The organism is Microthrixaceae bacterium (genome assembly GCA_016702505.1).
GTDB lineage: Bacteria > Actinomycetota > Acidimicrobiia > Acidimicrobiales > Iamiaceae > Aquihabitans.
On record JADJDU010000007.1, the window covers coordinates 1 to 57,671 of the forward strand.

The 57,671-nt window shown below is 68.0% G+C and carries 47 protein-coding genes, 1 tRNA gene and 3 pseudogenes (1 of these 51 running past the window's edge); 32 read left to right on the top strand and 19 right to left on the bottom strand.

The genetic code is table 11. From position 1 onward, the window contains the following. Positions 1–125 precede the first annotated feature (125 nt). On the top strand, positions 126–311 hold the full coding sequence (locus IPG97_07275; protein MBK6856337.1) for a hypothetical protein: 186 nt from the start codon (positions 126–128) through the stop codon (positions 309–311). A 227-nt stretch (positions 312–538) separates the two neighbouring features. Here IPG97_07275 and IPG97_07280 read toward each other — a convergent pair whose 3' ends face one another. Both IPG97_07280 and IPG97_07285 read right to left on the bottom strand, forming a co-directional pair. After that, positions 539–901 carry a hypothetical protein gene (locus IPG97_07280; protein ID MBK6856338.1) on the bottom strand — a complete coding sequence of 121 codons (363 nt, stop codon included), beginning with the start codon at positions 899–901 and terminating at the stop codon, positions 539–541. A gap of 731 nt (positions 902–1,632) precedes the next feature. Then, a tRNA-Leu gene (locus tag IPG97_07285) sits at positions 1,633–1,721 on the bottom strand. A 124-nt stretch (positions 1,722–1,845) separates the two neighbouring features. Between IPG97_07285 and IPG97_07290 the strand changes: the two genes are divergently transcribed. The 9 genes from IPG97_07290 to IPG97_07330 all read left to right on the top strand — a co-directional run bounded on the left by IPG97_07290 (position 1,846) and on the right by IPG97_07330 (position 13,975). After that, complete coding sequence (locus IPG97_07290; GenBank protein MBK6856339.1) at positions 1,846–3,597, top strand: amidohydrolase family protein; 1,752 nt, start codon at positions 1,846–1,848, stop codon at positions 3,595–3,597. 98 nt (positions 3,598–3,695) lie between these two features. Further along, positions 3,696–5,210 (top strand): hypothetical protein, encoded by a 1,515-nt coding sequence (locus IPG97_07295; GenBank protein ID MBK6856340.1) that lies wholly within the window; start codon positions 3,696–3,698, stop codon positions 5,208–5,210. A 69-nt stretch (positions 5,211–5,279) separates the two neighbouring features. Then, on the top strand, positions 5,280–6,770 hold the full coding sequence (locus IPG97_07300; protein MBK6856341.1) for a hypothetical protein: 1,491 nt from the start codon (positions 5,280–5,282) through the stop codon (positions 6,768–6,770). Beyond that, entirely contained in the window at positions 6,691–6,867 is a 177-nt protein-coding gene (locus IPG97_07305) for a hypothetical protein (protein MBK6856342.1), read from the top strand. The genes IPG97_07300 and IPG97_07305 overlap by 80 nt, the downstream gene beginning before the upstream one ends. A gap of 28 nt (positions 6,868–6,895) precedes the next feature. Continuing rightward, the gene (locus IPG97_07310; protein MBK6856343.1) at positions 6,896–8,047 is read left to right on the top strand and encodes a hypothetical protein; all 1,152 of its coding nucleotides are present in this window, start codon (positions 6,896–6,898) and stop codon (positions 8,045–8,047) included. A gap of 791 nt (positions 8,048–8,838) precedes the next feature. After that, positions 8,839–10,395 (top strand): carotenoid oxygenase family protein, encoded by a 1,557-nt coding sequence (locus IPG97_07315; GenBank protein ID MBK6856344.1) that lies wholly within the window; start codon positions 8,839–8,841, stop codon positions 10,393–10,395. A 105-nt stretch (positions 10,396–10,500) separates the two neighbouring features. Further along, a complete protein-coding gene (locus IPG97_07320) occupies positions 10,501–11,244 on the top strand; it encodes a succinate dehydrogenase cytochrome b subunit (protein ID MBK6856345.1) in 744 nt (247 codons plus the stop codon). A gap of 44 nt (positions 11,245–11,288) precedes the next feature. Continuing rightward, positions 11,289–13,205, top strand: a complete 1,917-nt coding sequence (locus IPG97_07325) for a fumarate reductase/succinate dehydrogenase flavoprotein subunit (GenBank protein ID MBK6856346.1) — start codon at positions 11,289–11,291, stop codon at positions 13,203–13,205. Further along, a complete protein-coding gene (locus IPG97_07330; GenBank protein MBK6856347.1) occupies positions 13,202–13,975 on the top strand; it encodes a succinate dehydrogenase/fumarate reductase iron-sulfur subunit in 774 nt (257 codons plus the stop codon). Before IPG97_07325 ends, IPG97_07330 begins: the two co-directional genes overlap by 4 nt. Before the next feature lie 33 nt (positions 13,976–14,008). On the opposite strand, the gene IPG97_07335 is transcribed toward IPG97_07330, so the two are convergent. Then, positions 14,009–14,296: a hypothetical protein gene (locus tag IPG97_07335; protein MBK6856348.1), complete on the bottom strand. Its 288-nt coding sequence runs from the start codon at positions 14,294–14,296 to the stop codon at positions 14,009–14,011. A 146-nt stretch (positions 14,297–14,442) separates the two neighbouring features. On the opposite strand from IPG97_07335, the gene IPG97_07340 reads away from it, so the two are divergent. The 8 genes from IPG97_07340 to IPG97_07375 all read left to right on the top strand — a co-directional run bounded on the left by IPG97_07340 (position 14,443) and on the right by IPG97_07375 (position 24,839). After that, positions 14,443–16,134: a hypothetical protein gene (locus IPG97_07340; protein MBK6856349.1), complete on the top strand. Its 1,692-nt coding sequence runs from the start codon at positions 14,443–14,445 to the stop codon at positions 16,132–16,134. A gap of 43 nt (positions 16,135–16,177) precedes the next feature. Continuing rightward, positions 16,178–17,533 carry a DUF3089 domain-containing protein gene (locus IPG97_07345; protein MBK6856350.1) on the top strand — a complete coding sequence of 452 codons (1,356 nt, stop codon included), beginning with the start codon at positions 16,178–16,180 and terminating at the stop codon, positions 17,531–17,533. 169 nt (positions 17,534–17,702) lie between these two features. Next, complete coding sequence (locus IPG97_07350; GenBank protein ID MBK6856351.1) at positions 17,703–20,054, top strand: sodium-translocating pyrophosphatase; 2,352 nt, start codon at positions 17,703–17,705, stop codon at positions 20,052–20,054. Between the two features lie 76 nt (positions 20,055–20,130). After that, positions 20,131–20,991 carry a dihydropteroate synthase gene (gene folP, locus IPG97_07355; protein MBK6856352.1) on the top strand — a complete coding sequence of 287 codons (861 nt, stop codon included), beginning with the start codon at positions 20,131–20,133 and terminating at the stop codon, positions 20,989–20,991. A gap of 22 nt (positions 20,992–21,013) precedes the next feature. Then, positions 21,014–21,289: a hypothetical protein gene (locus IPG97_07360; GenBank protein ID MBK6856353.1), complete on the top strand. Its 276-nt coding sequence runs from the start codon at positions 21,014–21,016 to the stop codon at positions 21,287–21,289. 78 nt (positions 21,290–21,367) lie between these two features. Then, on the top strand, positions 21,368–22,477 hold the full coding sequence (locus IPG97_07365) for a Zn-dependent alcohol dehydrogenase (protein ID MBK6856354.1): 1,110 nt from the start codon (positions 21,368–21,370) through the stop codon (positions 22,475–22,477). A gap of 7 nt (positions 22,478–22,484) precedes the next feature. Then, complete coding sequence (locus IPG97_07370; protein ID MBK6856355.1) at positions 22,485–23,144, top strand: TetR/AcrR family transcriptional regulator; 660 nt, start codon at positions 22,485–22,487, stop codon at positions 23,142–23,144. 12 nt (positions 23,145–23,156) lie between these two features. Beyond that, entirely contained in the window at positions 23,157–24,839 is a 1,683-nt protein-coding gene (locus IPG97_07375) for a DUF885 domain-containing protein (GenBank protein MBK6856356.1), read from the top strand. A 12-nt stretch (positions 24,840–24,851) separates the two neighbouring features. Here the strand turns inward: IPG97_07375 and IPG97_07380 are convergent, their stop codons facing one another. After that, positions 24,852–25,502 carry an acetoacetate decarboxylase family protein gene (locus IPG97_07380; protein ID MBK6856357.1) on the bottom strand — a complete coding sequence of 217 codons (651 nt, stop codon included), beginning with the start codon at positions 25,500–25,502 and terminating at the stop codon, positions 24,852–24,854. Positions 25,503–25,690: 188 nt separating this feature from the next. Between IPG97_07380 and IPG97_07385 the strand changes: the two genes are divergently transcribed. The 3 genes from IPG97_07385 to IPG97_07395 all read left to right on the top strand — a co-directional run bounded on the left by IPG97_07385 (position 25,691) and on the right by IPG97_07395 (position 28,089). Next, positions 25,691–26,932, top strand: coding sequence for a cytochrome P450 (locus tag IPG97_07385; protein ID MBK6856358.1), 1,242 nt, complete (start codon positions 25,691–25,693; stop codon positions 26,930–26,932). Beyond that, positions 26,929–27,126 carry a ferredoxin gene (locus IPG97_07390; protein MBK6856359.1) on the top strand — a complete coding sequence of 66 codons (198 nt, stop codon included), beginning with the start codon at positions 26,929–26,931 and terminating at the stop codon, positions 27,124–27,126. The genes IPG97_07385 and IPG97_07390 overlap by 4 nt, the downstream gene beginning before the upstream one ends. Before the next feature lie 63 nt (positions 27,127–27,189). Continuing rightward, entirely contained in the window at positions 27,190–28,089 is a 900-nt protein-coding gene (locus IPG97_07395; protein MBK6856360.1) for a universal stress protein, read from the top strand. A gap of 35 nt (positions 28,090–28,124) precedes the next feature. Here IPG97_07395 and ppsA read toward each other — a convergent pair. Together ppsA and IPG97_07405 are read right to left on the bottom strand one after the other, a co-directional pair. Further along, positions 28,125–30,463 (bottom strand): annotated as a pseudogene (gene ppsA / locus IPG97_07400) (phosphoenolpyruvate synthase). After that, entirely contained in the window at positions 30,460–30,948 is a 489-nt protein-coding gene (locus IPG97_07405) for a hypothetical protein (GenBank protein ID MBK6856361.1), read from the bottom strand. Before IPG97_07405 ends, ppsA begins: the two are co-directional and overlap by 4 nt. Positions 30,949–31,095: 147 nt before the next feature. Here IPG97_07405 and IPG97_07410 point away from each other — a divergent pair, with 147 nt between their 5' ends. After that, entirely contained in the window at positions 31,096–31,539 is a 444-nt protein-coding gene (locus tag IPG97_07410) for a CBS domain-containing protein (protein ID MBK6856362.1), read from the top strand. A 40-nt stretch (positions 31,540–31,579) separates the two neighbouring features. Then, entirely contained in the window at positions 31,580–32,254 is a 675-nt protein-coding gene (locus IPG97_07415; protein ID MBK6856363.1) for a hypothetical protein, read from the top strand. A gap of 82 nt (positions 32,255–32,336) precedes the next feature. On the opposite strand, the gene IPG97_07420 is transcribed toward IPG97_07415, so the two are convergent. Together IPG97_07420 and IPG97_07425 are read right to left on the bottom strand one after the other, a co-directional pair. Further along, the gene (locus IPG97_07420) at positions 32,337–33,569 is read right to left on the bottom strand and encodes an acyl-CoA dehydrogenase family protein (protein ID MBK6856364.1); all 1,233 of its coding nucleotides are present in this window, start codon (positions 33,567–33,569) and stop codon (positions 32,337–32,339) included. A gap of 149 nt (positions 33,570–33,718) precedes the next feature. Further along, positions 33,719–35,209 (bottom strand): cysteine--tRNA ligase, encoded by a 1,491-nt coding sequence (locus IPG97_07425; GenBank protein ID MBK6856365.1) that lies wholly within the window; start codon positions 35,207–35,209, stop codon positions 33,719–33,721. 54 nt (positions 35,210–35,263) lie between these two features. On the opposite strand from IPG97_07425, the pseudogene valS reads away from it, so the two are divergent. After that, positions 35,264–37,916, top strand: a pseudogene (gene valS / locus IPG97_07430) (valine--tRNA ligase). Further along, a complete protein-coding gene (locus tag IPG97_07435) occupies positions 37,913–38,155 on the top strand; it encodes a hypothetical protein (GenBank protein MBK6856366.1) in 243 nt (80 codons plus the stop codon). The pseudogene valS and the gene IPG97_07435 overlap by 4 nt, the downstream one beginning before the upstream one ends. Here the strand turns inward: IPG97_07435 and IPG97_07440 are convergent. The 7 genes from IPG97_07440 to IPG97_07470 form a co-directional block, all read right to left on the bottom strand. Beyond that, positions 38,134–40,113, bottom strand: coding sequence for a nucleotidyltransferase family protein (locus IPG97_07440; protein MBK6856367.1), 1,980 nt, complete (start codon positions 40,111–40,113; stop codon positions 38,134–38,136). The two genes, IPG97_07435 and IPG97_07440, sit on opposite strands and share 22 nt — an antisense overlap. Positions 40,114–40,187: 74 nt before the next feature. Beyond that, on the bottom strand, positions 40,188–42,743 hold the full coding sequence (locus IPG97_07445) for a glycosyltransferase (protein MBK6856368.1): 2,556 nt from the start codon (positions 42,741–42,743) through the stop codon (positions 40,188–40,190). Further along, positions 42,736–43,221 carry a PqqD family protein gene (locus IPG97_07450; protein ID MBK6856369.1) on the bottom strand — a complete coding sequence of 162 codons (486 nt, stop codon included), beginning with the start codon at positions 43,219–43,221 and terminating at the stop codon, positions 42,736–42,738. Before IPG97_07450 ends, IPG97_07445 begins: the two co-directional genes overlap by 8 nt. Next, positions 43,218–44,423 (bottom strand): glycosyltransferase, encoded by a 1,206-nt coding sequence (locus tag IPG97_07455; protein ID MBK6856370.1) that lies wholly within the window; start codon positions 44,421–44,423, stop codon positions 43,218–43,220. Before IPG97_07455 ends, IPG97_07450 begins: the two co-directional genes overlap by 4 nt. Positions 44,424–44,455: 32 nt before the next feature. After that, entirely contained in the window at positions 44,456–44,671 is a 216-nt protein-coding gene (locus tag IPG97_07460; GenBank protein ID MBK6856371.1) for a hypothetical protein, read from the bottom strand. A 14-nt stretch (positions 44,672–44,685) separates the two neighbouring features. Beyond that, on the bottom strand, positions 44,686–45,690 hold the full coding sequence (locus IPG97_07465) for a mechanosensitive ion channel family protein (GenBank protein MBK6856372.1): 1,005 nt from the start codon (positions 45,688–45,690) through the stop codon (positions 44,686–44,688). Further along, the gene (locus tag IPG97_07470) at positions 45,690–46,748 is read right to left on the bottom strand and encodes an FKBP-type peptidyl-prolyl cis-trans isomerase (GenBank protein MBK6856373.1); all 1,059 of its coding nucleotides are present in this window, start codon (positions 46,746–46,748) and stop codon (positions 45,690–45,692) included. Before IPG97_07470 ends, IPG97_07465 begins: the two co-directional genes overlap by 1 nt. 76 nt (positions 46,749–46,824) lie before the next feature. Between IPG97_07470 and IPG97_07475 the strand changes: the two genes are divergently transcribed. The 3 genes from IPG97_07475 (at position 46,825) to IPG97_07485 (ending at position 51,443) form a co-directional block, all read left to right on the top strand. Then, positions 46,825–47,664 carry an alpha/beta hydrolase gene (locus IPG97_07475; protein MBK6856374.1) on the top strand — a complete coding sequence of 280 codons (840 nt, stop codon included), beginning with the start codon at positions 46,825–46,827 and terminating at the stop codon, positions 47,662–47,664. A 205-nt stretch (positions 47,665–47,869) separates the two neighbouring features. Beyond that, positions 47,870–49,585, top strand: coding sequence for a 2-isopropylmalate synthase (gene leuA / locus IPG97_07480; GenBank protein ID MBK6856375.1), 1,716 nt, complete (start codon positions 47,870–47,872; stop codon positions 49,583–49,585). Between the two features lie 163 nt (positions 49,586–49,748). Continuing rightward, on the top strand, positions 49,749–51,443 hold the full coding sequence (locus IPG97_07485; GenBank protein MBK6856376.1) for a hypothetical protein: 1,695 nt from the start codon (positions 49,749–49,751) through the stop codon (positions 51,441–51,443). Positions 51,444–51,481: 38 nt separating this feature from the next. On the opposite strand, the gene IPG97_07490 is transcribed toward IPG97_07485, so the two are convergent. From IPG97_07490 to IPG97_07500, 3 genes and pseudogenes are all read right to left on the bottom strand, one after another. Then, complete coding sequence (locus tag IPG97_07490) at positions 51,482–51,967, bottom strand: cupredoxin domain-containing protein (GenBank protein MBK6856377.1); 486 nt, start codon at positions 51,965–51,967, stop codon at positions 51,482–51,484. 275 nt (positions 51,968–52,242) lie between these two features. After that, positions 52,243–53,138 (bottom strand): annotated as a pseudogene (locus IPG97_07495) (IS3 family transposase). Next, a complete protein-coding gene (locus IPG97_07500) occupies positions 53,135–53,416 on the bottom strand; it encodes a transposase (protein ID MBK6856378.1) in 282 nt (93 codons plus the stop codon). The pseudogene IPG97_07495 and the gene IPG97_07500 overlap by 4 nt, the downstream one beginning before the upstream one ends. Positions 53,417–53,477: 61 nt before the next feature. On the opposite strand from IPG97_07500, the gene IPG97_07505 reads away from it, so the two are divergent. Next, positions 53,478–53,882: a hypothetical protein gene (locus IPG97_07505; GenBank protein ID MBK6856379.1), complete on the top strand. Its 405-nt coding sequence runs from the start codon at positions 53,478–53,480 to the stop codon at positions 53,880–53,882. 508 nt (positions 53,883–54,390) lie between these two features. Here the strand turns inward: IPG97_07505 and IPG97_07510 are convergent. Next, positions 54,391–54,654, bottom strand: a complete 264-nt coding sequence (locus tag IPG97_07510; protein MBK6856380.1) for a hypothetical protein — start codon at positions 54,652–54,654, stop codon at positions 54,391–54,393. Positions 54,655–54,764: 110 nt separating this feature from the next. On the opposite strand from IPG97_07510, the gene IPG97_07515 reads away from it, so the two are divergent. The 3 genes from IPG97_07515 to IPG97_07525 all read left to right on the top strand — a co-directional run. Next, positions 54,765–55,997, top strand: coding sequence for an acyl-CoA dehydrogenase family protein (locus tag IPG97_07515; protein MBK6856381.1), 1,233 nt, complete (start codon positions 54,765–54,767; stop codon positions 55,995–55,997). Positions 55,998–56,222: 225 nt separating this feature from the next. Continuing rightward, positions 56,223–56,435 (top strand): hypothetical protein, encoded by a 213-nt coding sequence (locus tag IPG97_07520; protein MBK6856382.1) that lies wholly within the window; start codon positions 56,223–56,225, stop codon positions 56,433–56,435. A 78-nt stretch (positions 56,436–56,513) separates the two neighbouring features. Next, on the top strand, positions 56,514–57,671 hold the 5' portion of the coding sequence (locus tag IPG97_07525; protein ID MBK6856383.1) for an amidohydrolase family protein. It continues 3 nt past the right edge of the window; 1,158 of the gene's 1,161 nt are visible here — the first part of the coding sequence; its start codon is at positions 56,514–56,516; its stop codon lies beyond the right edge, outside the window.

Consider the following 57,671-nt stretch of genomic DNA (forward strand, 5'->3'; position numbering starts at 1 on the left):
GGTCGCATCCCACATCAAACCGTGGGCAAGCTCGATGATCGGGAGAGGCTCGACCCGTTGAACGGCGTCGCTGCGTGTCCCCACCCACGACGCGGCCTTCGACAGCGGCCTTATAACCGTGAACGGTGGGCTCAGGGTCCACCGAGCCCCACCGCTCGTCGCCCGCCGCCGCCGATCCGGGTGTCTCCGACTACTTCGGCGACGCCCTCCGGCCCATCCTCCTCATCCCCACTGGCGGTCACGCGCCAGGCGCTGCCTACCTCACCTGGCATCACGAGAACATCTACCAAGGCGATCTCGCTGCGAGCTGAGCGCCCCACCGCCCACCAGTGCATCCGCATGGCTTGGCCGCTTGCGTCGCGAACCTTGGGAGGCGGATCGGCGGGACTTTACCTCGGGGAACAGACCAGTGGGGCATCGGGGCCGCGCGAACCCTGGAGAGGTTGCTCACGGCGCACAGCAGGCGGACGTTCTCAACTGGGGCTGCCCGCCCGCGAGTAGGGACGATGTGGTCGAAGTGCAGACCGGTCGTGGCACCTCAACCCCCCACGCATGTGCCGCGGTCGCGTTCGGTGACCGCCTGGCGGACGTGCAGCGGGATGTAACGCGACACCGCGCTGTGGGGACGGACACGCCAGTTCTGTGGGTCGTAGGTGTCGGGTGGTTCGGCGAGCGGCGATCCGGTCGCTAGAGGCGGGAGAGCGATGGCATCGAGGTCTTCGTCAGTCAGGCTCCTGTAGCCGTTCCGCCCGAAGTTCTGGCCGCTGGGGAGGCTGATGTCCAACCGCTGCATCACGATCGGCGCCCACGCCAACACAAAGCCTTCAGGCGGGCGGCTGAGGTGGTAGTCGTTGAGATCGTCTCCGGCGAGGCCATACGACCTCAAAGCGCATCGAGGCATCAGCGGTGGACGTATCCATCGTGGAGCAGAGCTGCGACCCGGACTTCCCAGTAGATCCTGCGAGTCTCGGTATCCCTGGGTAGACCACATCGCCCTCTTCGATCTGGCTGTACGGGGCCTGCTTGTTCTGCCACATCTGGAAGAACACTTGGTAGGCGAGCTCTGAAGGCGAAAGGTTCGGAGTTCTGGGAAGTCGCGGCGGCTGAACAAGTACCGGCTGGGCAGGTCCTTGCGCACATTCCCGGCGGGAGGCTTCATGTGACGCGGCTCGTCCGAGGCTGAGGGCGGCAGTCCAGGGAAGACGGCGGCTCCGCTCCGAGCAGCCGATTCAAGGGTGGCTCGAAGATCTATCTCACCAAGGTTCTCGACCATCTCATAGCCGCCGATCAGCTCCAGATGACGTCCAGAGCGTCGTGCCTGAGAGCAGCCTGATCCTCCTCGGCAACATCGCTGAGAGTCAGATAGACGCTCCCTCGTCGATCCGGATGTTCGTCGCTCGCGCTAGTGCGAGCCGGAGGAACATCCACGAGCCGCTGGACCGCTAAGCCGAGTGGGCGTGTCGTCCGCGTCCTCGTCGTCCCGTTGCCCAGCAAAGAACGCGACGATGCACGGACGGAATCGGGCGGTGAACCGCCGCTGTGTGCAGCAGTTTGTGCAGTGGAGTGCAGTAGATCGGCCGATCCCGGCCCGACCTGGCTGGCGCCGTCAGGCACATATCCACAGGTCAGAGGTGGTGCCCGGGGCGGGGATCGAACCCGCACGGAGGTTGCCCTCCGGAGGGGTTTAAGCCCTCCGCGTCTGCCAATTCCGCCACCCGGGCGATTGGAGCGAACCTCTGGAGAACTCCGACAGACGGGGACGGAGCGAGCCGTTTCGGGGTGAACCGGACCGGGCCGGTAGCCGGGCATCACCCAGGGGCAAGCGAAGCGAAGGGGACAGGCATCGTGTTCGATCTGGTCATCAAGGGTGGAACGGTCGTGGACGGCTCCGGGGCGGCACCGATCGGGGCTGACGTGGCGGTCAGCGACGGGAAGATCGTCGAGGTCGGCAAGGTCACCGGCGGGGCCCGCCGGGAGATCGACGCCGACGGGGCGCTGGTCACCCCCGGTTGGGTCGACGTCCACACCCACTACGACGGGCAGGTCACCTGGGACGAGGTGATGGAACCGTCGGCCAGCAACGGGGTCACCACGCTGGTCATGGGCAACTGCGGGGTCGGGTTCGCGCCTGTACGCCCCGACCACACCGCCGATCTGATCGACCTGATGGAAGGGGTCGAGGACATCCCCGGCACCGCCCTCAGCACCGGCATGCCGTGGGGTGAGTGGGAGACCTTCCCCCAGTACCTCGACGTGCTGGCCGGGCGCCGCTACGGGGTCGACGTCGCAGCCCAGATCCCCCACGGGGCGGTGCGCTTCTACGTGATGGGCGAACGGGGCGCCGCCAACGAGGACGCCACCGCCGAGGACGTGGCGGCCATGGCGTCGATCGTGGCCGAGGCCATGGCGGCGGGGGCGGTCGGGTTCACCACGTCACGCATCCCCGGCCACAAGTCCCGCTCGGGTCGACCGGTGCCGGGCACCTATGCCGGAGCCGTTGAGCTGACGGCCATCGCCGCCGAGTTGCGGGCTGCGGGCCACGGGGTGCTCGAAGCGATCGCCGCCGGCACGCTGGGCAGCGTGTCGGGCGACCCGGTGCGCCAGCTAGATGAGATCCCGCTCCTCACCGACCTGGCCCGGGCCAGCGGTCGGCCGGTCACCTTCACCCTGCTCCAGATGTTCGAGGACCCCGGCCACTGGCGGCTGGTGCTCGATGCCGCCGAGGCCGCCAACACCGAGGCGGGGGTACGCCTCGCCCCTCAGGTGATCCCCCGGTCGGTCACGATCATGACCAACCTCGACGCCTACCACATGTTCCAGAACCGGCCCACCTACCGAAAGCTGGCCGGGCTGGGCCTGGCCGAACGGGTGGCCGAGATGCGCCGCCCCGAGGTACGGGCGGCGATCTTGGCCGAGGACGACATCGACGACGGTGGAACCGACGTGAACGCCACCCTGGTGAACGCCCTGGGCATGGCCCTACCGCTGGTCTTCTCGCTGGCCGCCCCGGTCAACTACGAGCCGACCATGGACCAGTCGGTCTTCGCCCGGGCCACCGCGGCCGGCCAAGACCCGGCCGAGTTCATGTACGACCGGCTGCTCGACGACGACGGGCGGGCCTTCTACGCCCTGCTCGGCTCGAACTTCGCCGGAGGCAACCTCGACGTGTGTCGGGAGATGCTGGCCTCTCCCCACACCGTGACCGGGCTGGGCGACGCCGGGGCCCACGTCAACCTGATCTCGGACTGTTCGGCCTCCACCTTCCACCTCACCCACTGGGCCCGGGATCGCACCGCCGGCGAACGGCTGCCCGTCGAACTGCTGGTCCACAAACTGAGCGGGGCCAACGCCGCTCTCTACGGCTTCGACGACCGCGGGGTGGTGGAACCGGGGCGGCGGGCCGACCTGAACGTGATCGACCTGGACCGCCTCACCATCGGTGCCCCCGAGTTGCGCCACGACCTGCCCGCCGGGGCCAGCCGCATCCTCCAGAGCGCCCACGGCTACGTCGCCACTGTGGTGGGCGGCGAGATCACACGAGCCGACGACACCGACACCGGCGCCCGGCCCGGTCGTCTCGTCCGCGGCCACGCCTGACCGCGTGGCACGCTGGTCCTGCGGCACCCAGGGGACCGGTACCGCTCGACCGTTCGAAAGGACCCGCCGCGCCCATGCTGGGAAGAAGGATCGCCGCCATGATCATCGCCGGATCGCTGCTCACCGCCACGGCGTGCTCATCGAACACATCAGAGGACGGGGCCACCGACGAACCGGCATCCACCACCGCCGATGGTGGCGGGGCCAGCACCTCCACTCCCCCAGTGACCCGACCCGACGGACCGGCCGCTGACCTCACCGAAGAACTCACCGGCGGCAAGGGGGCCATGATCGCCTCTGCCGATCAGACCACGTTCTCGGCGCCGGGCTACGTCGAGCACGAGTTCGTGGCCGCGGGCACCGCCGTTCGCTACCAGGCCGACGGCGAGCTCTCCACCGACGGCACCTGGGATCTGACCGAAGGCGACAGTGCCGACTATCGGACCCGGATCGTGGTCCGCCGACCCGAGAACGCCGACGATTTCAACGGCACCGTGGTGGTCGAGTGGTTCAACGTGTCCGGCGGTCTCGACGCCAACCCCGACTTCACCTTCATGCAAGAGGAACTCCTCCGCGGCGGTTACGCCTGGGTCGGGGTGTCGGCCCAGCACATCGGCATCGAAGGCGGCCCGGTGCTGGTCGGGGTCGAAGCCGGCAAGGGCATCGCCGGGCGGGGCCTGAAGGCCATCGACCCCGAGCGATACGCGTCGCTGAGCCACCCTGGAGACGCCTACTCCTACGACATCTACACCCAGATCGCCCGGGCCCTTCGCACCGAGGACTCCACCGCCCTGGGCGACCTGACACCCGAACGCATCCTGGCGGTAGGTGAATCCCAATCCGCCTTCGCCCTCACCACCTACGCCAACGGCGTTCAACCGTTGGTCAAGCAATACGACGGCATCTTGATCCACAGCCGTGGAGGTCCGGCCGCTCCGCTGGGCGAACCCGGCGCCGGCATCGACCTGGCCGGCAGCCTCGGCGGGGCCCCGACCCAGATCCGCACCGACCTCGACGTCCCGGTCCTGATCCTCCAGACCGAGGGCGATGTGATCGGGTTGCTCAACTACTTCCCCGCCCGCCAAGACGACACCGACCACATCCGCCTGTGGGAGGTGGCGGGCAGCGCCCACGCCGACCGCTTCCTGGTCGGTGACGTCGGGAACTCGCTGAACTGCTCGGCACCCATCAACAACGGACCGCAGCGGTTCGTGGTCCGGCCCGGTCTGCGAGCCCTCGACACCTGGGTCCGCACCGGTGAAGCGCCGCCCACCTCGGAGCGCCTGGAGACCACCACCGGGCCCGGCGGGGCCCCGGCCTACGTCCGCGACGCCGACGGGATCGCGGAAGGTGGCATCCGGACGCCGGTGGTCGACGTTCCCGTCGACGTGTTGTCCGGGGAACCCGGAGCCGACTCGTCGGTGGTGTGCATCCTCTTCGGCACCACCATCCCGATTCCCGCCGACCGGCTAGCCGAACTGCACCCGTCGGCCGCGGAGTACACGGCCGCCTTCGAGAAGGCAACCGATGCCGCCATCGAGGCCGGGTTCGTGCTGAGCGATGACCGGGCCGAACTGCTCGACATGGCCCAGCCCGACCGGCTCGGCTCCTGACCTCGACCTACCCCTGACCGACGCGTTTGCCGGGCACGGCTGGCGGTCACCGATCTAGGGTGCGCCGCCATGATCACCAGGGGACCACGTTCGATCATCGCCGCTGGCTTGGCGTGCATGGCCTTGTTGTTCGGGACCGTCGGCTGTTCGTCTGACGACGATGCCACCGACCGTTCGACCACCACCGTTGCCGGCGCCGACCAGGGCGGCACCGCCACCACCAACCCGGGCGACAAGACCGAGCGGGGCCTGCCCGCCGAGCGGGACCGCCAAGACTCCCCCGCCGCCGCCGTGGTGGGCGCACTCACCGGGGGGACCGGCACCGCCCTCACCGACATCCGTGACTTCGACCTGGAAGGCAACGGGTTCGTGCAAGAGGAGTACGCGGTGGAGGGAACGGCCACGTCCTATGTGATCGACGACGCGGCCACCGACCTTCCCGGTTCGGGCGAGTTCAACCTGAGCGAAGGCGACACCGCCGACTACCGAACCCGCGTCGTGGTCCGCCGCCCGGCCAAGGCCGAGGACTTCAACGGCACCGTGGTCCTGGAATGGCTCAACGTGTCCGGCGGAATCGACGCCAACCCCGACTGGACCTACCTGGCCGACGAGATCATCCGCGGCGGCTACGCCTGGGTCGGCGTCTCGGCCCAACACATCGGGGTGGAAGGTGGCCCGGTGGCGGTGTCGGTCGGTGCCGCCGGCGACCTGGCCGGCAAGGGGCTCAAGGCCATGGTCCCCGAACGCTACGGCGAGCTCAGCCACCCCGGAGACGCCTACTCGTTCGACATCTACACCCAGGTGTCCCGGACGCTGCGCCAATCGGGGGCCGACGGTCTGCTCGGCGGTCTCGAGCCCGAAGCGATGATCGCGGCGGGCGAATCCCAGTCGGCCTTCGCCCTCACCACCTACGCCAACGGCGTGCAGCCCCACACCCAGGAGTTCGACGCCTTCTTCATCCACAGCCGGGGCGGCGGAGCCCAAGGGCTGGGCGGTTCGGGCGGCGGTGTCGACATCGCTTCGGCCATCGGCACCCAGCCCACCCAGATCCGCGAAGACGTCGGCGTACCGGTGCTCATGCTGCAGACCGAATCCGACGTGGTCGGCCTGCTCAACTACTTCCCCGCCCGCCAGGACGACACCGACACCATCCGCCTGTGGGAGGTGGCCGGCACCGCCCACGTAGACCGCTACATGCTCGGCCCCATCGCCGACACCATGGACTGCGGCGCACCCATCAACGACGGCCCCATGCACTGGGCGGCCAAGGCCGGGCCCGCCACCTCGACACATGGGCCCGCGGCGGCGACGCCCCCCCAAGGCCCCCCGCTACGAGGTCGACGACTCGGGGGCGGAGCCCGCCTACGTGCGGGACGAGAACGGCATCGTCGAGGGTGGGATCCGCACCCCGGCGGTGGACGTGCCGGTGCAGATCCACTCCGGGGTGGCCACGCCCGGCGGGTCGGTGGCGTGCCTGCTGATGGGTTCGACCCTCGAGGTTCCCGCCGCCACGCTCACCGACTGGTATCCGACCGAGGACGCCTACCTGAAGGCCTATGAGGCCTCCGCCGACGAGGCGATCGAGGCTGGATTCGTGCTGGCCGAAGACCGCGAAGCGATGCTGGCCGACTCCAGGGTGGAGCTCCTGAAGGGCTGAGGCGCCCGCACCACTAACGTCGCCGCTCGTGGAACTGGCCGGGCCCTGGGAGGCCACGCTCGCCGATGACGAGAGCCGTCGAACCTGGCTGGACCACGACGACGCGGAGCAATGGACCAAGGTCGACGTTCCCGGGCACTGGCGGTCCAACCCGGCCTTCGCCGACACCGACGGGCCGCTGCTCTACCGCACCCGTTTCGACCACCCGGCGCCCGAGACCGGCGAACGGTGGTGGCTGCGCTTCGACGGTGCCTTCTACCAAGGCGACGTGTGGCTCGACGGCGCGTACGTGGGCGACACCGAGGGCTACTTCTTCCCCCACTGCTTCGAGGTGACCGAAGCACTCGGAGCCCGAAGCGACCACCTGCTCGGGGTCGAGCTCACCTGCCACCCCGAAACCGACCCGGCGGTGCGACGCAACATCACCGGATCCTTCGGCGGGTCGGTGGGGATCGACCGCGACTGGAACCCGGGCGGCCTGTGGCGTCCCGTCCACCTGGAACGAACCGGGCCGGTGCAGATCCGCCACCTCCGGGTGGTGTGCCGCGACGCCAACGAGAACCGAGCCACCGTCACCTTCCGGGCCGTCCTCGACTCGTCGGTGGCCGGCGAGGTGACCCTGCGGTCCTCGGTGGGCGACGTCGACCACATCGACCAACGGCGGTTGGCCGCCGGTGAGAACCAGGTCGAATGGCAGATCGGGGTGGAGGACCCCGACCTGTGGTGGCCCCACGCCCTGGGCGACCAACCCCTCCACGACGTAGTGGTGGAGGTGGCGGCCCACCCCGACCCCGACGGCGACCAGCTCCCCGAGGAAGCTCCGCTCAGCCACCGGGTCACCCGCCGGATCGGGCTCCGACAGGTGTCGATGCGGGGCTGGGTGTTGCACGTCAACGGCGAGCGGATGTTCCTCAAGGGCGCCAACCAGGGGCCGGCACCGGTGGTCGACCGACGAGGACCACACCCCCGCCCCGGCGAGGAGCCGAGCCCGGGCCCTGCTGTCCCAGGAGCTACCGAGCTGGAACAAGTCGGTCCTGGACCGCTCCGTGAAGCGCACCATCGACAAGGCCGACGGCACCAGGCCGGTCATCGCCCACTCCGGGGTCCTCCCCCACCCGCCGCTGTTCGACGGAACCGACAGCCACCTGTGGTTCGGCTGGTACCACGGGGAGGACCGTGAGCTGTCGGGTCTGGCCCGGCTCATGCCCCGGATGGTTCGGTTCGTGTCCGAGTTCGGGGCACAGTCGGTGCCCGACACCGCCCAGTTCTGCCAGCCCGAACGTTGGCCCGACCTGGACTGGGACGGCATGGCGCGCCACCACGGGTTGCAACACGATCAGCTCGATGCTCGGGTCCCCGCCGCCGACCACCCCAGCTTCGACTCGTGGCGCACCGCCACCCAGACCTACCAGGCCAACCTGGTCCGCCATCAGATCGAGACGCTCCGCCGCCTCAAGTACCGGCCGACGGGCGGGTTCGCGGTGTTCTCGCTGGCCGACGGACAACCCGCCATCGGGTTCTCGCTGGTCGACCACCGGGGACGAACCAAACCGGCCTACGACGCGCTGGTCGAAGCGTGCCAGCCGGTGATCGTCACCGCCGACCGCCTCCCGGCCGAGGTCATGGTCGGTGAAACCCTGGCCATCGACGTCCACGTGGCCAGCGATCTGCGCACCCCCATGCAAGACATCGAGGTGGACGCCCACCTGAGCTGGGAAGGCGGCGACCAATGCTGGCGATTCGGCGGTCACGTGGACGCCGACACCTGCGTGCGGGTCGGCACCTTGTCCATCGAGGTGCCCGACGCCCCCGGCCCGGTGACCCTCACCCTCGAGTTGACCGGAGCCGACCTACCCGTCGGCCCCGCCGTGCGGACCGATTCGGGCCACATCGTCCGGTCCTGAATCGAGGCTCCCGACAGGTCCAACCCTGGTAGACAGCGCTCCACCGCCCCACGAACCCGGAGTCGCAATGACCCAGAGGCCATCGGGACCAGTCCCGTCACGTCGAGAGATCCTGCGGGCACTGGGCCTGGGGGCGGGGGCCGTGACCCTGGGAGGGTCCGGGATCCTCACCGCGTGTGGCGGCGACGGATCGACGTCCTCGTCGTCATCGACATCGACGGCGAGGACGGGTAGCTCCACATCGGCGGCGGCCACCACACCGACCGTGGCCCAGACCCCCTATGACCCCAACCGTCCCTACTGGGTGCAGGGGAACTTCCGCCCGGTCACCACCGAGGAGACCCTCACCGACCTGCGCGTCACCGGCACCATCCCCTCGCGCCTGTCCGGACTGTTCGTGCGCAACGGGCCCAACTCACAGTCCAAGACCGAACCAAGCCACTGGTTCCTGGGCGACGGCATGATCCACGGCGTTCGCATCTCAGACGGCAAGGCCCAGTGGTATCGCAACCGCTACGTCAAGACCCCGCTGGCCGAGTCCGGCAAGGACCTGCTCGAGTTCGGGGGAGTACCAGGTCAGGCCAACAACCAGTCCAACGTTTCGGTGATCCACCACGCCGGCAAGCTGCTGACCTTGGGCGAAGTGGGCTGGCCCTTCGAACTGAACCCCGACGACCTGTCCACCGTCGGCCCGTGGGGCTACGACGGGAAGCTGGGCGAGACGATGACCGCCCACCCCAAGATCGACCCGACCACCGGGCGCATGTACTTCTTCGGCTACGAGTTCGTCACTCCCCGCCTCACCTACTACGCCGCCAGCGCGGCGGGTGCCCTCGAGGTGGTGAGCCCCATCGCCGTGGACACGGCCACCATGGTCCACGACTTCGCGATCACCGACCGAGACGCGGTGTTCTGGATCGGGCCGGTGGTCCTCGGCGCCGATGCCGCCAACCCCTACCCCGAGATCCCGTTCCACTGGGACGAGACCGGGCCGTGCCGGGTGGGGGTCATGCCCCTCGACGGTCCCGGCGATCAGATCCGCTGGGTGGACATAGACCCATGCTTCGTGTTCCACGGGCTCAACGCCCACCGCGACGGTGACGACGTGGTGCTGCGGGTGGCCAAGATGCCCGAGGCGTTCGGCCGCCGCGGCGACCTGGTGCCGTCGCAACTGACCGAGTGGCGCATCGGCACCGGTGGCGCCGATCTCACCTTCTCGGAGACAGCCCTCTCCGACCGGGAGATGGACCTTCCCACCCACGACCGCCGCTTCACCGGTCGGGCCACCAGGCATGGCTGGCTGGCCGCCGCCCCCACCGAGGGCGATTTCGGGTTCGAGTTGGGCGGCGTGGCCCACGTCGACCTGGAACGGGGAACCGAGGACGTCTGGGACCCAGGGGCGAACCTGCGATCGGGTGAAGGGTTCTTCGTGCCCGCCAGCGAGGACGCGCCCGAAGGCGAGGGCTGGGTGTTCACCTACATCTGGGATCGCACCACCGACACGTCTTCACTGGGCATCTTCGACGCCCAAGCCATGGCCAAGGGCCCGGTCGCCCAGATCCACCTGGGGGTTCGGGTCCCGTTCGGATTCCACGGCTGGTGGGTCGACGAGTCGCTCCTCTGAGCGGCCCGACAACCCGGCACCGCCCCCCATCCACCTGACGGTGTGTCAGGAAATCGGGGCGTCGGTTTCCTGTGTGGGGGTTGTGCAGGGGTAAGTTCGCTCGTGATGGCTACGACAACGGTTGCCCGCGGCTCGGCTGGAGCCGGCGCCCGGGCCAAGCGCCCCGCCCCGTTCCCCGTAGAGCTGTACCGGTCCGCCCTTGGCAAGAAGTACGTCATGGCGGTCACCGGGATCATGCTCATGGGCTTCGTGTTCGCCCACATGGTGGGCAACCTGAAGATGTACCTGGGGGCCGAGGACTTCAACCACTACGGGCACTTCCTGCGGGAACTGCTGGTGCCGATCCTGCCCCGAACCGTGGCCCTGTGGGGTCTGCGCCTCGGGCTCATCGCCGCGTTCGTGCTGCACATCCACGCCGCGTACTCGCTCACCATCATGAACAAGAAGGCCCGAACGGTGAAGTACCAGTCCCCCCGGGACTACGTGGCGGTCACCTTCGCCGGTCGCACCATGCGCTTCACCGGCCTCATCTTCTTGTTCTTCTTGGTGTGGCACCTCTTCGACCTCACGTTCACCGGTACCGGCTACCACTACGTGCGGGGCGAGGCCTACGAGAACGTGGCCAACAGCCTCAGCCGGATCCCCGTCGCCCTGCTCTACATCGCCGGCAACATCGCCCTGGGCATCCACCTTTTCCACGGGGCGTGGAGCCTCTTCCAGTCCATGGGTTGGAACAACCCCCGCTTCAACGGTGCCCGCCGCAGCTTCGCCACCGCCTTCGCCGCCATCGTGGTGATCGGCAACGTGTCGTTCCCGATCGCCGTGCTCGCTGGCGTAGTCAGCGTCTGATCCGGCCGACCCCAACGCCCCGCAGCGAAAGAACGAGAGCGAAAGTGCAACTCGACTCCAAGATCCCCGCCGGCCCGATCGCCGACAAGTGGACGAGCTACAAGTTCGACCGAAAGCTGGTCAACCCGGCCAACCGCCGCAAGTACAAGGTGATCGTGGTGGGCACCGGCTTGGCCGGCGGCGCCGCCGCCGCCACCCTCGGCGAACAGGGCTACCAGGTCAAGGCCTTCACCTTCCACGACTCGCCCCGCCGGGCCCACTCCATCGCCGCCCAGGGCGGCATCAACGCCGCCAAGAACTACAAGGGCGACGGCGATTCCATCTACCGGCTCTTCTACGACACGGTGAAGGGCGGAGACTTCCGCTCCCGTGAGGCCAACGTCCACCGCCTGGCCGAAGAGTCGGTGAACATCATCGACCAGATGACCGCCCAGGGCGTGCCCTTCGCCCGGGAGTACGGCGGCCTGCTAGACAACCGCTCCTTCGGTGGCGCCCAGGTCAGCCGTACCTTCTACGCCCGGGGCCAAACCGGCCAGCAGCTCCTGCTCGGCGCCTACCAGCAGCTCGCCCGCCAGGTCGGGCTGGGCAACGTCGAGATGATCAACCGCACCGAGCTGGTCGACGTGGTCGTGGTCGACGGCGAGGCCGCCGGCATCGTGGTCCGAGACCTGCTCACCGGCGAGGTCACCAGCCACTCGGCCCACGCCGTGGTCCTGGCCACGGGCGGCTACTCGAACGTGTTCTTCCTGTCCACCAACGCCATGACCTGCAACGTCACTGCGGCGTGGCGGGCCCATCGCAAGGGTGCGGCCTTCGCCAACCCCTGCTACACCCAGATCCACCCCACCTGCATCCCCCAGAGCGACGACTTCCAGTCCAAGCTCACCCTCATGTCGGAGTCGCTGCGCAACGACGGCCGCATCTGGGTTCCCAAGCGGGCCGACGACAAGCGCCCCGCCGACCAGATCCCCGAAGAAGACCGCGACTACTACCTCGAGCGTCGCTACCCCAGCTTCGGCAACCTGGCCCCCCGAGACATCGCCAGCCGAGCCGCCCTGGTCGAGGTGGCCAAGGGCCACGGCGTCGGTCCGCTCGAGAACGGCGTCTACCTCGACTTCTCCGATGCCATCGGGCGCCTCGGCGAGCACGTCATCGAGGAGCGCTACGGCAACCTCTTCGAGATGTACGAGCGCATCACCGACGAATCGCCCTACAAGGTGCCCATGCGCATCTACCCCGCTCCCCACTACACCATGGGTGGGCTGTGGGTGGACTACGAGCTGATGACCACCGTGCCCGGCCTGTACTGCACCGGCGAGGCCAACTTCTCCGACCACGGCGCCAACCGCCTCGGTGCCTCGGCCCTCATGCAGGGCCTGGCTGACGGCTACTTCGTGCTGCCCAACACCATCAGCAACTACCTGGCCCCCAAGCTGGGCAGCCAGCCGGTACCGACCGACCACCCCGAGTTCAAGGCCGCCGAGGCCGCCGCCAGCGACCGGTTCAACCAGTACCTGTCCATCGGGGGCACCCGCTCGCCCGACTCGTTCCACATGGCGCTGGGCAAGATCATGCTGGAGAACTGCGGCATGGAGCGGACCAAGGAAAGCCTGGAGACGGCGCTGGCCGAGATCCCCGCCCTGCACGAAGAGTTCCGCAAGGACCTGCGGGTCACCGGCAGCGGCACCTCCACCAACCAGACCCTCGAGAAGGCCGGCCGGGTCGACGACTTCTTCGAGTTGGCCCAGGTCATGTGCCTCGACGCCCTCACCCGTGAGGAGTCCTGCGGTGGTCACTTCCGGGCCGAACACCAAACCGACGAAGGCGAAGCCCAGCGCGACGACGCCAACTTCGCCCACGTGGCGGCCTGGGAGTGGACCGGCGACGCCGCCAAACCCAACCGCCACGTCGAGCAACTCACCTTCGACAACGTCCACCTCGCCGTCCGGAGCTACAAGTGAGCAAGGAACTGAACCTCACCCTCAAGGTCTGGCGCCAGGACGGCCCGGACGCCCCCGGTCACTTCGACGTGATCGCGGCACCGGGCATCAAGGACGAGATGTCGTTCTTGGAGATGCTCGACCTCGTCAACGAGCGTCTTATCGCCGACGGCAAAGAGGCAATCGTCTTCGACCACGACTGCCGTGAAGGCATCTGCGGCACCTGCTCGCTGATGATCAACGGCCAGGCCCACGGCCCCCAGAAGGGCACCGCCACCTGCCAGCTCCACATGCGCAAGTTCGACGACGGCCAAGAGGTCGTTATCGAACCCTGGCGGGCCACCGCCTTCCCGGTGGTGAAGGACCTCATGGTCGACCGGGCAGCCCTGGACCGCATCGTCGAGTCGGGCGGCTTCATCACCGCCGAGACCGGTGGTGCCCCCGACGCCAACCTGATCCCCATCCCCAAGCCGGTGGCCGACGCGGCCATGGACGCCGCGGCCTGCATCGGCTGTGGTGCGTGCGTGGCGGCGTGCCCCAACTCGGCGGCCCAGCTCTTCACCTCGGCCAAGGTGTCGCACCTCAACCTCCTGCCCCAGGGTCAGGCCGAGCGCTACAAGCGGGTCGAGGCCATGGTGGAGACCATGGAGGAGTTCTTCGGTTCGTGCACCAACCACGGCGAATGCCAAGAGGCGTGCCCGAAGGAGATCTCCATCGACTTCATCGCCCTGATGAACAAGGACTACCTCAAGTCGAAGGTCAAGAACCGCAAGCTCTTGTCCCAGAAGTAGCCAGCGCCCGGTGACAGCCAGGCCGGTTCGGGCCTAGGCCGATTCACCTTCTCCGCTCAGGTCACCCTGGGCGGCGAGGAGCTGTTCGGCCAACACGCCCACCTGTTCGTTGACCCGACGGATGGTGTCGTAGACCGCGCCGATGCTGCGCTCCGTCAGGTCCTGGGTGGTCCCCACCACCCCGGCGATGGGTTCGAGCTGGCTGAGCACCCCGAGGGGGGCGGCGGCCACGGCCTGATGGATCTCCTCCACGCTGGTGGCGCCGTTGTTCACGGCCTCCTCCACCAGGGCCTGGATTCGGATCAGGTTGAGATTGGCCACGGGGCCACCTCCAGGTTCGAGCGTTCGGCGTGCGGGCCATCCGCGAGGCGCGGCCCGGAACCTAGTGGCCCGACGCCGCCCAAGGTGGCTCTTGTGACCGGAGACCCCGACCCGTAAGGTGGTTCACGGAACGTGGGGGTTTGCCCGTGAGCACTACTGAGAGTGATGTCCTGAACCGGCGGAAAGAACACCGGACGCCCCTGGTCCTCCGACTCGGACTGGTGGCGGTCGCCGTGGTCGCCTCCGCCAGCCTGAGCGCGTGCGACCCCACCGGAGACGTGCGCTTCCTCCAAACCCCGAAGCCCGCGCATCGCGTCGACGGGGTGGGGTGGGCGGTCAGCCTCACCTCCACCCGCATCTACCTGGGCGGAACCTTCGCCAACGTCCGCAACCAGGGCGGCACCAACCAAGGGGCTTACGCCAACGTCGCCGCCTTCGACCGCACCACCGGCGCCGTGATCCCGACGTTTCGGGCCGACACCAACGGGATCGTCCGTACCCTCGCCGTGCGGGGGGACACGCTCTACCTGGGCGGAGACTTCACCACCGTCAACGGTCAGCCCCGGGCCCGGCTGGCCGCGGTAGACCTCCAGACCGGGGCGGTCAAACCATTCCGGGCTGACACCAACCGGGTGAACAAGGTGGTGGCAGCCGGAGACCGGCTGTACGTGGCGGGCACGTTCTCCACCATTGGCGGCGTAGCCCGCAACCGGGTGGCCGCCCTCGACCTCGTCACCGGCGCCGTCGACCCCACCTTCGACCCCAACGTGAACGCGTCAGTGAACACCATCGCCGCCCTCCCCGACCGGTCCCGGGTGTTCATAGGCGGGCTGTACACCACCGTCCACGGCACCGCCACCACCCGGCTCACCGCCCTCGACGGCTTCACCGGCGCAGTGACCGCGCCGACGTTCAGCGACGTCTCCGGCGAGGCGCTCGACCTGGAACTGAGCCCCAACGGCACCCGTCTGGCCGCGGCCCTCGCCGAGTACGGCAACCAGGGTGCGGTGTTCAACACCACCACCGGCACCAAGCAGTTCCGCCAACGCTGCGGCGGAGATGCCCAAGCGGTGACCATCGTCGGCGACAACTGGTACACCGGCAACCACGAGGAATGCGAAGGCGACTACAACCTTCGCCTGGTCGGCAACTCGATGATCACCGGGGCTCGCCAGACCGACTGGAACCCAACCTTCGACCAGTTCTGGGGGGTGCGGGACCTGGCCACCGACGGGCAGGTCCTGGTGGCGGCCGGGGACTTCACCAACGTGTCGGGGGTCCCGGCCCAGGGGTTCGTGATCTTCCCGGTGGCCCCGCCGCCACCGCCTCCTCCGGTGAGCTTGGCCGCCAACGCGTCGTGGCGCTACCTCGACACGGGCACGATGGCCCCGGGTTGGAGCGGGCTCGGCTTCGACGACAGCGCCTGGGCACAGGGCAACGCCCAGTTCGGCTACGGCGACGGCGACGAAACCACCGTCATCTCCTTCGGTCCTAGTAGCTCCCAGAAGTACGTCACCTCGTGGTTGCGCACCACGTTCAACGCCACCGCGGTGCCGGCCACCCTCACCTTGGACCTGGTGGCCGATGACGGGGCCATCGTCTACCTGAACGGGGTGGAGGTCGTGCGGGACAACGTCGGACCCGGCTCCGACGAAACCGCCCTACGAGCCATCAGCGGACGCTCGGGTAGCGCCGAGAACGCCGTCCGTTCGTTCGCCCTACCCACCAACCTGATCAACGTGGGGATCAACACCATCGCCGTGTCGGTACACCAGGACACCCCGTCCTCGTCCGACCTGAGCTTCTCCGCCGCCCTGCGCTCCACCGCCACCGCTTAACTCGCCATGCTCGGGCCCGGCGGGGGCAGTACGGTCCGAGCCCATGGTCACGAACAGTGCTGGCACGCCGCGTCCTCGCCTTTTCACCGTCAGGGTCCTTGCCGCCCTGACCTGCGGGGTATTGCTCATGGCGGCGTGTAGCTCCGGTGATGACGACAGCCCCACCGCCTCCCCGTCGTCCACGTCCGCGGCCGCGTCATCCACCGCCCCGGCCGGTTCCGCTGAGAGCACCGACGGGAAGGCGTTGGACCGCTACGCCGACTACGAGACCACCAACTACGCCGACCCTGCCCACTGGGTGTGCCGGCCCGACGCCGAAGACGTGTGCGACGGTGACCTCTCCTCCACCACCGTCACCGCCGATGGCACCCTGACCGTCGAGGCGTTCGAGGCCGCCGCCGAGCCCGCCATCGACTGCTTCTACGTGTACCCCACCATCTCGCGAGACCAAGCACCCTTCAGCGATTGGAACGCGTCAGATGACGAAGAAGGGTTCGTCACGCTGAACCAGGCCCGCCTCCAGTCCCAGTGCCGGCTGTTCGCCCCCGTCTACCGCCAGAGGACCCTCGCCGGCCTCACCGGCTTCACATCGACCGACGCCGAAGGTGACCTGCCCGACCTGGAGGAAGGAGACCCCTACGCCGACGTGCTCGACGCCTTCCGGACCTACATGGCCAACGACAACGGCGGACGCGGTGTGGTGTTGATCGGGCACTCCCAGGGAGCGGCGGTGTTGAGCCAGTTGATCGCCGAGGAGATAGACCCCAACGACGACGTCCGGGAACTGTTGATCTCGGCCTACCTGGCCGGCTGGTCGGTCGCCGTGCCCGAAGGCGCCGACGTCGGTGGTCAGTTCCAGAACGTGCCGGTCTGCCGTACCGACGACCAGACCGGGTGCGTTCTGAGCTGGGCGTCGTTCGCCGCCGGGTCCCCACCGCCGGCGGGTGCGTTCTTCGGCCGACCGATCAGCGGTACCCGCAGCAGCGGAGCGACCCAGCCCACCGACCAGGTGGCGGTCTGCACCAACCCTGCCGACCTTGCGGGCGGCGTGGGTGGTGAGGCGGTCGAGACCGACGCGTACTTCCCCGCCAACCGCGAAGCCTCGATCCTGAGTGATCTGGGGGTCAGCACGCAGGCATCGGGGTGGTTGGATCCGTCGACTGGTGAGATCACGACGCCGTTCGTCTCTGTCCCGGGGCTGGCCCGGGCCCGATGCGTCAGCGCCGATGGCTTCACCTATCTGGAGGTCGAGACCGTGGCCGACCCCGCCGACCCCCGAGCCGATGAGATCCCCGGCGCTCTCACCCCCGAGTGGGGTCTGCACCTCATCGACGTGAACGTGGTGATGGGCGACGTCGTGCGCCTGGTCGAAGCTCAGGCCGAAGCCTTCGCCGCCTGAGGTAGCTGGTCACCAGGCGGGCGGGCCCGCGGCTTCCGTGCCCATTCGTGCAATGTTGCACAAGCGCGGGCTGCCGTAGTAGCGAAGAGGGACTTTCGGGCCCCTTGACACGCGCGCGTGCGGGTCCGTCACCCACCTAGACCCCACCAACCAAGGATCCACGGTGCACCTGCTCGCAGCCGAAGGCGGTTACCAAGCCTTCACCCTGGGAGGGACCGACAAGGCCCTCCTGTTCGTCTCGCTCGGCATCGCCCTGGCCGCCCTGGCCGTCGGGTACGTCCTCATGCAGGGGGTGCTCAAGTCCGACGACGGCACCCCCGAGATGAAGGAGATCGCCGAGGCGGTGCAGGTGGGGGCCATGGCCTACATCACCCGCCAGTTCCGCACCATCGGGATGATCGTGATCCCGTTGGCGGTGGTGGTGTTCCTGACCAGCTCCAAGATCCTCGACCCCGACGGCGAGGTCGCCCTGGGATTCGTGCAGTCCGGTCTGTTCCGCACCGTCGCCTTCATCATCGGTGGCGCCTCCTCGGGAGCCATCGGCTTCTTGGGAATGTGGCTGGCCACCCGCGGCAACATCCGCACCACCGCGGCCGCCACCAAGAGCGACTTCCCCGGTGCCCTCACCGTTGCCATCCGCACCGGAGGCTCGGTGGGCCTGGCCACCGCCGGACTCGGCCTGCTCGGTGCCACCACCATCATCTTGATCTTCCAGAACACCAGCTCGGCCATCCTGGTCGGCTTCGGATTCGGTGGCTCCCTTCTGGCCCTGTTCCTGCGCGTCGGTGGCGGCATCTTCACCAAGGCGGCCGACGTGGGCGCCGACCTGGTCGGCAAGGTCGAGGCGGGCATCCCCGAAGACGACCCCCGCAACCCCGCCACCATCGCCGACAACGTCGGCGACAACGTGGGCGACTGCGCCGGCATGGCCTCGGACCTCTTCGAAAGCTTCGGCGTGACCCTGGTGGCCTCCATCATCCTCGGCGTGTCGGCCATGTCCGCCATTGGCGTCGGCCCCGACCAGGCCGCCCGTGGCCTCATCTTCCCGGTGGCGGTCATGGCCATCGGCCTGGTGGGTTCGATCATCGGCATCTTCATGGTCAAGGCCCGGCCCGGTGAAGACGACGCCCTCAAGTGCATCGACCGCGGCATCTACATCGCCCAGGCCATCTCGATCGTGGGCGCCGGTGCCCTGGCCTTCGGCTACGTCGGCAACCCGAAGGCCGTCGGCGGTGGTGAGCTGGTGGTGAGCCAGCCCGGAGCCCGCATGTTCGGCGCCATCGTGTTGGGCGTGGCCCTCGGCTTCGCCGCCTCCAAGATCACCGCCTACTTCACCTCCACCACCACCAAGCCGGTGCAGGACATCGCGGTGGCCACCCGGACCGGTCCGGCCACCACCGTGCTCGAAGGCATCAGCTTGGGCTTGGAGTCGGCGGTGTGGGCCCTGATCGCGGTGGCCGTGGCCATCGGCGGCGCCATCGCCCTCGGTGGTGGTTCGTTCAAGTTCTCGGTGTACCTGGTGGCGTTGGCCGGTATCGGCATGCTCTCCACCACCGGCATCATCGTGGCCGAGGACACCTTCGGCCCTGTGGCCGACAACGCCGCGGGCATCGCCGAGATGTCTGGCAACTTCGAAGGTGAGCCCGAGCGGATCATGGTCAGCCTCGACGCCGTGGGCAACACCACCAAGGCCGTCACCAAGGGCTTCGCCATCGGTTCGGCCGTGATCGCGGCGGTGGCCCTGTTCGCCTCCTACGGCGAGACCATCATCGAACAGATCGGCCTGGCCGAGGTGGCCGGCGACCAGGGCTACATCATCAACGTGGCCGACCCCAAGGTGTTCATCGGCCTGCTCATCGGTGGCTCGATCGCCTTCATCTTCTCGTCGCTGGCCATCCGCGCCGTATCTCGCACCGCCGGCGTGGTGGTGCAGGAGGTTCGCCGCCAGTTCGCCGACGGCAAGATCATGAGCGGCGAGAAGAAGCCCGACTACGCCCCCGCCATCGACATCTGCACCGCCGCCTCGCTGCGCGAGCTGGCCACGCCGGCCCTCATCGCCGTGCTGGCCCCGGTCATCATCGGCTTCGGCCTCGGCCCCATCAGCCTGGGCGCCTTCCTGGCCAGCGTGATCGTGGTCGGTCAGCTCATGGCCAACTTCTTGTCCAACGCCGGTGGCGCTTGGGACAACGCCAAGAAGTACATCGAGGACGGCGCCGAGGGCGGTAAGGGTTCAGAGAGCCACAAGGCCGCCGTCATCGGTGACACCGTCGGTGACCCGTTCAAGGACACCGCTGGCCCGGCCCTGAACCCGCTGATCAAGGTCATGAACCTGGTGTCGCTGCTGATCCTGCCCGCCATCATCAAGCTGTACGACACCGACAAGCTGGCCGAGCTCAAGCAGGCTCCCGAAGTGGCGGCCCTGGTCATCGCCGTGGCCGCCGCGGTGGTGGTCGTCGGCGCCATCTCGTACTCCAAGAAGGCGGGTGACAAGGCGGTCAACGCCTTGGCCAACGCCAACTGAGGTGACAACTCCCCCCTCGTTCCGGCCGTCTCTGCGGCTCGGAGACCGCAGCGTCGACCTGACCCGGCCGGTGCTGATGGGGGTGGTCAACGCCAACCCCGACTCGTTCTCCGACCCAGGACGTCGTGGGCTCGATACCCAGATGGCCCAGGTTCAGGCGATGGTGGCCGACGGCGCCACCGTGATCGACGTGGGCGGTCAATCCGGCATCACCAACGTGGCCGAGGTCGACCCCGACGTGGAGATCGAGCGGGTGGCGCCGTTGGTGCGAGCCATCCGGGCCGAGCTGCCCGAGGTGGTGATCTCGGTTGACACCTACAAGCCGCCGGTGGTCGAGGCGGTGCTGGAGGCCGGGGCCCACATCATCAACGACGTGAGCGGGCTCCGCGCCCCCGAGCTGGCGCCCCTGGTGGCCCGGCATCGGGCCGGCCTGGTGGTCATGCACACCGCCGCCCCACCCAAGACCCGGCTGCAAGAGACCGAACTGTACGGCAACGTCGTGGCCGAGGTGCGGGATTTCCTGGCCGCCAAGGCGGCCGAAGCGGTCGACGCCGGGGTGGACCCCGATTCGATCCTGGTCGATCCCGGCCCCGACTTCACCAAGACCCCGGCCCAGACCATCGAGGTCCTCCGGCGACTGCCGGAACTGAACCCCGATGGGCTCCCCATGCTCCTGGCCATCTCCCGCAAGGACTTCATCGGCGCGTTGACCCAGACCCGGCCCCGGGAACGCTTGGCCGGCACGCTGGCCGCGGTGGCTGCCGTCGGCAGCGGCTCGGGGGTGGTGCTGCGGGTCCACGACGTGGCCGAGGTCCGCCGGTTCCTCACCGTGCTCCACGTGCTGGGCGGCAGCGACGCGGTGGACCCCGAGCTTCGGTTGACCGACGACCTGCGCTGGGCCGCGGGCCGCCCCGACGGCACCGTTCCCCAGCCGTGACCCGATCGGTAGCCTGAAGGCGATGTCTGACGTGTCCTACTCCGATCCGGTGCTGGCCAAGCGGGCCCGGATCGACTCGCTGGTGAAGGCGGGTAAGCGCATCGGGTACGGGCTGTACCTGGTCAGCATCGTGTTGTTCTTCGTTGCCCTGTTCACCGAGATGAAGGACTGGATGGTCACGGTGATCATCGGGTCCATGGTCATCGGATCGATCGTGCTTGCACCGGCCATCGTGTTCGGTTACGGCATCAAGTCGGCCATCCGAGACGACCGCGAGCACGGCCGCCCCCTCACCTGAGAGACAGCCGGCCCGCAGCCTGCCCAGACCCGTCGGGGTAGGGTCCGAGGGCCACCAAGCCAGCAAGGGGAACCACCAATGAAGGCCGCGGTCCTACCAGCGTTCGACGCACCCATCGAGACCCGAGACGACATCGACCTCGCCCCGCCGGGGCCTGGTGAGGTGAGGGTCAAGGTGGTGGCCTCGGGGGTGTGCCACTCTGACCTGTCGGTCCAAAACGGCACCATCCCCCTTCCCACCCCCATCGTGTTGGGTCACGAGGGTGCCGGCATCGTCGAGGCGGTGGGCGAAGGCGTCACCCGGGTGGCGGTAGGTGACCACGTCGTCTTGTCGTTCGTCCCGGCTTGTGGCCAGTGCTACATGTGCCAACACGGCCAGCCCTACCTGTGCGAGACGTCGCGGGTCCAAGGTGCGGCCGGTCTGCTGGATGGGACCACGCGCATGACCAGTCAGGGGGCCCCGCTGCACCAGATGGCATGCCTGGGCACCTTCGGCCCCTACGCGGTGGTACCGGAGATCTCCACGGTGAAGATCCCCGACGACGTTCCTCTAGACGTTGCTTCCCTGATCGGCTGCGGCGTGCTCACCGGTGTGGGAGCAGCCCTGAACACCGCTGACATCACCCCCGGGGACTCGGTGGCGGTGATCGGCTGTGGCGGGGTGGGCCTCAACGTCATCCAGGGCGCCCGCATCGCGGGTGCCACCACGATCATCGCCGTCGACCGCTTCCAATCGAAGCTGGAGATGGCCCGAAGCTTCGGGGCCACCCACACCGTCTTGGTGGAGGAAGGAACCGATCCGGTGGCCGCCACCATCGCCGCCAACGACGGCCGAGGGGTAGATGTGGCCTTCGAGGTGATCGGCCTCGGCCCCACCATCGAACAAGCCATCAACACCACCAGGGCTGGGGGCGAGGTGGTGCTGGTCGGCGTCCCCCGCATGGACGTCATGGTCAACCTGAACGCGGCCTTCACCTGGCTGTACCTGGCCAAGACCATCAAGGGATGCTGGTACGGGTCCTCCGACGTCCATCGAGATGTCCCCAAGCTCCTCGACCTGTGGAAGCAGGGTGACCTCAAGCTGGAGGAGTTGATCTCCAAGGAGATAACCGTCGACGAGGTCAACGAGGCGTTCGCCGACATGCAGGCCGGTACCGTCGCCCGCTCCGTCATCCGTCATCAGCACTGAGCCCTCCTTGTCGAACTCGAACACCCCAGACCGAGATCACCACGACATGGTCGGGCGCCCCGCCACTGAACGAGCCCACACCACTCGCCTCCCCGCGCCGGCACGCCGGCGTCAACTGCTGGAGGTGGCGTTGCAGGTTTTCGCCGACCACGGCTTCCACGGCACGTCCATGAACGAGGTGGCCGAAGCGGCCGGCGTCACCAAGCCCGTGCTCTACCAGCACTTCACCTCCAAAGAAGCGCTCTATCGGGAGTTGGTCGAAGACCTGGGCGACCGCTTGGAGCGGGCCATCGTGAACGGGGTGGCGTTGGCCGACGGTCCCCGCCAGCAGGTCGAGGCCGGGTTCCAGGCCTACTTCCGGTGGGCGACCAGCCAGGGACCGGCGTTCTGGGTGCTGTTCGCCGAGCACAACCGGGCAGACCCACAATTGGCGTCGGCCATAGAGAAGGTCGAGGCTGCGGTCGCCGACCTCGTCGCCGGCTTCATCGAGATCGAAGGGCTTTCGGCCGATGAGCGCCGGGTGCTGGCCTTCGGCGTGGTCGGCCTGGCCGAAGCAACCAGCCGCCACTGGCTGACCCTGGGGCTCGGTCCCGGTACCGGCGCCGACGCCTTCGCCTCTCAGGTGGCCCAGTTGGCCTGGTCCGGGCTCCGCGGCATCCGGGCGTGACAACATCTACCGGTGACCGCCTCCGACGATCTGGCTGACCTGACCGACCGCTACTGGGAGCATCGGCTCACCACCAGCCCGCTGTTCGCCGCCTTCCTCGGCGATCACCGTTTCGACGACCGGGCCGACGACTTGAGCGAGGCAGCCGAGGCCGCCACCCTCCAGGCGTTGGCCACCTTCCGCACCGAGGCCGCCGCGATCCCGGTCCAGGACCTCGACGAGACCGACCGCACCACCGTCGAGCTCCTGATCGGTGAGCTCGACGAGTCGATGGCGGCCATCGACGCCGGCCTCGTCGAGCTGATGTCGGACCAGATGCAGGGGGTCCACGCCGACCTGCTCACCATGGCCGGTCAGCTCTCGGTTCCCGACGTCGACCACACCGCCGCCGCCGTCACCCGGATCGGGGCGATGGCCACCATGTTGGATCAGGCCGCGGTTCGGTTCCGCGCCGGGCTGGCCCGAGGCCGCACTCCGGCTCGGATCAACGTGGAACGGTCGCTCAACCAGATCGACGGGTACCTGGCCTCACCGCTGGACAGCGACCCCTTCGCCGCCATCGCCGGGCCTGCGGACTGGGATGGCGAAGCCGAGTGGCGGGCCGATCTCCGCCACGCGGTGGAGATCGGCCTGCGCCCGGCCTTCGCCCGCTACCGCCAGGTCCTGGCCGATGAGCTCCTCGGGGTGGCCCGCCCCGATGATCGGGCCGGACTGAGCTGGATCCCAGGTGGCGACGACCTGTACCTCACGCTGATCCGCATGCACACCGGGCTGGACCTGAGCCCCGAGGAACTGCACCGCGTCGGGCTTCACGAGGTCACCGAGGTCCTGCCCGACCAGTACCGAGAGATCGGGCATCGCCTGTTCGGCACCGAGGACCTGCCCGAGATCTTCGATCACCTCCTCCACGACCTCGACCTGCGCTACCGCGACGGCGAGGAGATCCTGGCCCACGCCCAGCAATGCCTGGACGATGCCACCGCGGCCATGGGCGCGTGGTTCGGGATCGTGCCCGAAGCGCCGTGCAAGCTCACCCCCATCCCCGACTACCTGGCCGCCGACGCTCCCGCCGCCTACTACACGCCGCCAGCACCCGACGGCAGCCGTCCCGGCGAGTACCACGTCAACCTGCACGACCCCACCGGCCGGGCCCGGGCCGAGACGGCCTCGATCGCCTACCACGAGGCCATTCCCGGCCATCACCTACAACTGGCCATCGCCGCGGAGCGGACGGCCCTGCCGGCGTTTCGGCGCCTGTCTTGGGGACACACCGCCTACGTCGAAGGGTGGGCCCTCTACACCGAACGCCTGGCCGTCGAGATGGGCCTGTACCGCTCCGACCTGGACCGCCTCGGCATGCTGGCCAGCGACTCGTGGCGGGCCTGCCGCCTGGTGGTCGACACCGGCCTCCACGCCTTCGGCTGGTCCCGTCAACAGGCCATCGACTTCATGGTGGACCATGCGCCGGTCACCCGAGACGAGATCGAGACCGAAGTGGACCGCTACATCGGCATGCCCGGCCAGGCCCTGGCCTACAAGGTCGGCCAGCGCGAGATCCTCCGGCTGCGATCCGTCGCCGAAGACCGGCTGGGCGACAGCTTCTCGCTACCCGATTTCCACGACGTCGTCCTCGGTGCGGCCACCGTCAGCCTTCCCGTTCTGGCCCGGCGGGTCGAGGCCTGGGCCCAGGGCTGAAGGTTCGTCCGCTCAGACCACGACCGGACGCCCGAGTTGGAACGTCCCGGCCAGGCCGGTTCCCCACGTGGCCATGTCTGGCGCTGAGGGCAAGCCCAGGCTGCGCAGCTCGTCACCGATGATGTCGGCGCCTAGTTCGATCACCACGTCGGACGGATCGATGAGCCCCGTTCCCAGGTCCAACGACAACGGGGTCTCGTAGGCGACTCCGTTCAGGTAGGAGTAGCTGACCGTCTCCACCGGGCTGGCGTCTCCCATCGGTTCAACGGCCGGGAACGAGACCGACATCACCAACTCACCGTGGCGGTGCATGGCGAAGGTGACCCGTCCGTCGGCGTCCACCCGAGACAGGTCCTCGACCGTCTTGGGGAAGCCCATCACCTCGTTGCCTGCCTGGCACGTGAACTCCTGATCCACCGGCATGCGGTACACGAACGACCCGATCAGGTCCTCGGGCGCCCCGACCGGGCGGGCCAGGAAGCCCAGGTTCAACTCCAGGTAGTCACCCCACGGGTTCTGGTGGTAGTCGACGAGGGCCAGCACGAACTGGGCCACGCCGCCACCGATGTCGACCACCTCGAAACGATCGCCGGGTAGCAGGGCCTGGGCGGCGGAGGCAGGAACCGAGAACACCATGGTGGCGGCGTCCATCTCCCACCCCATGGGAAAGGGATGGTCCGCCCCTGGATCTCGCCCCACACTGTTGGTTCGGTCACGGCTTCGCCCCTTGCTAGATCGACAGGACCGCCAGTGAAGCACGTCGTCACCACCCCGAGGCGACCGACAGTCAATAACGGGTGTTACGGTCAAGGTCGTGCCACGGGTTCGCACCGGGCTGCAAGGGGAAACCGATGACCGACCTGGATTCTGGGCCCAAGGACTGGGCCACGGAGTTCGACCACACCCAAGACGACTACGCCGCCGACGCTCCGGCGATATGGGACGAACTGCGCCAACGGTGCCCGGTGGCCCATTCCGACGCCCACGGCGGGGTGTGGCTACCCACCAGGCACGCCGACGTGTCCGCCGTCGCCAACGACACCGAACGGTTCAGTTCAGAGGGGGTGATCGTCAACCGGTGGAAGCCTTCGGGCCTCGCCCCCATGGGCTACGCGCCGCCCATCACCTCCGATCCGCCGTTCCACGCCGATGCCCGCCGGCTGCTGCTACCCGCCTTCGCTCCCCGCCAGGTCGATCGCTGGGAGGAAGCCACCCGCCGGACGTGCCGGGAACTGCTCGACGAGTTGCTCGATGGGCTCGGACCCGACGGTGTCGTAGATGCCGCCACCGCCTACGCCCAACACATCCCGGTACGGGTCATCGCCGAGATGTTGGGCCTGCCCCGCGAAGACGGCGACCGCTTCCGGCTCTTCATCCACCGGATCCTGGAGAAGCCGGGCGAGTACACCGACACCGTCGCTCCCGAGGACACCCTGGTCCACTACCTGAGCGAGGTGATCAGGGACCGTCGACGCCAACCCGAGCGGGACGACCTCATCGGCTTCCTGCTCAAGGCCGAGGTCGACGGCAAGCCGATCACCGACGAACACATCTTCGGATCCATCGCCCTGCTGCTGCTGGCCGGCATCGACACCACCTGGTCGGCCATCGGCTCGAGCCTCTGGCACCTGGCCCGCCACCCCGAGGATCGGGAACGACTTCGCACCGACTCCGAGGTGGCCCCTTTCGCCATCGAGGAGCTGTTGCGCTTCTACGCCCCGGTCACCATGGCCCGGATCGTGGCCGAAGGCGTGAACGACGCCACCATCGGCGAATGCCCGGTGGCAGAGCGGGATTGGGTGCTGTTGGCCTTCCCGGCCGCCAACCGAGACCCCGAAGCCTTCGACCGCGCTGACGAGTTCGTGATCGACCGGCAGAAGAATCGCCACCTCGCCTTCGGGCTCGGCATCCACCGGTGCCTCGGCTCGAACCTGGCCCGCATGGAGCTCCGGGTGGCGTTGGAGGAGTGGCTGGCCCGCATCCCCGACTTCGAACTGGCCGCCGACCACCCCACCGGGGTGCGGTGGTCCACCGGTCAAGTGCGCGGCCCCCGAGAGCTTCCCCTACGGATCCGACCTGAGGAGGTTCGGTGAGGATCACCCTCGACTCCAACGCCTGCCAGGGCCACGGCCGCTGCTATGCCCTGGCGCCCGCCCTGTTCGACACCGACGACGAGGGGTACGCCGTGCTGCTCGTAGATGGCGAGGTACCGGCCGACCTGACCTCGGTCGCGCAGCTCGCCGCCGACAACTGCCCCGAGTACGCCATCACCTGCCACAGGTCCTGAGGCCCCCAGCGCCGGGACCTTCTGCCCTGTCGGGGCCGCCGCCACGTCCACGACCATGGACCCATGGACCTGAGCGTCCCCCCTGGGGCTGTCGTTGCCGGAATCGACGGATCGAAGGGGTCGCTGCGCGCCGCGCGCTGGGCCGCGGCCGAGGCCCAGATTTGGGGCCTGCCGCTGTGCCTGGTCCACGTCTGGTCCCCGCCTGTCGTCGACTGGCCCCTACCCACGGGGGCAGCTGCGTTCATACCGGAGAATCTCACCAGCCCGTCGCCGGCCATCCTCGACCAGGCCGAGGCCACCCTGCGCGCCGAGGCGGATCTGGACGGGATCGAGGTCCACAAGGTGGCCTTCCAAGGTCAAGCGGCCCAGCACCTGGTCGCCACGACCAAGGGTGCCCATGCCCTGGTCCTGGGAACCCGCGGGCTGGGCGGGTTCGCCGGCCTGCTCTTGGGCTCGGTGGTGTCGGCCTGCCTGCACCACGGCCGATCCCCGGTCGTCGCCGTCGGTGGTGACCTGGTGTTGCCCGGCGAGGCCCCGGTGGTGGTGGGGGTCGACTCATCGCCGGGTTCACACGCGGCCCTGCGATGGGCGGCCTCGGAGGCCGTTCGCCAGAAGGTGCTCTTGCGGGTGGTTCACGGTTGGGACCCCGGTGCGGTCATCCCACCCGGGCCCCAGGCCTTCGGGCCCCTCGACGAAGAGGAGTTCGCTCTGGCCGCGGACCGGTTCCTCAACGCCCTCGTCGACGACGAGTTGGCCGACATGGAAGCCCGACCCGAGGTCGAATGCCTGAGCGTGGCCGCGCCTGCCGCCGAAGCCCTCCTGTGGGAGGCCCGCAACGCATCGCTGCTGGTGGTAGGCACCCGGGGACGCGGCGGCTTCGCCGGTCTCCTCCTCGGTTCGGTCAGCCGCCAGTGCGCCAACTACGCGCCGTGCCCGGTGGCGGTCGTTCCCCACCTGAGCTGAAGGTTCGAGCCCACTAGCTGGGACCGCCGCCGAGGTCAGCGGGGAGGGCGCCCGGCGGCGGCATCGAGGATGATCCGGTGCTCGGCCCGGCTCACGGTCCGGCGGGTGAGCTCGGCGACGCTGGGGTCCACCGACACCGAAGCGATGCCCCGACGGACCAGGTGTTCCACCAGCTTGGGATCGTTGGAGGCGGCCTGGCCGCACAACGAGGTGTGGAGACCGGCGGCCGAGGCCCGCTCCACGATCTGGTCGATGGCGTCCAGGACCGCCTCGTCCATGGTGTCGAACAGCTCGCTGCACACATCGGAATCCCGGTCGACGCCCAGCATCAGCTGGGTCAGGTCGTTGCTGCCGATCGAAACCCCGTGGATGCCGAGCTGCGCGTACTGCGGCAGCCAGTGCACCACCGATGGGACCTCGGCCATGATCCAACGTTTCAGCTTGCGGTCTCGGCCCAGCGGGTGTTCGTCGATCTGTCGGAGGCAGGCCTCCAGCTCCCAACGGGTTCGCACGAAGGGGATCATCAGATGAACGTTGGGGTAACGCTGGCGGACCGCCGCGATCACGTCCAGGTCGAGTCGGAACAGCTCGGGCTCGGTGACGTAGCGGAAGCACCCCCGATAGCCGATCATCGGGTTGCGTTCCTCGGCCTCCACCTCTCCCCCTTCGAGGCCACGGAACTCGTTGGAACGAAGGTCCACCGCCCGGTAGATGACCGGCCGGGGGCTGAAGGCAGCGGCGATGCGTGACACTCCCGCGGCCATGGCCGACACGTAGTCCTGTCTCCGACCTTCGGCCAGCAGCCGAGACGGGTGGAGCCCTCCCAGGGCTTCGGTGATCATGAACTCGGCACGCAGGAGACCGACCCCGTCAACCGGAAGGGCAGCCACCCGCTCGGCATCGTCGGGAACGGCCAGGTTCACGTACACCGCGGTGGCCGTGGTCTCGGTTGCGACGGCCGGGGACGGCGCATCCGGGGTCGAAGCGACCGACGCGGCGGTCAAAGACCTCGAGACGTCTCCCTCCAGCACAACACCGGCCCCGCCGTCGACGGTGACCAACTGGCGTCGACCAGATCGGTGGTGGCGCTACGAGCGGCCACCACCACCGGTCGGTGCAGCTCGCGCCCCACGATGGCGGCGTGGCAGGTGATCCCACCGTGGTCGGTGACGATGGCCCCGGCCCGGCGCAGCACCGGCAACCAGTCGGGGTCGGTCATGGCCGCCACCAAGATCTCCCCCTGCTCGAGGCGGTGGCCGTCACGTGGGGACTGGAGGATCCGAACCCGACCGGCCACCACACCGGGCCCGGCGGCCAGACCCGAAGCCAGCACCTTGGCCTGAGCGGAGGCCGTCGGCGAGGTTTGCCCGTCGGGCGTGTCACCAAGGGTGGTGATCGGCCGGGTCTGCACCACGTAGAGGTCGTCTCCGGAGAAGGCCCACTCCATGTCCTGAGGCGAGCCGTAGTGGTCCTCTACCCGTCGGGCCAGCTCCCCCAGGGCTCGGAGCTGGGCATCGTTCAGCACCCGACCGCCTCCTTCTCCGATGGCCAGGACCTGGCGTTCCTGGCCATCGGCGGTACCGACCAGTCGTTCGACCTGATGACCGATGCGCGTTTCCAGCACCGTCAGGGAGTCCTTGGCCAGCACGTAGTTGTCGGGTTCGACCTGTCCTCCGACGACCACCTCGCCCAGACCCAGCGCCGCCTCGATGACGATCCGGTTCCGGTCGGCGGTACGGGGGTCAGCGGTGAACATGACACCGGAACGATCCGACGGGACCATCTGCTGCACCACCACCGCCACCGAAGGTTCGTCGTGGTAGCCCTGGGCATCTCGGTAGGCGACGGCGCGCGGCGACCACAACGACGCCCAGCAACCGAGAACCGCGTCCACCAGGGCATCGGCGCCGACGACGTTGGTGAAGCTCTCGTGTATCCCGGCAAAGGACATCGAGGCGGAGTCCTCGGCCGGGGCCGAGGACCGCACGGCCACCGCTACGTCGGGGCCGAGCCCGGCGTAGGCGCTCACCAGTTCGGTCCTCAGGTCGGCGGGGAGACCGGCCTTGTCGACCAGTTCGGTGCCAGCCTCGGCCAGCCGCCCGCATTCCTCGGCCAGCTCGCTCGGGCTCAGCCCTTGGCGGGGCTCGAGAGAAGCGGCGTCGTCGCGCAGTCCCGCGGCGGTCAACGCATCGAGGTAGGCCCCGTGCTCGATCACGAAACCGGGGGGAACGGGCAACCCGGCCCTGGTCATCTCACCCAGGTTGGCTCCCTTACCACCCACCGCGTCGCTGTCCGAGAGCGTCAGGTCGGTGAACCAGAGGATCCGCGACGGGGCGACCGATGGTGAGGTGGTGATGTGGTCGGTCGCTGTCATCGGGTCTGTCCTGGTCGGTTCGGTGTTGACGAGCTGGTATCTGGCGCGGGACCCACCACATCGCGGTCTTCGTGATGACCCCACAGGGCGACCACGTCGACCACTTCAGTGTCGGGTGGGACCTCGGAACGGGCCGCAGCCACCGCGGTCGACACATCGGGTAAGACGGGAACACGTCGGCACAACCTTCGTAGCGCTCGGCGCTGATCGAGCCGGTCATCGACCAACCGGAACCGATGCCATGTCGACACGGCTTCCAGCCGGAGCACGATCCAAGCCAGCTCGTCGGGCCCGACCTTCACCCGGCTCAAGTCCACGACCACCGGTCCTTCGCCGGGGGTCGACCCGATGATGTGGTCGGCGGCGTCATGGGCCGATGCTGTGGTCGGCACGGAACCAGCCACCGACACCACGGTCACCTGGAACTCGGTCTTCACCACGACCTCGACTGCAGCCGTCTCAGCCCCCACATCCCAATGTTGCACTCGTGCCTCCCTTCCGCAACAGGGACCAAGGTCATGCCCGAACAGTTACCTCGGTCCGTTGCCGACGATGCCGATCGGGGGCATCCTGGGGTCATGAGCGCCTCACACGACATCGATGATCTCGACGACCTGGACTTCGACGACGACATGGGCGACGGTGCCTTGGGTGGGGGTGTCTCCCAGGCCGGGGCGCTCACCATCGCCACGCTCATCGACGGTCCCGTCACCCGCACTACCCCCGATGCCACCCTCTATGAGGTGGCCGCCCTGCTCGCCGCTGGCGACATCGGTGCCTTGGTGGTCGACGACGGCGGCGACGGCGAAGACGAGGCCACCGCGGTGGTGACCGAGCGGGACCTGATCCGCGCCTTGGCCAACCTGGCCGATCCGGCCGAGGTTCGGGTCCACAGCATCGCCAGCACCAACCTGGTGTGGTGCGACGTCACCGCCACGGTGGCCGAGGTGGCCGAGCTCATGTCCGAGCGCTACCTGCGCCACGTTCTGGTGGAAGACGACGGAGACCTGGTGGGCATCGTGTCGGCCCGTGACCTGCTCGGCGTCTACGCCGCCTCGGAGGACTTGGAGGACTAGCTGGCGCGCTGGCGGTTACCGGGTCAGCCATGATGGCGACATGACCGACCCGGGTCCCGACGATGGCGTCGACCACCAAGAAGTGCCTCCCGGTCCCCGCTTCGACTCGTGGGATCTGGCCGCCGCCATCATCCTCAGCCTGGCCACGGTCGCCTCGGCGTGGAGCAGCTACCAGGCAGCCCGGTGGAGCAGTGCCTACTCCAAGGAGAGCCGGGCCTCCACCCGGTCGCTGTTCGAAGCCACCAAGCAGCACGACGTGGCCGGGCGCCAGCAGAGCATCGACGTCTCGACGTTCACCCTGTGGTTCGAGGCCACCGTCAAGGGCGACGACGCTCTGGCCGCTGAGGTGTCGGACCGGTTCCGGCCCGAGCTCCTCACGGCGTTCGAAGATTGGTGGCCACCCGGCCAGGATCGGTCCGACCTCCCGGCCGGCACCCCCATGGACATGGATTCCTACCGCCTCGCCGCTGCCGACGAGGTCGACCGGCTGGTGTCGGCAGCCGAGGACCACGCCACCACCGCCGATGAGGCCAGCCAGACCGGAGATCGGTTCGTTCTGACCGCGGTGCTCTACGCCTCGGTCCTGTTTTTCGCCGGAATCGCCAGCAAGCTCTCAGACCCACGGTCCGAGCACTTGGCCGTGGGTCTCAGCGCCACCATGTTCGTGGTGGCCTCGGTGGTGGTGCTGACCCTGCCCCACCGATTCGGCTTCTGACCACCGCTCCCAAAACGGCAACTGGCGTGGACCCACGTCACTGGGACGGGATCCACGCCAGCGGCAAAGCCGGATCGGTTGACTACTCGATGCGGAGGCCGGAGATGGCCCGGGCGATGACGAGCTGCTGGATCTGCTCGGTGCCCTCGAAGATGTCGAAGATCTTGGCGTCTCGGTGCCAACGCTCCACCGGGTACTCACGGGTGTAGCCGTAGCCACCCAGGATCTGGATGGCGCGCTCGGTGGTCCACACCGCGACGCGGCCGGCCTTGAGCTTGGACTGGCTGCCCTCGGCGTTGACGTACTTTCCGTTGCGGCTCAGCCAGGCGGCGCGGTGCACCAGGAGTCGGGCGGCGTCGATCTCGGTGATCATGTCGGCGAGCATGAAGGCGATGGCCTGGTTCTTGATGATCGGCTTGCCAAAAGCGGTGCGCTCCTGGGCGTACTGCAACGAGTACTCGTAGGCGGCACGGGCCACACCGATGGCCATGGCGCCCACGGCGGGGCGGGTGGCCTCGAAGGTGGCCATGGCCGGCTGCTTGCCCGAGGACTCGGTCTTGGGCTTGGTCAGGGCCTCGCGGGCCTTGGCCAGCTTCTCGTCGAGCTTGTCCTTGCCGCCCAACAGGCACGAGCCAGGCACGCGGACGTCTTCCAGCACCACCTCGGTGGTGTGGGACGCCTTGATGCCGTGCTTCTTGTACTTCTGGCCCTGGGACAGACCGGGGGTACCGGGGGGCACGATGAAGCTGGCCTGGCCCCGGCCCTTCAGCTCGGGGTCGACGGCAGCGACCACCACGTGGACGTGGGCGATGCCACCGTTGGTGATCCACGCCTTGGTGCCGTTGAGCACCCACTCGTCCTTGGCCTCGTCGTAGACGGCCCGGGTGCGCAGCGAGCTCACGTCGGAGCCGGCGTCGGGCTCGGACACGCAGAAGGCGCCCAGCTTCACGTCGTCGGCGGTGCCGTAGCACTGGGGCACCCACTCCATCATCTGCTCGGGGGTGCCGTTGCCGGCGATGCCCGCGGCAGCCAGGCCGGTGCCCATGATCGACAGGCCGATGCCGGCGTCGCCCCAGAACAGCTCTTCGATGGCGAGGGGCATGGTGAGGCCGGTGGAGTCGCCGAGCATGGCCTGAGCCATGAAGTCGAATCCGTAGAGCCCGACCTTGGCGGCCTCTTGGACCACGGGCCAAGGGAACTCTTCGCGCTCGTCCCACTCCTCGGCGACGGGGCGGATGACGTCCTTCGCGAACTGGTGGACCCAGTCCTTGAGCTGTTCCTGTTCCTCGTTCAGGGCGAGGGAGAACTCTGCCATGACATGACCTTCTTCTACGGAGGTTGGATCCGGGGTCCCCGTTCCCCTTCGTGGCGCGGCCCGGATTCGATGGAGGCTTAGTTACCGACCGGTAACATCTGACATGTTACGCGGCCTCGTCAAGTCTGCCAAAGCCGACGAGAGTCGGCTCAGCGACGGCGCAGGATGGGGCCGTCGGGCGTGTCCACGATCTCGAAACCAGCGGCTTCGATCACGTCGCGCAGCCGGTCGGCCTCGGCAAAGTCCCTCCCGGCCCGTGCCGCCTCCCGCTGGGTCATCAACCCGACGAGGTCGGCGGGAGCATCGTCCAACGCCACCGTGCCCTCCTGCTCGGGATCGACCGACTCGGCCAGCCCGAATCCCAGAGCTCGATCGAAGTCGGCGTAGAGGCTCCACCGGTCCCCGGCGGTGAGCGCCGGTTCACGAGCCACCGACGAGACCACGGCCAGGGCGCGGGGCGCGTTGAGGTCATCAGCCAGCGCCTCCCAGAACGCCCGCCGCAATCCATCGGTGCGCGAAGGATCGACCTCGGCCTCGGGCCCGCCCGCGGTCGAAGCGTCGCGGGCCACCACGGCGTGGTGCACCAGTCGTCGCAACGCCGTGTCCGCGGCCCGCACCAGGTCGAAGGTGAAGGCCTGCTGTTGGCGATAGTGGGCCTGGAGGAAGAAGTAGCGGAACGCCAGCGGCGAGATCCCCTGCTCCACCAAGGTGTCGACCAACAAGACGTGGCCTTTGCTCTTGGAGATCTTCTCGCCGCCGATGTCGAGGAACTCGTTGTGCATCCACACCGTGACCCACGGGTGGATGCCGAGCGCACTCTCGGTCTGGGCCACCTCGTTGGTGTGGTGGACCCGAACGTGGTCGATCCCACCGGTGTGGATGTCGAAGCGCTCGCCCAGGTGTTTGATCGACATGGCCGAGCACTCGATGTGCCAGCCCGGGAACCCGACCCCCCACGGCGAGTCCCACTCCTGGAGACGGCGGGTGCCAGCCGGGCTGAGCTTCCACAGCGCGAAGTCGGCGGGGTGACGCTTGGCGGCGACGTTCTCCACCCGCCCGGTGGCCTCCAGGTCGTCGAGGTTGAGGTGGGCGAACTCGGCGTAGCGCGGGAAGGTGGACACGTCGAAGTAGACGCCGTCGTCGATCACGTAGGTGTGGCCCCGCTCCTCGAGGGTGCGGATCAGGGCGATCTGTTCGGCGATGTGCTCGGTGGCCCGGGGCACCACATCGGGCTCGAGGCAACCGAGCCGCCGCCGGTCGGTGGCCCACTGCTCGCTCCACCGGGAGATGATGTCTTCGACCGAGCCGCCTTCCCGGTTGGCCGCCGCTTCGACCTTGTCGTCGCCGGCGTCGGCGTCGTCGGTGAGGTGGCCGACGTCGGTGATGTTGGTGACGAAGCGCACCTGGTAGCCGGCCGCGGCCAGCACCCGCCGCAACAGGTCGGGCAGGAGTTGGCTGCGCATGTTCCCCAGGTGTTGGGGGCCGTACACGGTGGGTCCGCACGTGTAGATGCCGACGTGACCGGCCACCAGCGGTTCGAAGCGAACCACCTGACGGCGGCGGGTGTCGTACAGCCGGATCTCGGTGGGGTCGATCTGGGTCGGGGCCTGCTCCGCGCTCACCCCGCCAGTCTGACCCATGGCGACCGCTACCGGTTCGAAGGCCCTCGGGGACGGCCGGTACCTTTGTCGCCCATGGGTCAGCCTCAAGTTCCCGAGAAACCGACGCTCGACGGACTGGAGGCCCGGTGGGGCGCGGCCTGGGAGGAACAGGGCACCTACCGCTTCGACCGCACCGCCGAGCGGGCCGAGGTGTTCTCGATCGACACCCCGCCGCCCACCGTCTCGGGCTCGCTGCACGTCGGCCACATCTTCAGCTACACCCACACCGACACCATCGCCCGCTACCAGCGCATGGCTGGCAAGAAGGTCTTCTACCCGATGGGCTGGGACGACAACGGCCTGCCCACCGAGCGCCGGGTCGAGAACTACTACGGGGTGCGCTGTGACCCGTCGGTCCCCTTCGTCGAGGGCTACCGGCCACCGGACAAGCCGGCCAAGAAGCGCCAGGACTTCGAGCGCATCAGCCGCCGCAACTTCATCGAACTGTGCGAGGAGCTCACCGCCACCGACGAGCAGGTGTTCGAGGACCTCTTCCGCCTGGTCGGTCTGTCGATCGACTGGACGTTCACCTACACCACCGTCTCCGACCGGTCCCAGCGCATCAGCCAGCGGGCGTTCCTGCGCAACCTGGCCCGCGGTGAGGCCTACTCCCAGGAGGCCCCGAGCCTGTGGGACACCACCTTCCAGACAGCGGTGGCCCAGGCCGAACTGGAAGACCGGGAACGGCCCGGCGCCTACCACGACCTCGCCTTCCACCGCTCCGACGGCGGCGACGACGTGGTCATCTCCACCACCCGCCCCGAGTTGGTGGTGAGCTGCGTGGCCCTCGTCGCCCACCCCGACGACGAGCGCTACCAACCCCTGTTCGGCTCCACCGTCACCACCCCGATCTTCGGGGTTGAGGTGCCGGTCAAGGCCCACCACCTGGCCGAGCCCGACAAGGGCACCGGCATCGCCATGATCTGCACCTTCGGCGACCTCACCGACGTGATCTGGTGGCGCGAGCTCGACCTGGACACCCGGGCCGTCCTGGGCAAGGACGGCCGCTTCCCCACCGAAGCCCCAGCGTGGCTCACCACCGACACCGCCCGCGACGCCTACGCCCGCTTCGCCGGCAAGGCCGCCGGCGGCGCCCAACAGGTGATGGTCGAACTGCTCACCGAGTCGGGTGAGCTGCTGGGCGAGCCGCGCAAGATCAACCACCCGGTCAAGTTCTACGAGAAGGGCGACAAGCCGCTCGAGATCGTGACCACCCGCCAGTGGTACATCCGCAACGGCGGCCGAGACGACCACCTGCGCGACGCCCTCCTGGCGCGGGGGGCACAGCTCCAATGGCACCCCGACTACATGCGCCACCGCTACGACAACTGGGTCGGCGGCCTCAACGGTGACTGGTTGATCTCACGCCAACGGTTCTTCGGGGTGCCGATCCCCCTGTGGTACCGCCTCGACGCCGAGGGCGAGCCGAACCACGACGAGCCGCTGGTGCCCGCCGAGGACACGCTGCCCATCGACCCGCAGAGCCACGTCCCGCCGGGTTTCACCGCCGACCAGCGCGACCAGCCGGGGGGCTTCGCCGCCGACCCCGACGTCATGGACACCTGGGCCACCTCGTCGCTGACCCCCCAGATCGTCTGTGGCTGGGAGGAGGACGACGACCTCTTCCAACGCACCTTCCCCATGGACCTGCGCCCCCAGGGCCACGACATCATCCGCACCTGGCTGTTCTCCACGGTGGTTCGCAGCCACTTCGAACACGGCACCGTGCCGTGGGCCAACGCCGCCCTGTCGGGGTGGATCCTGGACCCCGACCGCAAGAAGATGTCCAAGTCGGTGGGCAACGTGGTGGTGCCCACCGACCTGTTGGAACAACACGGCGCCGACGCGGTGCGCTACTGGGCGGCCAGCGCTCGGCCCGGCACCGACACCGCCTTCGATGCCGGCCAGATGAAGATCGGCCGCCGCCTGGCCATCAAGATCCTCAACGCCTCCAAGTTCGCGCTGGGTCTGGGCCCGGCCCCCGCCGATGGCGCCGTCACTGAACCCCTCGATCGGGCCGTGCTGGCCGAGTTGGCCGACCTGGTCGACGACGCCACCCCGGCCTTCGACGGCTACGACTACGCCCAGGCCCTGCAAGCGCACCGAGGACCTCTTCTGGCGGTTCTGCGACGACTACCTGGAGCTGGTCAAGGTCCGTGCCTACGGCTCGGGCGAAGGCGACTCTTCGGAGGGTGCGGTATCGGCCCGGGTCGCCCTACGGGAGTCCCTGTCCACCCTGCTGCGCCTGTTCGCCCCGTTCCTGCCCTACGTCACCGAAGAGGTGTGGTCCTGGTGCCGGACCGATGCCGGAGCGCTGCCCGGGTTCGAGGTGGTCTCGGTCCACCGAGCCGACTGGCCCGACGCAGCGTCACTGCGAGCCCGGGCCGGACAATCCACCGCTGGCTCCAAAGCCGACACCGAGGGCGTTCTGGCCGTGGCTTCGGAGGTGCTGGGGCGTATCCGCAAGGCCAAGTCCGACGCCAAGGTGTCGATGCGAGCCGACGTTGACGTCGTGGTGGTGACCGACACCGAGGCCAGGTTGGCAGCCCTGTCGGCGGCTTCGGGCGACCTGCGCGACGCCGGCAAGGTGACCGAGTTGGTAACCGCCACCCTTGGCGATGGTGAGGAACCGTCGGTGACGGTGAGGTTGGCCGAGGTGGCCGCCGCAGCGCCCGACGCGGGGTGAAACCGGGCCCCAGCGGCCCCAAGCGGCCGGACTGGCTGACCACGCCCCACCCCGATCGTCTGGCCCCCGACCATCCGGCCCGGGCCCAGATCCTGGCCGCCCACGACCGGGCGGTGGAGGTCGGGCTGTCCACCTACCGGGACCCAGACACCGGCTACAGCGTCATGACCGCCCGCTACCTGGCCGACCGCGGCTACTGCTGTAGCCAGGGCTGTCGTCACTGCCCCTGGGAGGCCTGATGGTCGTGGAACGCTCGGGTCGGCGTCCACCCGAAGAGGGCCTCGGCCCGCGACGAGTCGACGAGCGGAGCGAACGGTTCGTTCTCCACCACTTCCCGGTCGCGCCCGCTGCGCCAGGCCACGCCGGGGTGAAGGCGTTGGACCAGGTCCCATGTCGGCCACAGTGATGCGCTGTCGGGACCGGAGACCGTGACCTCCTCGTAGCCGGGGGCCAGCGGTTCTTCGACGGCCTGCACCAGCAGGTCCACCAGGTCGTCCACGTGGATGAACGCCCCGTACTCCCAGAACGGGCGCCACTGACGGGTCTCGTCGGCTTCCCACTTGAGCCGCTCCCGTTCGAACCGTTCCTCCTCCCACACCGCCGGGGGGCGTACCACCACGACCGACACGGAACGGTCGACGACAGCGAGCAGACGGCATACGTACTCGGCCCACAGCTTGGAATGGGCGTAGGGGGTGGACGGCCGCTTGGGATGGCGTTCGTCGAAGGGCAGCCGGGCCGGCGCGGCCCGGCCCATGAACGCGCCGGTGACCTGGAAGCTGGAGACGTAGATCACTCGAGCGACCCCGGCCCGACGAGCAGCGCGCAGCACCACGACCGTGCCCCACACGTTGGTGGCCAGCGACGACCTCCACGAGGCGTTCCACGGAATCGACGCCAGGTGGAGAACAGCATCGCAACCGGTCACTGCCGGCTCCACATGAGTCGGGCGCCGTACGTCGATGCCCATAGCCCGATCCAGCCGCACCACTTGTCGGGAAGACGACTCCAGCGCATCCGACACCCGCCAATCAGTAGGACCGTCGGCCCCGGTGACCAGCACCCGGCGCGGGTTCCACGGACCAGGAGCACTTCGACGCCGGCCCGACCGAGCACCGCTCACACTTGACCACACATAGGCCGGACCTCGACGGGCCGCAGCGACGATCGCACCGGTGGGAGAGCTGGCTTCGAGACGGGCCGACATCACCCTCGGCGCCGCGCGGAGACGCTCGCCAGCCGCCAGCGAGTGCAGGTCGAACACCGCGGCGCGCAACACGTTCGGGAACCGATCGCGATCCATGGCGGCAAGGGTCAGTCGGTCGAGCACGGTCCAACTGGTGGAACGCATGCGCTCGACCACATCAACGGGCACCACCGCAGTACCGGTGGCGTCCGCCACGAAATCGGCAGCCCGAACCGCCAGACCTGTGACCGCGAATCGCTCGGCCTGGGCGGTGAAGTGGTCCCAGTCGACGTTGCCGGAGCGAGCCAGGAACACGGCATCGGCCATCCACCGCAGCCGGGCGCTAGTGCCTCGGAGCCCGTGCAGGAACGTGACCAGGAGCTGATCGGCGGGATCGGCCACCATCGCCGACCGTCCGTCGGGAAGATCAACCCGGACAGCGTGACGATGGACGGCAGCCAGGGCGGGCCCGCCGGCCGCCTCGATCATCCAGGGGTTGAGGTGGACGTGAAGGTCGACCTCGATCCCCCCCGGCATCGACCACATGGCGGCGTGGCCATCGGATGCCACGTGGACCTGAACACCTCCGGCCGCGGCCAGGGCAACGCCGGCACGTTCCATGTCTCGGAGCTCGACGAGGACATCGAGGTCCTCCATGGGACGCAAGCCGAGTTCGGGGTAAGCCACCCGCAGCATCGCTGCACCTTTGATGGCGACCGCTCGAACCCCGGCCTCGGCCAACAGATCCGAGACGTTTCCGAGCATGGCCAGATGGCGCTGGGACTGCACCCAGGTTCGCCGGGTCAGACCGAGCAGGCGGGCCAGGTCGACATCGTCGGCAGGTTCCAGACCCGCCCGCTCCAGGTTCCACCCGAGCAGCGGTGCGAGTCGGTAGTTCTCACCGGTCAACGCTTCGAAGTCGAACTCCGGCCTCAGGCGCTCCCACGCGGCCCGTGCTTCTCCGGGCGTTCCGAGGGTGGCCTGGAGCAACAATCGGTCGGCACCGTTCAAGGGTCCAGCGGAGGTCGCCAACGCGTTCGATGCTCCGCTCCGGGGCCGTCCACGTCCGATGTCGGTCACGGTCCTCAACCCGGGGTCCTCCGGTTTCGTTCGATCGCTCGTCGGGCCACGGTCAGGTAGTCGGCGGTGCCGGCACCTACCCCACCATTGGCGGTATGGAGTCTGCGATGCAGGACCAACGCGTCCGTTTCGAGCACCGTCATGCCGCTGGCGACGGCCCGGTGAACCAGATCCAGACCCTCGGCCCGGCCCAGGTCCTCATCGAACCCACCGATGGCACGAAACCTGCGCCGGGGCACGAGCATGGCGCCCAACAGCCGGACCTGAGCTGTCAATGGGGCTCTGTGTCGATGTCCGGCTACGACTCCGTCGCCGAACTCCTCGGTGAACCCCAATGCAGCCACCTCGCCAGGAACGACATCGGGAGCATCCATGGTCTCGACCAAAGCAGCCACCGCGCCCGAAGCCAACCGATCGTCGGCGTCGAGGAACAACAGGTGAGACCCGGTGGCCAGACGGGCCCCGAGGTTGCGAGCTGCCGCCGCACCGCGGGGTGACTGGCGAGCGCGCCGGACTCCGGCCTGACGGCAGATCTGTCCGATGGTGTGTGAATCGACCTCGGTCGACCCGTCGTCGATGACTATCACCTCGCCAACCAGGTCACCCTGGGCCGCCACACTGGCAAGGGCCTCACCGAGGAGGTCGGCGTGATGGCGCAACGGCACCACGACGCTCACCGATACCAAACCTGGCTCATCGTGCGCCGCCTCGGTCCGGTTCCGGGCCGCTCGCCGGGCCAGCACGGAAAGCATGCCGCGGGTCATGGCCGCGGTGTCGTGGCTGAGGTTTCCATGGTGGATCCTTCGCTCCAGCACCACCTGGCCCACCACGTCGACGCACAAACCCGATTCGGTGGCGCGAAGGATCCAGTCCACATCCTCGCCGTGTCTGAGACCCTCGTCGAACGGACCGATCCGTTCGAAAAGCTCTCTCGCTAGGACCATGGTCGACAGCGGGATCTGACCTGACACGCGTTCCCGCCACGAATGAGGCATCCACTGCGGCATCTGGTCGACCCAGTCGGGGTGCTCGACGCCGTGGAGAAGGCTCACCTGTTGCCGTCCAAGGGAGACGTCACAAGCGCCGGACCGGAGGTGGCTGATCTGAATGGCCAGCTTGTCGGGGACCCAGCGGTCATCGGCGTCGAGGAAGGCCACCAGGTCCCCATTGGCCGCAGCCAGGCCCAGGTTGCGAGCAGCCGATGGCCCGGCTCGGTCCTGGTTGAGAACCACGACCTGGTGACCCTGGGCGGCGAGTGCGGCCGGGGCACCGTCGGTCGACCCATCGTCGACCACGATCACCTCCAGTTCCACGCCGGGTGGCAGCGATTGGGTCGCCACGCTCTGCACCGCCTCGGCCAGCAACGGACCGCCGTCGTGGACCGGAATCACCACCGATACCAGTGCGGGAAGCGGGCGCAACGTGGGATCCGGCTCGACCGTTTGGGGTTGTGCGTGCCGATAGGTCACGGCGCCATTCCTGCCGATTCCGCCACCGCCCGACCCAACAGTGCCTCCAGGTCCCCGGCCACCCGATCCAGGTCGCGGCCTAGCTGACCGGTGAAGACGGGCACCCGATGGGCCAGGTGCGCCATGGCGGCGAGGGCGCGGTCGGCCCGCCCCGGGAGTTGGAGCACCGTGCTCGGACCGAGGCCGCGGATGGCCACCGCCGCCGATGCTGGTTGGAAAGCTGATGTGAGCGCAGATTCGGCGACCGACGGCACCACGATGGCGGCCACCTCCATCGTCGGCACCCTGGGAGCGGGGGGCCAACTCGTCTATCCACACCGACCGCTTGCCATGACCGGCAGCACGACTGGGCAACGTGGGAAACCGAGCCTCGAGCATCGAGCTGTTGACCTTGAGGGTCCGATAGAGGGAGTGAACCGTTGGGCACGAACCACCGGGACCAGATGGGCTCAGGACCACGTAGTCGTCTCCCGTGGTGAGCATCCCGGCGGCCGCGCACAGGGCGGTCGATGTGCTCTTGCCCGAGCCACCTCTGGCCGCCAGCAACAAAGCTCCCCGGTGGTCGCCCACTGCGGCGGCGTGGACCAGGTGTAGGTCCTGGTCGGCCAACGCCCACCGCATCAGGGCGCGCAGCGGGGCGGCCGACTCCCACGGCGGCAGGGACGCCGAGCTCCGCACGCAGTAGTAGCCGAAGGAGCTGGCGTGGTCATACAGACTTATGGTCGATTCCAGAGGCTGGAACCACGCTTCGATCGTGTCCCCTCGATCTCCGTCCACGTAGGTGGAGCGAGGTTCGTCATCGGGTCGGGGAAGGAGGTCGAGGGCGGGAAGGACCTGGCCAACCTCGGTCATGTCCCAGGCGACCACGGTCGGCCTCGGGGGCCGTGCTTGGTCCGAGGAGGGTTCGGGATCGAGCTGGGCGAACGCCGGCAGCAGCCGATCGACCAACCTCTCCCCTATGAGGCGGAGCCGAACCGTGGTCGGCCCGACCGAAACCAGGTGGTCCTGGTACCCGAGTCGGGTCTGAGCCAGATCGGCCAGCGCAGCCAGCCGATCCCGATCACCGGCCAGGTCGAGCCCTGGTTCAGACATCCACTTCTACGTCGACGTCTGGAGCCGGGATCGGCTCGACGGCCCGAGGCCAGCCTTGGTCGTCCACGTCGTGAACCGGATCGAGCAGCATGAGGTCCTCGAGGTCGGTGAACGTCTCCAACACCGGGGCGGTCCAGGACCCACCGGTCTGGATCTCCGGTAATGCGCCGAGGCCTTCAGGCATCGAGGCGGACGGCGCCTGGTCGACGACGAGCCCGGCCTGTTCAAGCTCCGCGATGAAAGACCGGACGTCGGTCTCGACGTCGGCGCCAGGCGCGTCGGGTTCTGCGACCATCCCGATCAACTCGTCCAATCCAATGCCGGCGTCGATCAGCACGAACACGTCACGGGCCGAGCCCCGAAGCGAGTGGTAGTGGCCCGTGACCAGGTTGATCGCCACGATCTCGCCGCCGATCTCATCCCAAGTGATGGTCCCGGTCGGGATCGAGAAACGGGTGGTCTCAGCGCGGTCTGTCAATTTGTGCTTCCCCTAGAACTCAAGCATTGCCCCAGGCCGTGTGCGACCGCAGAGACAAGGGCATCCAACGAATACATCTGCTCGACCAGACGTCGACCGTCTGCGGTCATCTGGTCCGATGTCGAAGTGTAACGGTGCAATGCAATCGCCTTTTGAGCCCATCGGTCGAGGTCGTCTTCCACCATCAGGTGGATCCCGTCCTCCACATCCAGACCGGCGCAACCCTTGGCCGTGGTGATCACCGGGACTCGATGCGCCAGCGCCTCGAGGATCTTGATCCGCGTGCCGCTCCCGGCTCGCAGCGGAACCGGCATCATCGTTGCGGCGCCGAACAAGGCGGACATGTCAGGGATGGAACCGGTCACCGAGACGGCCCGGTCCTGGTGTTCGGTGAGCTCGACCGGCGGGTCGGACCCAGCCAGCACCAAGGTGGCGCCGGGAATCGAAGGCTTCACGGCCGGGAGGAATTGTCGTACCAGCCAGCGGGCTGCATCGAGGTTCGGAGCGAAGCCGAAGGCCGCCGGGTAGAGCACCAAGGGAGTGGGACGTTGTGAAGGCGGCCTCGGTTCGGGAGGGAGCTCGTCTAGGACGTTGGGCACCACGTCGACCGGTGCCGATATCGGATACCGCTCGGTCAGGCGCTGCCCGTCCCGCGGGCTGACCGCCCACACGCGGTTCACTGCCGCCACCACTGAACTCTCGCGAACGACGGTGCGCTGCGCGACCAGTCGGCGCATCATCACCCGGGGGGCGGTGTCCTCCAGTGCGGCGATCTCTTCGGCCAAGTCGGCCTCGACGTTCTGGTGGTCGAGCACCACGGGTACGCCGTGTTCGCGGGCGACCTCCAGGTACGGGCTCGTCGACAGCCCGGCCAACACGATTGCGTCGGGCCCGAATGCGTCCAGCCAGACCCGCAGGTCGGCAGCCGCCGATGGGTCGAGCCAGGAATCAGAAGGATGACCGGCGGGGTCCCGGACCCAGGCAGTGTCAGACCCGACGGGCCGCCGCGGCCCCATTGCCGGGTCCGATGACGTCGACCATCCGACCACTCCGGGCCACGGCGGTGAACCTTCGACGCGGCGATGGCAGATCGAGTGCAGATGGACATCGGCCACCATGGCCAAGGCCCGGGTCACAGCCCTTACCCGCTGGGCGGATCCGCTCCGCACCGCCACGGGCAGGTCCGAAGCGACGACCAGCACCCGGGGTCGGGTGGGGAGAACCGACGGTTGGGTCAGTGAACGAATGGGGCGGCGTCGTTGCCGAGGCCGAGGTAGGCGATCACCGCGATGGCGATGATGATCCCCACCACGATCGGGGGCAGCACCCAGGCGTCGCCACCCGACCCGTGATCCCCGTGGTCGTCGTGATGGCCATGGTCGTCATGGCCATGGTCGTCATGGCCGTGGCCGTGATCGTCGTGAGCGTGATCGTCGTGCCCGGATGCCATGGGTCCAGCCTTGCTCAGCGAGCCTGGGCCGCGCCACCTGGGCGCACGAAGGTCGAGGGCGGCAACTCGACGCCGGCCTCGGTGAGCTTCTCGGCGATGCGGACCCGCAACAGGCGACTCACCCGCCACTGCGCCCCGGGGCGGGTCTTGCCCTGGACCCGGATGGTGGCGGCATCGGGACCCAGATACTCGAGACCCAGCACCTCGGGTTGATCGAGCACGTCGGGCTTGGCCACGTCGGTGGCCCACACCTCCTCGGCCGCCTCAGCGATGATCGCTGCCGCCTTCTCCAGGTCGGCGGTGGGGGCCACGGCCACGTCCAGCACCGCCCGGGCCCACTGTTGGGACTTGTTGCCCACCCGACGGATCTCGCCGTTGGGGACGTGCCACACCGTGCCGTTCTGGTCACGAAGCCGGGTCACCCTCAAGGTGACGACCTCGACGGTGCCCGATGCCTCGCCAACGTCGATCACGTCACCGACACCGAACTGGTCTTCGATGAGCATGAACATGCCTGAGAGGAAGTCCTTGACCATGCTCTGGGCCCCGAAACCGAGAGCAACGCCGGCAACGCCGGCGCCAGCGATGATCGGCCCCAGGTTGAGGCCCAGGGCTCCCAGTATGTAGATCACCGCGAACGTCCAGATGACCCCGGTACAGATGCTGCGCAGCACCGCAGCGATGGTCTGGGCCCGGGCCGCGGCCCGCAGGTTCACCTCACCGGTGTTGAGGAACACCCCCGGGGTCTTGGACCGCAGCTTGGACAGCTTGCCCGACTCCACCGACCCTTCGACCCGGGCCGCGAACCGCTTTATTGCCCGTCTCAGCACCCGGTTGAGCAGGAACGCTCCAAGCAGGACGACGACGATCTGCGACAGCGGGCCGGTCAGCCAGTCTGCAGCCTCGGCCCCACCCACCGAATCGGTCTTTTCGAACACGAACCGACAGACCACTCCCGGGCGTTCGCCGCACGCCTCGAGGAAACGGGCGGCGTCGGCGGGGTCGATCTGGGCGAGCACTACCCCTCGGTGGTGGTCGTGGCGTCAGCGGTTGTCGTCTCAGTTGTGGTGGAGGAGGAGTCGCTGGCTGGCGCGGTCGTGGTGGTCTCGGCCGGAGGCGGAGTGATCTCCACGAGCTTCACCACGAAGATCAGCGGTTCGTTGGCCGAGATGTCGGGACCGGACCCGGCGGCGCCATAGGCCAGATCGGAGGGGATGTTGATCTGACGGGTACCGCCGACCTTCATGCCCTCGATGCCGTCGGTCCAACCGGGGATCACCGAGGTGAAACCGTCGACGGTGGGCGCATCGGCCAGGGCGGCCTTGATCCCCACGTCTTCACGGTCCCACGACGAGTCGAACTGGCTACCCGAGAAGCAACCGACGCCCACGTACTCCACCGTGACCAGCGAATCACGCTTGGCGGTGGCACCATCGCCGGGGGTGATGTCGGTGGTGGACAGCTCGGTCCACGGCTTGACCGGCATGTCCACCGCACCGGGCTTGCCCTCACGGACCCCAGACGGAAGCGGGCGGGGCTCGTTGCAGTAGGTGGGTTCTCGGGTCACGGCCACCAGGTCGACCACGAACACCAGGGTCTCATCGGCACCGATCCCCAGGTCGGGGTCTCCGTCCTCGCCGTAGGCCTGCTCGGCGGGCACGGTGATCTGGCGACGACCCCCCACTCCCATGTCGGCCAACCCGTTCTCCAGACCGGCGATGAGCTGGCCGGTACCGAACTTGACCACCAGCGGATGGTCCTGGCCGAAGGTGTCCACGAACACGGTGCCGTCAGAAGCCTTGACCCCCACCATGTCGACGGTGGCGAACGGTTCGGAGTTGATCAGGCAGGCCTTCTTGTCTGCCTTCTTCAGGTCCTTTTGGGCCAGCTCGGTGACCGGCTCGGCGGCGGCCACCGCCGGCCGAGAGGTGGGGCGGTCGACCTCGGAGACGGTGCACCCGAGGCCGTCTTTGACCACGGTGCCTTCCAAGGACTTGGACGAATCGCCACACGCGCCGACCAGGAAGGTGAACGCCAGGATCAGTGCCGCGGCGCGGCCCTTCGGGTTGCAGAACATGGGCGCGAACCCTACCCAACGGCCGGACCGAGACCCGATCGCGACGGTCGTCGCATCTAGCTGGCAGGCTGGGTCGGTGCGCATTTCCTCCACCGACGGCGTGACCCTGGTGCTCCACCACCTCGGCGGCGAAGGGCCGCCGCTGCTGGTGGTGCACGCCACCGGCTTCTGTGCCGCCCCGTATCGCCACCTGGTGCCGGTGTTGGGTCAGCGGTTCGAGCTGTGGGGCCTCGATGTTCGCAGCCACGGCGACTCCACCGACTCCGAGGACGGTGAGGTGAGCTGGAAGGGCACGGCCCGAGACGTGCTGGCCGCCATCGACGCCATCGACGCCGGGCCCGTGGTCGGCCTCGGCCATTCGATGGGCGGAGCCAGCCTGCTCACCGCCGAGCTCCACCGGCCGGGCACGTTGTCGGCCATATGGGCGTTCGAGCCGATCGTCTTCCCGACCGAGTGGATGACCAACCCAGGCCACAACCCGATGGCCGAGGCCGCCCGTCGCCGTCGCCCCGGCTTCGCGTCCCGATCCGAGGCCCTGCACCGCTATGCCAGCCGTCCTCCGCTGGGCCGGTTCCGAGCCGACGTGCTCCACGACTACGTGGATCGCGGCTTTCGCGAGCTGGAGGACGGCACCGTCACCTTGGCCTGCCGGCCCGAGCAGGAAGCCAAGGCCTTCGACGCCAACGACAAGACCAGCATCGAAGAGTTGGTAGCGGTGGGGATCCCGGTGAGGGTGGCCCGAGGTGGACGGATGCCCGAGGCGGGGCCGGCGGTGATCGCCGGGCCCATCTCCGAAGCCCTACCCGGCGGCGAGCTGGTCACCTTCGACCACCTCAGCCACTTCGGTCCCTTCGAAGACCCCGACTCCGTGGCCGAGGACGCCTTGGCCTTCTTCGACCGGGTGGCGCCCCCGTGAACTGAGTTGACACCTGCAAGTCGAGGGGTGTTCCATTGTGGCGATGCGTTCCGCCAGCCACCTCCTTCTTCTCGTGTAGGCGAGTGCCACATACGGCACTCGCCGAAGCTCCTGTGCCTACGGGCCGGGAGCTTCTTGCGTTTTCGGGACCAGATCCCGCCTGACCTCCACCGCCAACCCGACACACCCACCGAGAGATGAACCGATGCCTCCCCAGCCCGCCACCCCCAAGAAGATGCCGTTCGAGAAGTACGAGCCGTACATCCCCCTCGACCTCGGCGACCGCACGTGGCCGGACAACCGTCTCACCCAGGCGCCGATGTGGTGCGCGGTGGACCTGCGCGACGGCAACCAAGCCCTGATCGATCCGATGGACCCGGCCCGCAAACTCAAGATGTTCAAGACCCTGGTGGCCATGGGCTACAAGGAGATCGAGGTCGGGTTCCCCTCGGCCAGCCAGACCGACTTCGACTTCGTCCGCCAGCTCATCGAAGAGGACCTGGTACCGGCCGACGTCACCATCCAGGTGCTCACCCAGTGCCGCGAGGACCTGATTCGACGCACCTATGAGTCCATCCGCGGGGCCCGCGAAGCGATCGTCCACTTCTACAACTCGACGTCCACCCTCCAGCGCAAGGTGGTGTTCGGCCTGGACAAGGACGGCATCACCGAGATCGCCGTCAACGCCGCCAAGCTGTGCCGCAAGCTGGAAGAGGAGATCCCCGACACGCTGGTCCGCTACGAGTACTCACCCGAGAGCTACACCGGCACCGAGGTGGATTACGCAGTGGAGATCTGTGACGCGGTGGCCGAGGTGATCGAACCCACGCCGGCCAAGAAGCTGATCATGAACCTGCCGGCCACCGTCGAGATGTACACCCCCAACCTGTATGCCGACACCATCGAATGGTTCCTGCGCACCGTCCGCAACCGTGATTCGATCACCCTGTCGCTGCACCCCCACAACGACCGGGGCTGCGCCGTGGCCGCCGCCGAACTGGGCGTGCTAGCTGGAGCCGACCGGGTGGAGGGATGCCTGTTCGGCAACGGCGAACGCACCGGCAACGTCGACCTGGTGACCCTGGGCCTCAACCTGTTTAGCCAGGGCGTGGATCCGGGCATCGACTTCTCCGACATCGACGCCATCCGCCGGGTGGCCGAGTACTGCAACCGCCTGCCCGTGCACGAGCGCCACCCCTACGCCGGTGACCTGGTGTACACGGCGTTCTCGGGATCGCATCAAGACGCCATCAAGAAGGGCTTCTCTGCCCTCTACGCCGAGGCCGACGCCGCCGGCCGGGGCCGGGACTATGTGACCTGGGGCGTGCCCTACCTGCCCATCGATCCCGCCCACGTCGGCCGCACCTACGAAGCTGTGATCCGGGTCAACAGCCAGTCCGGCAAGGGTGGGGTGGCCTACATCATGGAGATGGAGCACGGCTTCGCCCTGCCCCGCCGCCTCCAGATCGAGTTCTCCAAGACCATCCAGGCCATCACCGAGGACTCGGGCACCGAGATCAGCCCCGCGTCGATGTGGGACGCCTTCTCGGGTGAGTACCTGCACGAGAACCCCCACTACCGGCTGCGCTCCCACGAGCTGACCACCTCGTCAGATGGTGACAGCAAGATCACCGCCCAGGTCGAGGTGGACGGTACCCCCGCCACGGTGACCGGTACCGGCAACGGTCCCATCGCCGCATTCGTGGATGCCATCCGCACCCAGCTCGACGTCGACATCGACGTGGTCGACTACCACCAGCACTCGCTGGGCGCGGGGGCCGGGGCCACCGCGGTCTGCTACGTGGAGACGGTGGACCGCGACGGCACCACCCGCTGGGGCGTGGGTATGGACCCCAACACCGCCACCGCCAGCCTCAAAGCCGTCCTAGGCGCAGCCACCCGAGCCCACGTCAACCCCTGAGGTTCACGGGTCCGAGCTGTTCGAGCGGGGATAGCCTCGCGTCCGAACGTGCTGGCACCCGGGATCGTTCGACGACGTTCGAACATTGAAGGAGACCGTGATGGAATGCAAGGGTTCCATCTCAGAGGGAGTCCGCCGGCCGCGAGGTCGAGGTCTCGCTCTGATGGCGGGCTTGGCAGTTCTGGTAGCGGCGCTGGCTGGTTGTGACCCAACACCGGTGATGCTGCGAGGCCTGGTGACCGCGTCCCAGACCGCGTCACCGGGGGCAGGTCCGGCACCCACCTCGATCGATTACCCCAACACCGGACTGGCCCTGATTCCGGTCGAGGTCTGGTCTGATGTGTCTGAGACCTTGGTCTATTCCACCCAGACCGACAGCTTCGGCCGCTATGAGGTCCACGAGTCGACCGTGCCGGCGGGCACCTACCGGGTCCGCATCGGCGCCCGATGGTGGAACGGAGCATCCGACTGGGCGACAGCCACCCCAGTCGCGTTGACCAACACGAGCATCACCGAGATCAACACCCAGGTCAGCACCGACATCTCCCTCGAAGGGCGAATGCTCGACGACGCCTGGGCGCCATCACCTGGCACATGGGTGCAGGCGCTCGACACGGTCGGCAACACGGTCGCCTCCACCATCACCGATCCCGCCACCGGCCGGTTCGATCTCTCGATCCCGACTGCGGGTATCTACACGCTCAAGACGCTGACTCCTCCCGCCACCGTCGCGGTAGCTGTCGGCGGCACCACTCCCACCGCCTTCGCTGTCGCCAGCGGAAACACCGTCACCGCAGGGTCCATCGACTACGAGACCGGCATGAGCATGGCTGCCACGCCGACGCAGGTCGACGCCGGCTTCGCTCATACCTGTGCTCTGATGAGCGACGGCACCATCTATTGCTGGGGTTCCAACAACGGCGGTCAACTCGGCAACGGAACTGCCACGGATACCAACACCCCGGTACCGGTCGCCGGAATCACCAACGCCACCAGCATCACCGCCGGCGGCTATCACACGTGCGCCACCCTCACCGATGAATCCGTCGTGTGCTGGGGCTACAACGGCGACGGGCAGCTCGGCAACGGCGCCAACATCAACGCCCTCACCCCAGCGCCGGTAACCGGGATCGCCAACGCCACCAGCATCACTGCCGGATACCTGCACACCTGCGCCACCCGCAGCGATGACACAATCGCCTGCTGGGGCCAGAACACCTACGGGCAGCTCGGCAATGGGGGCAACACCAGCACCAACACCCCCGTCCCGGTCACCGGGATAACCAATGCCACCAGCGTCACCGCCGGCACCGACCACACCTGCGCCACCCGCAGCGACAACACCATCGCCTGCTGGGGCTACACCAACGCCAACTCCAACCCCGGTCCGTCACCACACCCCAGCGTCAGGTGGATGGTCCCACACCTGCGCCACCCGCAGCGACAACACCATCGCCTGCTGGGGGTCCAGCGGCTTCGGACAACTCGGCAACGGAACCAACGCCGACTCCACCACTCCGGTACCCGTCACCGGGATCAGCAACGCCACCCGCGTCACCGCCGCGTACTCCCACACCTGCGCCACCCGCAGCGACAACACCATCGCATGCTGGGGCCGAAACAACTACGGGCAGCTAGGCAACGGGGCAAACACCAACTCCAATACCCCTGTCCCAGTGGCCGGGATCAACAACGCCTCCACCAGCATCTCCAGCGGCCACGGGCACACCTGCGCCATCCTCACCGACGACACCATCGCCTGCTGGGGCGCCAACGGGTTCGGCCAGCTCGGGGACGGAACCGACACAGGCTCGAACGTCCCGGTCGGGGTGTTGCTGCCCTGAGCCGTCACCGCTGATCCCGGCCAGGGCCTGCCGCCCAGGCCGGGATCTGCGCTCAGACGACGGTGACGGTCATGGTCTCACCCGAGAGGTCCTCGGTCACCGTGTAGGTACCGGGGGCGTCGATGGTGAAGGTTTCGATCAGGCCACCGGTGATGGTGAACGTGTCGCTGCTGTCGCCGAACTTCACGGCGTGGATGCCGTCATCTCCGGCTTTGAAGGTGAACAGCTCACCCACCCCCACCTCGAGCTCGGCGGGGTCGAAGCCTCCGTCTGTGGTGAAGGTGACGGTCTTGTCTGCCGGCGCCTCACCGTCGGTCAGCGTCACGGTGCCGGTGCCTTCCTCGCCACCCTCAGAGCCCTCACCTTCGGCCTCAGTGGTTTCTGCGGTTTCCGAGGTCGCCCCGTTCTGGTTGTCGTCGGCCGCGGCTGTGGTGGTGGTCTCCTTGGCGTCCTCTGACTTGTCGCTGGAGCAGGCCGGGGCGCTGAGCAGCAGGACACCGGCCAGGCTGGCGGCGGCGATGGAACGGATATGGTTCATCTCTCCCCTTCGTGGGCGCGGCAACCTGCCGCGACCGAACGCCGATCATTCCATGCATCTCACCGGTCACCGCGCCATTGGGATGGTCGGCCCGGCAGCGACCCGCCGACAGCCGGGTTCAGCGCAGGGTCTGGGCCAGCTCGCCGAGGATGCGAGCCATCTCCAGGGTCGCCTCGGGGTCGTGCTTGGTGGGCGAGAGGTCCGACACCTGCTCGCCAAGTCGTCGCAAGGTGAGGGCCACCGTGGAGTTCCCCACGGATCGTGGAGGCCGGGGGTTAGGCGGCAGTGGCCGCTGGGGTGGTCAGTTTCTCGTAGGTGATCGGGGCTTTCAAGCCACAGTGGCTGTGGCGACGGATCCGGTTGTAGCGGTCGATCCAAGTTGTGATTCGGTGGCGAGCGCCGGCCCGGGTGGCGAGCACGGTCCGGTAGACGACCTCGGTCTTGAGGGTGGCGAAAAACGATTCGGCCACGGCGTTGTCCAGGCATGACCCGGCTCTTGACATCGACTGGGTGATGCCCTGGCGGCGGCACAGGCCGGTGAACGCGTCAGAGGTGTACTGCCCTGGCTGCCGCGATCGGTGTGCATGATGACTCCGCCGATGTTGGCCTTGCCGCCCCGGGCGGCGATGGCCATTTTCAACGCATCACACACCAGTGGCGCCCGACAGTGCTCGGCGATCGCGAACCCGATCAGCCGGCGGCTGTAGAGGTCGATCACCGTCGCCAGGTACAGCTTGCCTTCCCAGGTCTTGATCTCAGTGATGTCGCCAACCCACGCAACGTTCGCAGCGGCCGGGTTGAACTGGCGGTTCAACAGGTTCGGGAACTTGTAGGCCGTCTTGTCCGGTCGCGTAAGCGATCGCCGGACCCGCTTGGCTTTGGCCACCAGGCCCTGGCGGCTCATCGACACCGCCACCGATTTCACGTCGAGGCGGGCCCACTCGGATCGTTCGATCAGCTCGGCATGGATCCGCGGTGACCCGTACTCGCCGTCATGAGCAGCGAACACCTCAGCGACCGCAACGTCGAGCTCGGCGCGCCGTTTAGCAGCCGGAGTCGGCTCAGCGTTGTGGTGCCGATAGAACCACGATTCTGAAACCCCCAAGGCACGACACGATGTCGCCACCGGAACTCTGTGCTCGGTCCTTTGGGCTGCGATGTGGGCGGTCACGGCCGCCGGCCCATCGCCTCGTCCACCCAAAGGACCACCGATCGTTTGAGCACATCACGCTGCATCCGCAGCTCATGCACCTCTCTCCGGAGCTTCAACAGCTCCTCACGTTCGGATAACCCAAGGCCATCAGGCCGCTCAGCCTCACGGGCCATATCGAGCCAGTTCCCAAGCGTGCCCGGATGAACCTGGATCTCCCGGGAAACCTCAGCGATCGGTCGACCAGTGTCAAGCACCAGCCTCACCGCACCGTCTTTGAACTCCCGGTCGCACTTCATGCGCTTCTCTGGCATCACATCTCCTCAAAGATGATGCCCCCCAGATCCGCGGGGACCTCCAATCTCCTGCTGGGGCAAGAACAACTATGGGCAGCTCGGCAACGGTACGACCACCAATACCCACACCCCTGTCCCCGTTGCCGGCATCAACAATTCCATCGGCAGCATCTCAAGCGCGCACCTGCACACCTGCGCCGTCCTCACCGATGCAATCGCCCGTTGGGGTGCCAAGTCATCCGGGCATCTCAGTGGCGGAACCAACTCCGGAGCCATCTTCCCATTCGAGGTGTTGTCCCCTGAACCGTCGCCACGGTCCCTCCGCTGTCAGGAGACGGTGACGGTCATGGTCTCACCGGACCTGTCCTCAGTGAAGGTGTATGTGCCGGGGGCGTCGATGCTGAAGGTCTCGGTAACGGGGCCCCGGATGACCAAGGCGCCACCGCTGCCATCGAAATTCACGAAGTGAACATTCTCGTCACCGGCCTTGAACGTGAACATCTCGCCCACGCCTACCTCGAGTTCGGCCGGCTCGAACCCGCCGTAATAGGTGAACGTGATCGTCTTGTCTGCTGTCGCCTGACCCTCGCCCATCCTCAACGTCACGGTTCCCGTACCCTCCTCGGTGCCTTCGCTGCCCTCACCTTCGGCCACGGAGGTGGTGGACTCGTCCGACGAGGCACTGCTTTGGTCGTCGACCGTCGGAGCCGTGGTTGTGGACTCGTCCGACGAGGCACTGCCCTGGTCGTCGACCGCTGGAGCGGTGGTGGTGGTCTCCTTGGCGTCGTCTGCCTTGTCGCTGGAGCATGCCGGGGCGCTGATCAGCAGCACACCGGCGAGACTGGCCGCGGCGATGGAACAGAGGTGGTTCATGGAGTCTCCTTCTGATCGGTGAGCGATCTGCCACCGAGATGTTCGATCCTGCCACGCGCCCGCACCACCGTGGTGCCCAGCGAACCGGGACCGACCGAACTGCACTAGCGGAGGGTTTGGGCGAGCTCGCCGAGGATGCGAGCCATCTCCAGGGTCGCCTCGGGGTCGTGCTTGGTGGGCGAGAGGTCCGACACCTGCTCGCCAAGTCGGCGCAGCGTGAGGGCCACCGTGTCGGCCTCGGCCTGAGTCACGTCGATGCGGTCACCGCGCAGGTGAGGGGCGATCTGGGTTTCCTGGATGGCCAGGGTCTGGGCCCCGACGGAGGCATCGAGACGGCCATCGAGCACCGCCCTGGCGGTCTCGGTCACTATTCGGACGCGTTCAGCCGGATTCACCCACCCATTTCACCACGTCGGCCAACCGGAGTTCTTGACCAGCAGGTCAAGACAGGGGTGGGGCGGGACGGTAGGTTGCCGCCATGGCCATCGACTTCACCCTCTCGCCGGAACTGGAATACCTGCGGATGCGGGTCCGGGCCTTCGTCGACGAGGTCATCAAACCCACCGAGGCCGAACTCACCGACCCTGACCACATCGAGGATCGCGCCGAGTACATCACGGCCCTATTGGGCATGCGGACCAAAGCCCAAGAGGCCGGCATCTGGCTCCCCCACATGCCCGCCGAGTGGGGCGGGATGGGCCTCGGCCATGTTGAGCTGGCCATGGTCCAAGCCGAAGCGGCCAAGACCTACTACGGGCCCTTCGTGTTCAACTGCATGGCTCCCGACGAAGGCAACATGCACACCCTGTTGCACTGGGCCACCGACGAGCAGAAGGAGAAGTACCTCAGGCCGCTGTGCGAGGGCATCCAGATGAGCTGCTTCGCCATGACCGAACCCGAGGTGGCGGGCAGTGACCCCACCCTCATCCGCACCACCGCGGTACAAGACGGCGACGAGTGGGTGATCAACGGCCACAAGTGGTTCATCTCCAATGCCCGCCGGGCCACCTTCGCCATCTTGATCTGTCGGACCGAGGACAACCCCGACCTGCCCCAGGCCGCCAACACCGCCTTCATCGTGGAGACCAACCAGCCGGGCTGGAACCGGGTGCGAGAGGTCGAGACCATGCACGGCGGCACCGGCCACTCCGAGATCGTGATCGAGGACCTACGGGTTCCGGCCGAGAACATGTTGGGTGGACGGGGTCAGGGCCACATGCTCGGCCAGTACCGGCTCGGCCCGGCCCGCCTCGCCCACTGCATGCGCTGGATCGCGCAGGCCGAAACCGCGCTGGACATGATGGTGGACCGGTCACTGAACCGGTTCTCCCACGGTTCGATGCTGGCTGAGAAGCAGGGCATCCAATGGATGATCGCCGACTCCACCATGGAGCTCTACCAGGCCAAGCTCATGGTCCTGCACGCCGCCTACCGCATCGACAACAAGCTCGACTTCAAGAGCGAGGTGTCGATGGCCAAGCACTTCGTGGCCAACATGTTGGGCCGGGTGATCGACCGCTCCATCCAGGTGCACGGGGCCCTGGGCTATTCCACCGACACCCCCTTGGCCCACATGTACCAGCACGCCCGTTGGGCCCGTTTCGCCGACGGCGCCGATGAGATCCACCAGATGCGCATCGCCCAACGCACCATCTCCGCCTACCGCGACCACGCCAGCACCCGCACCGCCACCGGCGACCTCCCCATCTGAGCGCGCCCTGGGCCCACCGGGCCGGCGCCGATTCCGACGTGCCCACCACGGTCACATCTACCGAAGCACCTGTTCGACGGTTTTGCGGTCATATCAACCCGCAGGTTCCGTGGGATCTCTAGTAGCACTTCTGCCCTAAATGGGATTATCGTGGTTGGTGATGACGGAACAGTTCGTCGCGGAGCCGCCGCTCATCGGCTCGCCGATCTGTTGATCCGCCAACCGGTGATCGATTCACCCCTGGTGCAGCGCGAGCTCGGTGTTGCCGCCACCAACGCGAACAGCGCGATCGAGCACCTCGTGAACCAAGGCATCCTCACCAAGGTCTCGGGCAACTACCGCAACCGGAAATGGATGGCCCCCCAGGTAGTTGAGGCCCTGGACGAGTTCTCCGAACGCGCCGGCCACCGAGCACACCAGCCGGCCAGTCAGAGGTGAGTCACTGACCCGCCTCTGGCAAGAGGGCGTGCCGACGGCTTCTAGCCTGGGCGGGGCGCTGACGCGTGAGGGGTGACCATGATGTTCGATGCTGACAACCACTACTACGAGGCGCTGGATTGCGTGACCCGGCACCTGGACCGAACCCATGGGGCCCGGGTGTTCCAGTGGGCGACCATCGACGGCCGGTCCTACCCGGTTCTCGGCGGCCAGGTCTTTCGGGGGGTCAAGAACGCCACCTTCGATCCGGTGGCCCCACCGGGGGTGCTGGCCGACTACTTCCGAGGCAACCCCCACGGCGACGACCCGCTGGAACTGCTCCGACGACACGAACCGATCCGACCCGAGTACCGCGACCGAGACGCCCGCCTGGCGGTGATGGACGCCCAGGGCGTGGATCGGTGCTGGATGTTCCCCACCATGGGCATGATCTACGAGGAACCGCTCAAGGACGACCCCGAGGCGGTGACCTTGCTGTTCAGCGCCTTCAACCGGTGGCTGGCCGAGGACTGGGGCTTCGCCTACCAGGACCGGATCTTCGCCGCGCCCTACATCACGCTGGTCGACGTCGACTGGGCCTGTGCCGAACTCGAGTGGGCGTTGGCCAACGGGGCCCACACCATCGTGACCCGACCGGCGGCGGCCACCACCCGCAACGGCCCCCGCTCGCCCGGAGCACCAGAGTTCGATCGGTTCTGGGCTCGGGTGAACGAGGCGGGAATCACCGTGGTGGTCCACGCCGGCGACAGCGGGTACACCGCGCACGGCTATGCCCGAGACGGCTTCACCACCGATTTCGGCGGAATCCCTCAACCCATCCGCATGCTCCAGTTGGAACGGCCGATCGAGGACTGGTTGTCGGCACTCATCTGCGACAACCTGTTCCACCGCTTCCCCAACCTCCGGGTGGCGTCGGTGGAGAACGGGTCCAAGTTCGTGCCCGGCCTGTTCGACCGGCTGGAGATCCTGGCCCGCAAGATGAACGGCTGGTTCCCCGAAGACCCGGTGGAGACGTTCCGCCGCCACGTGTGGATCAACCCGTTCTGGGAAGACCGGGTGGACGACGTGATCACGGCGGTGGGGGTGGACCGGGTGATCTTCGGCAGCGACTGGCCCCACATCGAAGCCCTCCCCGAACCAGCCCAATACCTGTCCGAGCTGGACCACCTCTGCGACGCCGACCGCCGGCGAATCCTGGTCGACAACACCGCGGAACTGAACGAGCTACACCCGGTC

What these genes read in the sequence shown, in the direction of transcription:
- IPG97_07280 (MBK6856338.1), bottom strand. Translation starts at nt 901, where the DNA reads ATGCCTCGATGCGCTTTGAGGTCGTATGGCCTCGCCGGAGACGATCTC.
- IPG97_07295 (MBK6856340.1), top strand. Translation starts at nt 3,696, where the DNA reads ATGATCATCGCCGGATCGCTGCTCACCGCCACGGCGTGCTCATCGAAC.
- IPG97_07300 (MBK6856341.1), top strand. Translation starts at nt 5,280, where the DNA reads ATGATCACCAGGGGACCACGTTCGATCATCGCCGCTGGCTTGGCGTGC.
- IPG97_07305 (MBK6856342.1), top strand. Translation starts at nt 6,691, where the DNA reads ATGGGTTCGACCCTCGAGGTTCCCGCCGCCACGCTCACCGACTGGTAT.
- IPG97_07315 (MBK6856344.1), top strand. Translation starts at nt 8,839, where the DNA reads ATGACCCAGAGGCCATCGGGACCAGTCCCGTCACGTCGAGAGATCCTG.
- IPG97_07320 (MBK6856345.1), top strand. Translation starts at nt 10,501, where the DNA reads ATGGCTACGACAACGGTTGCCCGCGGCTCGGCTGGAGCCGGCGCCCGG.
- IPG97_07345 (MBK6856350.1), top strand. Translation starts at nt 16,178, where the DNA reads ATGGTCACGAACAGTGCTGGCACGCCGCGTCCTCGCCTTTTCACCGTC.
- folP (MBK6856352.1), top strand. Translation starts at nt 20,131, where the DNA reads ATGGGGGTGGTCAACGCCAACCCCGACTCGTTCTCCGACCCAGGACGT.
- IPG97_07360 (MBK6856353.1), top strand. Translation starts at nt 21,014, where the DNA reads ATGTCTGACGTGTCCTACTCCGATCCGGTGCTGGCCAAGCGGGCCCGG.
- IPG97_07365 (MBK6856354.1), top strand. Translation starts at nt 21,368, where the DNA reads ATGAAGGCCGCGGTCCTACCAGCGTTCGACGCACCCATCGAGACCCGA.
- IPG97_07380 (MBK6856357.1), bottom strand. Translation starts at nt 25,502, where the DNA reads ATGGGGTGGGAGATGGACGCCGCCACCATGGTGTTCTCGGTTCCTGCC.
- IPG97_07385 (MBK6856358.1), top strand. Translation starts at nt 25,691, where the DNA reads ATGACCGACCTGGATTCTGGGCCCAAGGACTGGGCCACGGAGTTCGAC.
- IPG97_07395 (MBK6856360.1), top strand. Translation starts at nt 27,190, where the DNA reads ATGGACCTGAGCGTCCCCCCTGGGGCTGTCGTTGCCGGAATCGACGGA.
- IPG97_07410 (MBK6856362.1), top strand. Translation starts at nt 31,096, where the DNA reads ATGGGCGACGGTGCCTTGGGTGGGGGTGTCTCCCAGGCCGGGGCGCTC.
- IPG97_07415 (MBK6856363.1), top strand. Translation starts at nt 31,580, where the DNA reads ATGACCGACCCGGGTCCCGACGATGGCGTCGACCACCAAGAAGTGCCT.
- IPG97_07420 (MBK6856364.1), bottom strand. Translation starts at nt 33,569, where the DNA reads ATGGCAGAGTTCTCCCTCGCCCTGAACGAGGAACAGGAACAGCTCAAG.
- IPG97_07425 (MBK6856365.1), bottom strand. Translation starts at nt 35,209, where the DNA reads ATGGGTCAGACTGGCGGGGTGAGCGCGGAGCAGGCCCCGACCCAGATC.
- IPG97_07445 (MBK6856368.1), bottom strand. Translation starts at nt 42,743, where the DNA reads ATGTCTGAACCAGGGCTCGACCTGGCCGGTGATCGGGATCGGCTGGCT.
- IPG97_07460 (MBK6856371.1), bottom strand. Translation starts at nt 44,671, where the DNA reads ATGGCATCCGGGCACGACGATCACGCTCACGACGATCACGGCCACGGC.
- IPG97_07470 (MBK6856373.1), bottom strand. Translation starts at nt 46,748, where the DNA reads ATGTTCTGCAACCCGAAGGGCCGCGCCGCGGCACTGATCCTGGCGTTC.
- leuA (MBK6856375.1), top strand. Translation starts at nt 47,870, where the DNA reads ATGCCTCCCCAGCCCGCCACCCCCAAGAAGATGCCGTTCGAGAAGTAC.
- IPG97_07485 (MBK6856376.1), top strand. Translation starts at nt 49,749, where the DNA reads ATGGCGGGCTTGGCAGTTCTGGTAGCGGCGCTGGCTGGTTGTGACCCA.
- IPG97_07490 (MBK6856377.1), bottom strand. Translation starts at nt 51,967, where the DNA reads ATGAACCATATCCGTTCCATCGCCGCCGCCAGCCTGGCCGGTGTCCTG.
- IPG97_07500 (MBK6856378.1), bottom strand. Translation starts at nt 53,416, where the DNA reads ATGAAGTGCGACCGGGAGTTCAAAGACGGTGCGGTGAGGCTGGTGCTT.
- IPG97_07515 (MBK6856381.1), top strand. Translation starts at nt 54,765, where the DNA reads ATGGCCATCGACTTCACCCTCTCGCCGGAACTGGAATACCTGCGGATG.